Annotated in this window: 57 protein-coding genes (1 of these 57 running past the window's edge); 25 read left to right on the top strand and 32 right to left on the bottom strand. The window is 43.5% G+C overall.

Going from position 1 to position 57,671, the window contains the following annotated elements; genetic code table 11:
* Both L1070_RS07295 and L1070_RS07290 read left to right on the top strand, forming a co-directional pair.
* Positions 1-161, top strand: the 3' end of a protein-coding gene (locus L1070_RS07295; RefSeq protein WP_237125050.1) for an ATP-binding protein. The gene continues 1,252 nt to the left of window position 1, outside the view; the window shows 161 of its 1,413 coding nt (coding positions 1,253-1,413); its start codon lies off the left edge, out of view; its stop codon occupies positions 159-161.
* Positions 158-1,126 carry an alpha/beta fold hydrolase gene (locus L1070_RS07290; RefSeq protein WP_237125049.1) on the top strand — a complete coding sequence of 323 codons (969 nt, stop codon included), beginning with the start codon at positions 158-160 and terminating at the stop codon, positions 1,124-1,126. Before L1070_RS07295 ends, L1070_RS07290 begins: the two co-directional genes overlap by 4 nt.
* Here the strand turns inward: L1070_RS07290 and L1070_RS07285 are convergent.
* Positions 1,078-1,911, bottom strand: a complete 834-nt coding sequence (locus L1070_RS07285; protein WP_237125161.1) for a cation diffusion facilitator family transporter — start codon at positions 1,909-1,911, stop codon at positions 1,078-1,080. The genes L1070_RS07290 and L1070_RS07285 overlap by 49 nt on opposite strands.
* Before the next feature lie 444 nt (positions 1,912-2,355).
* On the opposite strand from L1070_RS07285, the gene trmL reads away from it, so the two are divergent.
* A complete protein-coding gene (gene trmL / locus L1070_RS07280; protein WP_070985794.1) occupies positions 2,356-2,820 on the top strand; it encodes a tRNA (uridine(34)/cytosine(34)/5-carboxymethylaminomethyluridine(34)-2'-O)-methyltransferase TrmL in 465 nt (154 codons plus the stop codon).
* Between the two features lie 12 nt (positions 2,821-2,832).
* Here the strand turns inward: trmL and gpsA are convergent, their stop codons facing one another.
* The 4 genes from gpsA to L1070_RS07260 are packed head-to-tail and all read right to left on the bottom strand — an operon-like array spanning position 2,833 to position 5,066.
* Positions 2,833-3,840: an NAD(P)H-dependent glycerol-3-phosphate dehydrogenase gene (gene gpsA / locus L1070_RS07275; protein ID WP_070985795.1), complete on the bottom strand. Its 1,008-nt coding sequence runs from the start codon at positions 3,838-3,840 to the stop codon at positions 2,833-2,835.
* 3 nt (positions 3,841-3,843) lie between these two features.
* Entirely contained in the window at positions 3,844-4,326 is a 483-nt protein-coding gene (gene secB, locus L1070_RS07270) for a protein-export chaperone SecB (protein ID WP_070985796.1), read from the bottom strand.
* Between the two features lie 38 nt (positions 4,327-4,364).
* Positions 4,365-4,622 (bottom strand): glutaredoxin 3, encoded by a 258-nt coding sequence (gene grxC, locus L1070_RS07265; RefSeq protein ID WP_070985797.1) that lies wholly within the window; start codon positions 4,620-4,622, stop codon positions 4,365-4,367.
* A 12-nt stretch (positions 4,623-4,634) separates the two neighbouring features.
* Positions 4,635-5,066, bottom strand: a complete 432-nt coding sequence (locus L1070_RS07260; protein ID WP_070985798.1) for a rhodanese-like domain-containing protein — start codon at positions 5,064-5,066, stop codon at positions 4,635-4,637.
* A 299-nt stretch (positions 5,067-5,365) separates the two neighbouring features.
* Here L1070_RS07260 and gpmM point away from each other — a divergent pair, with 299 nt between their 5' ends.
* The 5 genes from gpmM to L1070_RS07235 all read left to right on the top strand — a co-directional run bounded on the left by gpmM (position 5,366) and on the right by L1070_RS07235 (position 10,651).
* A complete protein-coding gene (gene gpmM, locus L1070_RS07255; RefSeq protein WP_237125048.1) occupies positions 5,366-6,910 on the top strand; it encodes a 2,3-bisphosphoglycerate-independent phosphoglycerate mutase in 1,545 nt (514 codons plus the stop codon).
* 11 nt (positions 6,911-6,921) lie between these two features.
* Positions 6,922-8,046 (top strand): peptidoglycan DD-metalloendopeptidase family protein, encoded by a 1,125-nt coding sequence (locus L1070_RS07250; protein WP_237125160.1) that lies wholly within the window; start codon positions 6,922-6,924, stop codon positions 8,044-8,046.
* Positions 8,047-8,083: 37 nt separating this feature from the next.
* Positions 8,084-9,310 carry a S41 family peptidase gene (locus L1070_RS07245; protein WP_070985801.1) on the top strand — a complete coding sequence of 409 codons (1,227 nt, stop codon included), beginning with the start codon at positions 8,084-8,086 and terminating at the stop codon, positions 9,308-9,310.
* Positions 9,311-9,390: 80 nt separating this feature from the next.
* Positions 9,391-10,158 (top strand): divergent polysaccharide deacetylase family protein, encoded by a 768-nt coding sequence (locus L1070_RS07240; protein WP_237125158.1) that lies wholly within the window; start codon positions 9,391-9,393, stop codon positions 10,156-10,158.
* A 73-nt stretch (positions 10,159-10,231) separates the two neighbouring features.
* A complete protein-coding gene (locus L1070_RS07235; protein ID WP_070985803.1) occupies positions 10,232-10,651 on the top strand; it encodes a CBS domain-containing protein in 420 nt (139 codons plus the stop codon).
* A 47-nt stretch (positions 10,652-10,698) separates the two neighbouring features.
* Here L1070_RS07235 and pepB read toward each other — a convergent pair whose 3' ends face one another.
* Positions 10,699-11,994: an aminopeptidase PepB gene (gene pepB / locus L1070_RS07230; protein WP_237125046.1), complete on the bottom strand. Its 1,296-nt coding sequence runs from the start codon at positions 11,992-11,994 to the stop codon at positions 10,699-10,701.
* A gap of 81 nt (positions 11,995-12,075) precedes the next feature.
* Between pepB and sfsA the strand changes: the two genes are divergently transcribed.
* From sfsA to L1070_RS07190, 8 genes are all read left to right on the top strand, one after another.
* Positions 12,076-12,783 carry a DNA/RNA nuclease SfsA gene (sfsA, locus tag L1070_RS07225; protein ID WP_237125045.1) on the top strand — a complete coding sequence of 236 codons (708 nt, stop codon included), beginning with the start codon at positions 12,076-12,078 and terminating at the stop codon, positions 12,781-12,783.
* A 175-nt stretch (positions 12,784-12,958) separates the two neighbouring features.
* Positions 12,959-13,402, top strand: a complete 444-nt coding sequence (dksA, locus tag L1070_RS07220) for an RNA polymerase-binding protein DksA (protein WP_070985806.1) — start codon at positions 12,959-12,961, stop codon at positions 13,400-13,402.
* 12 nt (positions 13,403-13,414) lie between these two features.
* Positions 13,415-14,320 carry a tRNA glutamyl-Q(34) synthetase GluQRS gene (gene gluQRS, locus L1070_RS07215; RefSeq protein WP_237125043.1) on the top strand — a complete coding sequence of 302 codons (906 nt, stop codon included), beginning with the start codon at positions 13,415-13,417 and terminating at the stop codon, positions 14,318-14,320.
* Between the two features lie 210 nt (positions 14,321-14,530).
* Positions 14,531-15,829, top strand: coding sequence for a polynucleotide adenylyltransferase PcnB (gene pcnB, locus L1070_RS07210; protein ID WP_070985858.1), 1,299 nt, complete (start codon positions 14,531-14,533; stop codon positions 15,827-15,829).
* Positions 15,829-16,311 carry a 2-amino-4-hydroxy-6-hydroxymethyldihydropteridine diphosphokinase gene (folK, locus tag L1070_RS07205; RefSeq protein ID WP_237125042.1) on the top strand — a complete coding sequence of 161 codons (483 nt, stop codon included), beginning with the start codon at positions 15,829-15,831 and terminating at the stop codon, positions 16,309-16,311. The genes pcnB and folK overlap by 1 nt, the downstream gene beginning before the upstream one ends.
* Before the next feature lie 27 nt (positions 16,312-16,338).
* Positions 16,339-17,133 (top strand): 3-methyl-2-oxobutanoate hydroxymethyltransferase, encoded by a 795-nt coding sequence (gene panB, locus L1070_RS07200; RefSeq protein ID WP_237125041.1) that lies wholly within the window; start codon positions 16,339-16,341, stop codon positions 17,131-17,133.
* Positions 17,133-17,981 carry a pantoate--beta-alanine ligase gene (panC, locus tag L1070_RS07195; protein ID WP_237125040.1) on the top strand — a complete coding sequence of 283 codons (849 nt, stop codon included), beginning with the start codon at positions 17,133-17,135 and terminating at the stop codon, positions 17,979-17,981. The genes panB and panC overlap by 1 nt, the downstream gene beginning before the upstream one ends.
* Positions 17,982-17,994: 13 nt before the next feature.
* Positions 17,995-18,222, top strand: a complete 228-nt coding sequence (locus L1070_RS07190; RefSeq protein WP_070985811.1) for a hypothetical protein — start codon at positions 17,995-17,997, stop codon at positions 18,220-18,222.
* A 151-nt stretch (positions 18,223-18,373) separates the two neighbouring features.
* Here L1070_RS07190 and L1070_RS07185 read toward each other — a convergent pair whose 3' ends face one another.
* The 11 genes from L1070_RS07185 to L1070_RS07135 all read right to left on the bottom strand — a co-directional run bounded on the left by L1070_RS07185 (position 18,374) and on the right by L1070_RS07135 (position 31,242).
* On the bottom strand, positions 18,374-19,342 hold the full coding sequence (locus L1070_RS07185; protein WP_237125039.1) for a phosphate ABC transporter substrate-binding protein PstS family protein: 969 nt from the start codon (positions 19,340-19,342) through the stop codon (positions 18,374-18,376).
* 77 nt (positions 19,343-19,419) lie between these two features.
* Complete coding sequence (gene phoR / locus L1070_RS07180) at positions 19,420-20,751, bottom strand: phosphate regulon sensor histidine kinase PhoR (RefSeq protein ID WP_237125038.1); 1,332 nt, start codon at positions 20,749-20,751, stop codon at positions 19,420-19,422.
* 36 nt (positions 20,752-20,787) lie between these two features.
* Positions 20,788-21,477 (bottom strand): phosphate regulon transcriptional regulator PhoB, encoded by a 690-nt coding sequence (gene phoB / locus L1070_RS07175; protein WP_070985814.1) that lies wholly within the window; start codon positions 21,475-21,477, stop codon positions 20,788-20,790.
* A gap of 178 nt (positions 21,478-21,655) precedes the next feature.
* Positions 21,656-22,606, bottom strand: a complete 951-nt coding sequence (locus L1070_RS07170) for a porin (protein WP_237125036.1) — start codon at positions 22,604-22,606, stop codon at positions 21,656-21,658.
* A 416-nt stretch (positions 22,607-23,022) separates the two neighbouring features.
* Entirely contained in the window at positions 23,023-24,087 is a 1,065-nt protein-coding gene (gene fba, locus L1070_RS07165; protein ID WP_070985816.1) for a class II fructose-bisphosphate aldolase, read from the bottom strand.
* Between the two features lie 143 nt (positions 24,088-24,230).
* Positions 24,231-25,409, bottom strand: a complete 1,179-nt coding sequence (locus L1070_RS07160) for a phosphoglycerate kinase (protein WP_237125034.1) — start codon at positions 25,407-25,409, stop codon at positions 24,231-24,233.
* Positions 25,410-25,449: 40 nt separating this feature from the next.
* Positions 25,450-26,463 carry an erythrose-4-phosphate dehydrogenase gene (gene epd / locus L1070_RS07155; RefSeq protein WP_237125033.1) on the bottom strand — a complete coding sequence of 338 codons (1,014 nt, stop codon included), beginning with the start codon at positions 26,461-26,463 and terminating at the stop codon, positions 25,450-25,452.
* A 204-nt stretch (positions 26,464-26,667) separates the two neighbouring features.
* Positions 26,668-27,297 (bottom strand): 3'-5' exonuclease, encoded by a 630-nt coding sequence (locus L1070_RS07150; RefSeq protein ID WP_237125032.1) that lies wholly within the window; start codon positions 27,295-27,297, stop codon positions 26,668-26,670.
* A complete protein-coding gene (locus L1070_RS07145; protein ID WP_237125031.1) occupies positions 27,297-29,135 on the bottom strand; it encodes a DUF294 nucleotidyltransferase-like domain-containing protein in 1,839 nt (612 codons plus the stop codon). The genes L1070_RS07150 and L1070_RS07145 overlap by 1 nt, the downstream gene beginning before the upstream one ends.
* A gap of 108 nt (positions 29,136-29,243) precedes the next feature.
* Positions 29,244-30,968, bottom strand: a complete 1,725-nt coding sequence (locus L1070_RS07140) for a sodium:solute symporter family protein (RefSeq protein ID WP_237125157.1) — start codon at positions 30,966-30,968, stop codon at positions 29,244-29,246.
* Between the two features lie 10 nt (positions 30,969-30,978).
* Positions 30,979-31,242: a DUF4212 domain-containing protein gene (locus L1070_RS07135; protein ID WP_070985860.1), complete on the bottom strand. Its 264-nt coding sequence runs from the start codon at positions 31,240-31,242 to the stop codon at positions 30,979-30,981.
* 375 nt (positions 31,243-31,617) lie between these two features.
* Between L1070_RS07135 and L1070_RS07130 the strand changes: the two genes are divergently transcribed.
* The 3 genes from L1070_RS07130 to purU all read left to right on the top strand — a co-directional run bounded on the left by L1070_RS07130 (position 31,618) and on the right by purU (position 37,197).
* A complete protein-coding gene (locus tag L1070_RS07130) occupies positions 31,618-35,052 on the top strand; it encodes a PAS-domain containing protein (protein ID WP_237125030.1) in 3,435 nt (1,144 codons plus the stop codon).
* A gap of 188 nt (positions 35,053-35,240) precedes the next feature.
* Positions 35,241-35,549 carry a helix-turn-helix transcriptional regulator gene (locus tag L1070_RS07125; protein WP_237125029.1) on the top strand — a complete coding sequence of 103 codons (309 nt, stop codon included), beginning with the start codon at positions 35,241-35,243 and terminating at the stop codon, positions 35,547-35,549.
* Between the two features lie 817 nt (positions 35,550-36,366).
* Complete coding sequence (gene purU, locus L1070_RS07120; protein WP_237125028.1) at positions 36,367-37,197, top strand: formyltetrahydrofolate deformylase; 831 nt, start codon at positions 36,367-36,369, stop codon at positions 37,195-37,197.
* Between the two features lie 44 nt (positions 37,198-37,241).
* Here purU and L1070_RS07115 read toward each other — a convergent pair whose 3' ends face one another.
* Complete coding sequence (locus tag L1070_RS07115; RefSeq protein ID WP_237125027.1) at positions 37,242-37,895, bottom strand: response regulator transcription factor; 654 nt, start codon at positions 37,893-37,895, stop codon at positions 37,242-37,244.
* Between the two features lie 91 nt (positions 37,896-37,986).
* A complete protein-coding gene (gene acs / locus L1070_RS07110; RefSeq protein WP_237125026.1) occupies positions 37,987-39,924 on the bottom strand; it encodes an acetate--CoA ligase in 1,938 nt (645 codons plus the stop codon).
* 356 nt (positions 39,925-40,280) lie between these two features.
* Here acs and L1070_RS07105 point away from each other — a divergent pair, with 356 nt between their 5' ends.
* Positions 40,281-41,471, top strand: a complete 1,191-nt coding sequence (locus tag L1070_RS07105; RefSeq protein WP_343221742.1) for a DcaP family trimeric outer membrane transporter — start codon at positions 40,281-40,283, stop codon at positions 41,469-41,471.
* Positions 41,472-41,586: 115 nt separating this feature from the next.
* Here the strand turns inward: L1070_RS07105 and recA are convergent, their stop codons facing one another.
* Positions 41,587-42,636 (bottom strand): recombinase RecA, encoded by a 1,050-nt coding sequence (recA, locus tag L1070_RS07100; RefSeq protein ID WP_070985827.1) that lies wholly within the window; start codon positions 42,634-42,636, stop codon positions 41,587-41,589.
* A 65-nt stretch (positions 42,637-42,701) separates the two neighbouring features.
* Entirely contained in the window at positions 42,702-43,193 is a 492-nt protein-coding gene (locus tag L1070_RS07095) for a nicotinamide-nucleotide amidohydrolase family protein (protein WP_237125023.1), read from the bottom strand.
* Positions 43,194-43,215: 22 nt separating this feature from the next.
* Between L1070_RS07095 and mutS the strand changes: the two genes are divergently transcribed.
* Positions 43,216-45,792 (top strand): DNA mismatch repair protein MutS, encoded by a 2,577-nt coding sequence (mutS, locus tag L1070_RS07090; RefSeq protein WP_237125022.1) that lies wholly within the window; start codon positions 43,216-43,218, stop codon positions 45,790-45,792.
* Between the two features lie 68 nt (positions 45,793-45,860).
* On the opposite strand, the gene rpoS is transcribed toward mutS, so the two are convergent.
* The 10 genes from rpoS to L1070_RS07040 form a co-directional block, all read right to left on the bottom strand.
* Complete coding sequence (gene rpoS / locus L1070_RS07085; protein WP_070985830.1) at positions 45,861-46,844, bottom strand: RNA polymerase sigma factor RpoS; 984 nt, start codon at positions 46,842-46,844, stop codon at positions 45,861-45,863.
* A 54-nt stretch (positions 46,845-46,898) separates the two neighbouring features.
* A complete protein-coding gene (locus L1070_RS07080) occupies positions 46,899-47,726 on the bottom strand; it encodes a peptidoglycan DD-metalloendopeptidase family protein (RefSeq protein WP_237125021.1) in 828 nt (275 codons plus the stop codon).
* Positions 47,727-47,799: 73 nt separating this feature from the next.
* A complete protein-coding gene (locus L1070_RS07075; protein ID WP_237125020.1) occupies positions 47,800-48,438 on the bottom strand; it encodes a protein-L-isoaspartate(D-aspartate) O-methyltransferase in 639 nt (212 codons plus the stop codon).
* Positions 48,439-48,440: 2 nt separating this feature from the next.
* Positions 48,441-49,190, bottom strand: coding sequence for a 5'/3'-nucleotidase SurE (surE, locus tag L1070_RS07070; protein ID WP_237125019.1), 750 nt, complete (start codon positions 49,188-49,190; stop codon positions 48,441-48,443).
* Entirely contained in the window at positions 49,174-50,217 is a 1,044-nt protein-coding gene (locus L1070_RS07065; protein ID WP_070985834.1) for a tRNA pseudouridine(13) synthase TruD, read from the bottom strand. Before L1070_RS07065 ends, surE begins: the two co-directional genes overlap by 17 nt.
* Complete coding sequence (gene ispF / locus L1070_RS07060; protein WP_070985835.1) at positions 50,214-50,690, bottom strand: 2-C-methyl-D-erythritol 2,4-cyclodiphosphate synthase; 477 nt, start codon at positions 50,688-50,690, stop codon at positions 50,214-50,216. Before ispF ends, L1070_RS07065 begins: the two co-directional genes overlap by 4 nt.
* Positions 50,683-51,387, bottom strand: coding sequence for a 2-C-methyl-D-erythritol 4-phosphate cytidylyltransferase (ispD, locus tag L1070_RS07055; RefSeq protein ID WP_237125017.1), 705 nt, complete (start codon positions 51,385-51,387; stop codon positions 50,683-50,685). Before ispD ends, ispF begins: the two co-directional genes overlap by 8 nt.
* Positions 51,371-51,664, bottom strand: a complete 294-nt coding sequence (ftsB, locus tag L1070_RS07050; protein WP_070985837.1) for a cell division protein FtsB — start codon at positions 51,662-51,664, stop codon at positions 51,371-51,373. The genes ispD and ftsB overlap by 17 nt, the downstream gene beginning before the upstream one ends.
* A 40-nt stretch (positions 51,665-51,704) precedes the next feature.
* A complete protein-coding gene (locus tag L1070_RS07045) occupies positions 51,705-52,337 on the bottom strand; it encodes a hypothetical protein (protein WP_237125016.1) in 633 nt (210 codons plus the stop codon).
* Positions 52,338-52,385: 48 nt separating this feature from the next.
* A complete protein-coding gene (locus tag L1070_RS07040; protein WP_070985839.1) occupies positions 52,386-52,865 on the bottom strand; it encodes a DUF2947 family protein in 480 nt (159 codons plus the stop codon).
* A gap of 63 nt (positions 52,866-52,928) precedes the next feature.
* On the opposite strand from L1070_RS07040, the gene L1070_RS07035 reads away from it, so the two are divergent.
* The 4 genes from L1070_RS07035 (at position 52,929) to L1070_RS07020 (ending at position 57,207) form a co-directional block, all read left to right on the top strand.
* A complete protein-coding gene (locus tag L1070_RS07035; RefSeq protein WP_237125015.1) occupies positions 52,929-53,156 on the top strand; it encodes a DUF1653 domain-containing protein in 228 nt (75 codons plus the stop codon).
* Between the two features lie 78 nt (positions 53,157-53,234).
* Positions 53,235-54,071, top strand: a complete 837-nt coding sequence (locus L1070_RS07030) for a MoxR family ATPase (protein WP_070985840.1) — start codon at positions 53,235-53,237, stop codon at positions 54,069-54,071.
* 3 nt (positions 54,072-54,074) lie between these two features.
* The gene (locus L1070_RS07025; protein WP_237125014.1) at positions 54,075-55,262 is read left to right on the top strand and encodes a VWA domain-containing protein; all 1,188 of its coding nucleotides are present in this window, start codon (positions 54,075-54,077) and stop codon (positions 55,260-55,262) included.
* Positions 55,263-55,410: 148 nt separating this feature from the next.
* A complete protein-coding gene (locus L1070_RS07020; protein ID WP_237125013.1) occupies positions 55,411-57,207 on the top strand; it encodes a sulfatase-like hydrolase/transferase in 1,797 nt (598 codons plus the stop codon).
* A gap of 56 nt (positions 57,208-57,263) precedes the next feature.
* On the opposite strand, the gene L1070_RS07015 is transcribed toward L1070_RS07020, so the two are convergent.
* A complete protein-coding gene (locus tag L1070_RS07015) occupies positions 57,264-57,422 on the bottom strand; it encodes a hypothetical protein (RefSeq protein ID WP_237125012.1) in 159 nt (52 codons plus the stop codon).
* Positions 57,423-57,671 lie beyond the last annotated feature (249 nt).

Genomic DNA, 57,671 nt, shown 5'->3' with positions numbered 1-57,671 from the left:
AGCCTTTTTATCGCACTAGCCAGTCGCGAAATCGTGATAGCGGTGGAATAGGCTTGGGCCTGGCCATTGCCAAACGTGCTATTTTCGCGCACCATGGTACATTGCAGTTTAACCACAATCAGCCTCATGGCCTCTTAGTGATAATGACACTACCAATATGAATTTTTATAGCTACAGCGCCTCATTGGCACTACATAACGGCGACATAGAAAAGCACTGGCAGCGCTCTCAACAGGGCTATTTTGCAGGTTCCTCTGGACGGCTATTCTATAGCTATCACTTACCTGCAGCAGCCAAATACAGTGTCGTGTTAGTGAGTGGGCGTATTGAGTCTGCGTGGAAATATCAAGAACTTCTGTGGGAGTTGGCACAAAACAACATCGCTGTTTTTACTTATGATCACATTGGTCAAGGGCTATCTGAGCGGCTAACAAGCAACCCCCAGGTTGGTTATGTGCGAAAGTTTTCTGACTATGCTGATGACTTAAATACATTCATCAATAACATCGTGCGACCACAACAAAAAGGCGAACTGTTCATTCTCGCTCATTCAATGGGCGCGGCCATTACATGTGACTATCTCGCCCGCCATGATAATCATATCAGCGGGGCATTCTTATCCGCCCCGATGTTTGATATCCACACTCACAATACGCCGTATAAACTGGCGAAGTGGATTGCTAAAATGGGTTGTTGGCTTGGCTTTAGTAAATATTATGCCATTGGGCAAAGCAACTATCTCAACCTGCCATTTGATGAAAACCAACTTACACACTGTCATACACGCTATCAGCGTTTTCGCACGCTGTATCAAAACGAGGCTGAATTGTGTTTAGGTGGCGTCAGTTTTGGCTGGCTCAACCAAGCTTTTAAGTTCATCAGCTCAATCCCTAAGTTGGAAATTCACTGCCCACTATTTATTGCCAGTGCTGAGCAAGATGATGTCGTTGATAATCATGCCCAGCAGCGATTTGCACAAAACCATCCTACAGCTCAGTTACACTCGTTTGCAGGGGCACGGCATGAACTGCTATGCGAACAAGACACAATCCGTTATGCAGTGATGGAACATTTTTATCAGTTTTGTGATGATCTGGCTTTAACCGCCAAAGACACGGGGTCTTGATGTATCAAAACATCTAATTCACCTTCAAACGCTTGTTGGATCATCTCAACTACCTCATCAGAGACCGCATGGGCGCGCATCAACGGCATATCATCATCAAGCTCTAGATGTAATTGAATAAATTTGACTTTACCACTTTGCCGAGTTCGTAATTCGTGTACTCCATATACATCCTCATGGCTCGACGCAAGCAGCACAATCTCCGCTTTTTCTTCATCTGGAAGCTCCTTGTCCATTAAATGGCCCGCACTTTCTTTTGCAATATCCCAGCAATTGTAAAGTAGGTATCCAGCAACGGCGATGGCAAAAATAGGATCGGCTTTAGACATCCCGTAATTAGAAAGTAAAATAGCCACCAAAACCGCCAAGTTTAATAGCACATCCCCCTTGTAGTGCAATGAATCTGCTTTTACTGCGACAGAATGAGTGCGTTTGACCACTTGGTACTGGACCATCACCACCAGTAAAGTACAAACGATAGCAAACAAGCTTACCCATACGCCCAACAGCGAGTGCTTGAGTACAACAGGGTTGAAAATACGTTCTATGGCGTGAAATGTCAGTAGGATGGCAGAGCCTGCAATAAATGCTGCTTGGCCTAATCCTGCTAGGGCTTCTGCTTTACCGTGACCAAAGCGATGTTCGTCATCGGCTGGGCGAAGCGCATAACTTAATACCAAGAAACTCATCATTGAGGCACTAATATCCAACAAAGAATCCGTAAGAGAGCCCAACATTGACGCGCTTCCTGAAGCCAACCACGCCCAACATTTGGTCGCTATCATTAAACTCACCATCACCATAGTGAATATGCTCGCAAAGCGAACAAGTACATCATAACTTGGTTTCACCGTTTCCCCTGGATTTCTGCTTCATGCAGATTTGTAAAAGTGCCTATCATTTCAATAGTGTACAGTTTAGCTAAATGAAGTGAAATATTGATGACATATAAGCGTAAAACAATACACCATTTCTTACCCACACCCCATCACTTCGCTACAACCTGAACTTGGGATAATGGACATGAGAAAACTAATTAAATCAAAATATTATGAGAAGAAGGCATACAGTACTGTAATTTTTGTGTAGTTCAAGGCGAGTTCGTGTACGTAATAGCGCGCTATTACTAGCGAATTCAACGCAGAAATATGCATAAAGTACTGTGCTGTATCATGTAGCTTATCCCGAGTTCAGGTTATACTAAGCACAGCTAATTTTTCGAGGTTATTATGTTAGATATTGTGCTTTACCAACCTGAGATCCCACCCAATACGGGAAACATTATTCGTTTATGCGCCAATACAGGCTATGCGCTACACCTAATTGAACCTTTGGGATTTGAGTGGGATGACAAACGTGTTAAACGTGCAGGACTGGATTATCATGAGTTTAGCAATGTGCAACGACACGCCTCATTTGAAGATTACCTAAAAGCTTGTAGCCCCAAACGCGTATTTGCGTGTACAACCAAAGGTAAGAAATACCATCACCAACCAGAATACCAACCGGGAGACTGCTTGCTGTTTGGCCCTGAAACAAGGGGCTTGCCGGAAGATATTATTTTTTCATTGCCTGAAGAGCAGCGTCTGCGTATTCCCATGCGTCCAGACAGTCGCAGCATGAATTTATCCAATGCGGTTGCGGTGTTTGTATACGAGTCGTGGCGACAACTCGACTTTGCTAACGCGACATAAAAAAAGCGGAGTTTACTCCGCTTTTTGCTCTCTTCCAAGCAACGCCATGGCTGCTTCTTTAACATCTTTTTGCTGATACAGCACTTGATAGATTTGTTCAGTAATTGGCATTTCAATGCCGCTGCGCTGGGCGAGTAGATATACCTCTTTGGTATTTCGATAACCCTCTACCACCTGACCAATGCTCTGCATAGCTTCATCGACATCAAGACCCTTGCCCAGTGCTAAACCAAAGCGACGGTTACGAGATTGATTGTCTGTACATGTTAGGATTAAATCACCTAAACCCGCCATACCCATAAAGGTTTCAGAGCGTGCACCGAGTGCTTTACCTAAACGACAAAGTTCTGCAAGACCACGCGTGATAAGCGCCGTGCGTGCATTGGCACCAAAACCAAACCCGTCAGACATACCCGCACCAATCGCAATAACATTTTTCACGGCACCACCGAGCTGAATACCAATGAAGTCGTCATTGCTGTAGACCCTAAAAGAACGCCCACAATGTAACAACTTGGCAAGCTCAGAAGCAAAATCGGTGTCGGTGGCTGCTACAGAAATAGCGGTTGGCAAACCCGCAGCCATTTCTTTAGCAAAAGTTGGCCCTGAAAGCACCGCTAAAGGCACTGACTCCCCTAACTGCTGCTGCGCGACTTCTTGTAACAAGCGACCCGTATCTGGTTCCAGCCCTTTGGTTGCCCAAGCTACTCTCGCATTTGGCAATAGATCATCACGAATAAGTGCTAAGGTGTCTGCAAAAGCATGGCTTGGGACCACCAGCAACACAATTTCACTGGACTGTACCGCACGCTGCAAATCACTTTCAAGTTGCAAAGATTCAGGAAATTGACAATCAGGTAAATAACGCTGGTTTCTACGCTCAGCTGCAAGCGTCGCAACGTCGTCTTTGTTTCGTCCCCATAATGTCACTTTATGGCCATTTCGGGCGAAACAAATAGCAAGGGCGGTGCCATAAGACCCCGCCCCTAATACAGTTACAGCTGACTGAACTGAACTCATTGATTAAGCGTCAGCAGTTTGCTCTGCTTGCGCTGCTCTTTGCTGCATATACTGAGCAAATAGCGCATCGAAGTTAACTGGAGCTAGGTTTAACTGTGGGAACGTACCACGGTTTACCAAGCTTGCAACAGCTTCACGCGCATATGGGAAAAGAATATTTGGACAGAATGCACCAAGCATATGCGCCATTTGTACTTCTTCTATATCAGCAATAGAGAAAATACCTGCTTGCTGAATTTCACATAAGAAAGCGGTTTCTTCGCCGATTGTTGTCGTTACAGTTAGCGCAAGTACAACTTCATAGATGTTGTTGTCTAGTTTTTCTGAACGCGTATCCATATCTAGCTTAACTTCTGGTGTCCACTCTTTTTGGAAAATCGCAGGTGAGTTAGGCGTTTCAAAAGAAACATCTTTTGTGTAAATGCGTTGAATGTTGAATTGTGCGCCTTGTTGTTCCGCTGCTGCGTTTTGATTTTGATCTGTCATGAGTGTTCCTAGATTCTTTGATTTTATTAAATGTAATTTTAAATATTAAGCAAGGTGTTAAGTTCACCTTTTGCTTCAATGGCCATCATATCGTCACAGCCGCCAATGTGATTATTATTGATAAAAATCTGCGGCACAGTATAGCTGCCATTTGCTTTTTCTATCATTTGATCACGTAACTCGGGCTGCTTGCCAATATCATATTCGGTGTACGTGACACCTTTAGCATCAAGTAATGCTTTGGCGCGATGGCAATAAGGACAATAGTCTTTTGTATAAATTACAACTTCAGTCATATGTGCTCCTAATTATTTTCCGTTTGTAGTCGGTAAGCCCGCACTTTGCCAAGCCCCCATACCACCATTGAGCACATAGACTTGCTCGTATCCTGCTTTATGCATGGTGTTTGCAATGCCTGAGGCAGTCATTCCCGTTGTACACACAAGTATAATGGGTTTGTTTTTGTGCTTTTCAAGGCCAGCAAAGTCACTTTGTTTCGCTTTTTCTGCACTTAGCTGTACCGCTCCTGCTATTCTACCTGAGTTAAACTCTTTTACAGGGCGAATATCTACAACTTGCGCATCTTCTCTGTTTACCAGCAAAGTCAGTTGTTGAGGGTTAATCTGTCTAATTGCTGAAAACTTACTTTTAAACCAGCTGGCGACAATCATAACCACCAGAGCTAACCAGATAATGCTCAAGATGGCATTATTACCAATAAATTCGATGTATTGTTCCATGCACCTTCCAACTTAACAGTGTTGAATGCTTTGCTTCAATGGGGCTAAGCATCCTTATAATGAATAGCCTCGCAGTATACATTTTGCGATCCTTTCGGTATAGCCCTTTGTGGCGAACAGTTATGGCAATGTATTAAACACTCAACCTTGATAACAGTCACAAAGTTGAGGATAAATCATAGCGACAGGGCTGAATATTTACACAAAACAAGGTATGCTAACAGCGATAATTTTGTCGTGCTTAAGTGTCAATCCATCTCTAAGACACAAATAACGAGATAAGTTCTAAAGGAGCCCAAATGACAGCACAAAAAAAACCACTAGTTCTAATGATTTTAGACGGTTGGGGTTATAGAGAAGAAACCGAAAGCAACGCTATTCTAGCGGCCAATACCCCAGTGCTAGACAATTTATGGCAAACTAAACCTTGTACGCTCATTTCTGGTTCAGGGTTAGACGTAGGACTTCCCGATGGTCAGATGGGTAACTCAGAGGTTGGTCATGTTAACCTTGGCGCAGGCCGAATCGTTTATCAGGACTTTACTCGTATCACCAAAGCTATTGATGATGGTGAATTTGAGCACAACCCAGTGTTGCTAGAGAGCATTGACAAAGCAGTTGCAGCAGGAAAGGCTGTTCATTTAATGGGACTGCTGAGCCCAGGTGGTGTACACAGCCACGAAGATCACATTGTTGCGGGTATTAAACTAGCAGCACAACGCGGTGCCAAGGCTGTCTATTTTCATGCTTTCTTAGATGGCCGAGATACACCTCCGCGCAGCGCCCAAGCATCAATTGAACGAATTGAAGCTGTGTTTGCACAGCTTAACTGTGGTCGCTTAGCATCGATCGTTGGCCGTTATTATGCGATGGACAGAGATAACCGCTGGGAGCGTATCGAATCGGCATATAATTTAATGGTTTGCGCAGAAGGTGAATTCACCTTCACCGATGGCGTTAGCGCACTAAATGCCGCTTATGCACGTAATGAAAACGACGAATTTGTTAAGGCCAGTGTTATCCAACCTAGTGATGCGACACCGGCAACCATCAACGATGGCGATACGCTGATTTTTATGAACTTTAGAGCGGATAGAGCCCGTCAAATGACACGTGCATTTGTAGATGAAGAGTTTACAGGGTTCAACAAAAAGGCAGCCCCTAGCTTAAGCGCTTTTGTAATGATGACAGAATATGCAGCAGATATTAAAGCGCCTGTAGCATTTGCACCAGAGGCACTGAACAATGTACTGGGTGAGTGGCTAGCTAAACATAACAAAACGCAGTTACGTATCTCTGAGACAGAAAAATACGCGCACGTTACTTTCTTCTTTAGTGGTGGTAGAGAAGCCGAGTTTGAAGGTGAACAACGTAAACTCATCCCTTCTCCACAAGTCGCAACATATGAGCTGCAACCAGAAATGAACTCTGAACTACTCACTGACACACTGGTTGAAGCCATCCATAGCGGTGAATTTGATGTGATCATTTGCAACTATCCAAATGGCGACATGGTAGGCCATTCTGGCGTGTTTAGCGCTGCGGTAAAAGCCTGTGAAGCCGTCGATAAATGCATCGGTCGAGTACTCAATGCACTGCAAGAAGTGGGTGGCGAAGCCTTGATCACAGCCGACCACGGAAATGCTGAACAGATGACCAACGCCAAAACGGGTCAGGCACATACAGCTCACACCTCTGAACCTGTACCGTTTATCTATGTAGGCCGAGATGCTCAACCGCACAGTGGTAAAACCCTAAGCGATGTGGCACCAACCATGTTACACCTACTAGGCTTGGAGCAACCAAGCGAAATGACTGGTACCCCAATAATGACCTTGAAATAATCATGCGCATGATGCTCTACAAGTTAATCATGCTGAGTCTTGCATTGGTGGTAACATCTGTTACCGCCAATGAATCAAGAACCAAGCAAGACTTAACAGAAGTACAACAAGAGCTCAAAAAGAGCCAAAAGGATTATCAAAAACAGCGAGATAAGATCGCGTCACTGCGCGCAAAACTCAAATCGCAAGAGTTAGATATTGCCAAAAATGCCAAGGCTTTGTCATTAACCCAACGTGGTATCGCCGAAAATCAGCAACAGCAGTACACTTTGCAAAATGAAGCCAAAGGCTTAGAAAAGAAAAAAGCTCACCTACAAAAGCTACTGGCTGCACAGTTGAAAAGTGCCTACATGACGGGCAACCACGACTACTCTAAAATGCTTTTAAATCAAGAGAAAAGCGCGACTTTAGAGCGAACCATTAGCTACTACGATTACTTTAACAAAGCACGCATAAAGCAACTTGAAGAGCTAAAGCTTGTCGTGGCCGAGCTGGCTAAAAATCAACAACAGTTAGCTAAAAAGCAAGAAGAACTCAACGCATTGCATGAGCAGCAAGAAGCTCGTCAGGCAGCTTTGATTGCCGGCCAAAAAGAACGCCAGTCACATTTGAGTGAACTTAACAACGCCCTTGAGCAAACAGCACAAGCAATCAATTACTTAAAAGAAAACGAACAAACTTTGATAGCGACGCTTGAGCAACTTGCCAAAGTACAAGAGCCTAGCGAAATCGTTCTTGATGGATTAGCAAATAGTAAAGGCCGCTTGCTATGGCCTAGTAAAGGACGACTGAAACACCGCTTCGGACAAAGAAAACATGCAGGTATGAGCTGGAAGGGTGTATTGATCCAAGCAGCTGCTGGCACACCGGTAAACAGTATCAAGCAAGGGCAAGTCGTTTATGCCGACTGGCTCAATGGCTTTGGTTGGGTGATGGTTGTTGACCATGGTGAGGGCTTTATGAGCCTGTACGGCCATACGCAAACCTTGTTAAAAGATGTGGGCGATCTTGTCAATGCAGGTGAAACAATCGCACTGGTCGGGCAAAGCGGCGGGCAATCTCGTTCTGGTCTATACTTTGAAATACGGCATAAGGGAAGCGCTGTCGATCCGGTAAAATGGTGTAAAGCAAGTTAATTGATTAACCCGTGCTGCACCAAAATTGGAGCAGCACATGAACCGACTTTTCAATCTCAAACATATCATAGTGCGCAATCATTTTGCGTGGCTCATTTCCCTTCTTTGGGTTGTTGTAAGCTTGTGCTTTGTAACGCCCAGTACCTTTGCTAAACAGCAGTTTACACGTGAGCAAGTCAGTGAAATTCTGTTTCACGTTCACGCTTATTATGTCGAAGACCTACCACTTAGCCATTTTGACAAAGGCAATTTAGAACAGTTATTCACTCAGCTTGACCCGTATTCAAAGTACCTATCAGAAACTGAACTCGAAGCAATATTTAGTGCCGCTAATGGTCGCTATACAGGCATTGGTATTGAGGTTGAAGAAATTGAGAACCGCATCGTTATCGTTAACACCTTACCAGGCTCTCCCGCCGAACTTGCAGGTATCGAAGGCGGTGACAAACTCGTTGCAATCAATGCCGAAGATGTTACCAATAAAGACATTGCACATGTCTCAAAACTACTTCAAGAGGCTGAATTTGCAACCATTAAAATTACCGTAGAACGCGCAACACATGAACTCACCTTGGCGCTTCGTCGCCAAGAAATTAACTTAGAGAGCGTAACCAGCTTATTGCTCTCTAACGGTAATGGTTACTTATCTCTTAATGGCTTTAACAATAATAGTTTTCATGATGTGGCCAGACACCTTAATAAACTAGCCTCCGAAAATGGCGAACCTTTAGCGGGTTTGATCATTGATTTACGCGATAACCCAGGGGGAACGCTCACCAGTGCTGTAGCGATCTCTGATTTGTTTTTAAATGCAGGGACCATCGTATTCACCAAAGGACGGTTTTTTGATGCCAACCAGCATTTCAAAGCGCAAAAAGGAGACGTGCTAAATGGCGCGCCTGTGGTCGTTATGATAAATGAAAATTCAGCTTCCGCTGCAGAGATACTCGCAGGCGCTTTACAAGACAATCATCGTGCGCTTGTAGTAGGAGCGCCTTCATACGGCAAAGGCTCGGTCCAATCATTGATCCCCATCGGTAATGGCACTACAGCACTTAAGCTGACTACCGCACGTTATTACACGCCTTCAGGGCGCTCTATAGAAGGCATCGGCATTGCGCCTGATATTGAACTGACCAAGCAAATGCTTTCACATTTAAGTAAAAGCGTTATAATGGCTGGTGAACAAACAACCAGAAATAAGCAGTTAGCAAGGCTGGATTCGCATTTGCTAAAGGCAAGACAATTACTTAAAAAACAATAGAGTTTATAAATAGCTACGCTCAATCAAAGCGAAGGTAAATTGAACAATAAAAAATAACAAGAAGCTCGACTGTGCATAAAATTTTTTGGGGAATTTTTGCGCTTTGGTTAATCGCATTTCCAAGCGCTGCAAAACAAATTGCCATCGTTATCGATGATGTTGGCAATCATAAAAGAGACTTACAACTGCTGGAGTTACCCGGCCAGTTGTCGTTCTCTATTTTACCCCATACCCCTTACTCCCAACAATTTGCCTATATGGCCAGTCGAGCCAATAGAGAGCTATTACTGCATATTCCGATGCAATCACTGCAGGAAAAAGCGCTTGGTCCAGGCGCACTAACGCTAGACATGAACAAATGGCAGCTACAAAGTACACTTGGTCATGCCCTTGCCACCCTGCCGCAAGTAAAGGGCGTCAATAATCATATGGGTTCAGCACTCACTCAGTACACCCAACCGATGAAGTGGACCATGGAAGTGTTGAAAAAGCGTGGCTTGTTTTTTCTTGATAGCCGCACAACAGAGCATACACAAGCACAAAACGTCGCCAATTTATATGGTGTGGAAAATATTGGCCGTCATATTTTTCTGGATAATGAGCCAACATTTGAGGCATTGACTCAACAGCTAGAGGCGCTAAAGAGCAAAGCTGACTCAGCAAGATCCGCCATCGCCATTGCACACCCTTACCCGCAAACCATTGCTTTTCTAAAAACGGCGCTTCCAGAACTTACCGCTCAAGGGTATGAGTTAGTACCTATTTCTCAGTTAGTTGAATCAAAATATATTCAACTTGCAGAACGACAGCAGCATCAAACTCAAATTTTGATCCCAACCAGCGATTAGTTTGATCTCGATACATGCACCACAGCAAAATGTGCGTTATAACTTAATCATGTTCGGCTAAAAGGAAAAGATGATGTTACAAACCGTTGCTGATCTCATGACCGCAGATCCCTTTGCTGTAAATAGCAAGTCATCGTTAAAGGATGCGCACGACTTAATGCGCGAGAAAAATATTCGTCATATTCCAGTGATCGATGAACGAGGTATCTTACAAGGTATGCTCACGCAAAAAATTATGATTGCTAAAGTCATGGGGATCATGGCTACATACGGTCCCAATGCATTAGAAAGAAAAGAAAAATACACTGTCATTGAAGATATTATGGCAACCGATTTTGCCAGTATTCAGCCAAACCAAAACCTTGCTGAAGTTGCTGAATTTTTTGTCAGTAATCGCCATGGCTGCATGCCAGTAGTCGATGAGCAAAACAAACTGCTTGGGATTTTAACCTCCTCTGACTTTGTTCGTTTAGCTGCGGCACTACTCTCTTAATGAATAAAGAAATGCAGCTAGCTGTGCGCTGCATTTCTGCTTGTGGGTTAAGCCTTTTCTGCTAGGGTGCGTGCTACTGTACGCATTCCTAGTGTAGTTGCGCCTGCAGCCCATTGGCTACCAGCATTGTTTTGGAATGATGCAGCCAAATCGATATGCACCCAACCTTTACCTTCATTTGGTACAAAGCGAGACAAGAAACCAGCAGCATTTGACGCACCACCAAAGCCACCACCTTTTTGCGCTCGACTATTGGCCGTATCAGCATAAGCCGATGGACAGTTATTCTGGTGCCATTTTTCTAAAGGCAATGGCCAAGCGGCTTCAAATTCTTCACTGGCAAATTGTTGTACATCCGCAACTAGCTCTTTATCTAAACCAAATAGCGCGTTGTATTCTTGCCCGACTGCAACCAAAGCCGCGCCAGTTAAAGTTGCCGCATCAATGATTAGCTCAGCACCTGTTTCGCCCGCAGCCATTAAGCCATCAGCCAGTACCAAACGGCCTTCTGCGTCAGTATTAACGATTTCAACAGTGGTACCATTCTTATAAGTCAAAATGTCGCCTAACTTGTATGCATGGCCCGAAATAAGGTTTTCGGCACAGCATAAAAATAGTTTGATGCGCTTATCAATACCACGCTGAATAGCCAAAGCTAAACCTGCAGTGACGGTGGCAGCGCCACCCATATCGCATTTCATGCCCAGCATGCCTTCACTTGCCTTGATAGAGTAACCACCAGAGTCAAAGGTAATTCCTTTACCGACCAATGCCGCACTGACGGGCGCATTAGCATCGCCAGTTGGGTTGTAATCTAGCTCTAGCAATACCGGTGGACGCTCACTCCCTCGGCCTACTTCATGGATGCCTATCCATTGCTGCTCCAGTAGCGCTTTGCCTTTAATAATCTGGTAGCTCACATGCTCTGGCGCGAGTGACTGAATAAATTCAGCCGCTTTGCCTGCCAAACTTTCTGGATAGATATCCTCAGCAGTGCCGTTTATCATCTGACGCGCCCAAGTGGCCGAACTCTGTAGCGCGGTTAGCTCATTAATATCCGACTGTGCATTTTCAACAAACGTCACACCCGAGAGTTGCTTTGGACTGACAAACCCTTGGTAGAAAGCCCATTGTGATTCTGTACACCACTGCTCGCCTTGCAACTGAACTTGTGTGATCCCTTGTTGCGCCAGGGTTCTTGCTGCCTTTTGAATATTTTTTAGCGTTTCATTTTCATTCAAATGAATAGTGGCGCCCATTTGATCAAAAGACAATGATGCACCAGCTCCCCAATGTGGTGCTGCACTTTGTTCACTCAAACGAACGATAAATTTGTCAGACATAATCCTATATACTCTTGCACTTGTTAGTGCTCTAAAGTGTACACTAGCGAGTAACTAGACCCAACCGAATGCGATCAATTGATGAAATTTATCAGTGAGCTTAACCAGGCAACATTACTCAAACGATATAAGCGATTTCTTGTAGACCTACACTGTAAAGAACTCGGTGAATTCACGGTGCATTGCGCCAATACAGGAAAGATGACAGGGTGTGCTGACCCAAATTTTACTGCCTACTACTCTACAAGTGATAACCAAAAACGTAAGTACCCGCACTCGTTGGAGTTGACCCAGAATCACCAGGGGGAGCTTATCTGTGTCAATACCAATCATGCCAACCAAGTTGCCTATGAAGGCATTGAACAAGGCATTGTACGTGAGCTCACAGGTTACCCACGCATCCAACGAGAGGTAAAATATGGGCAAGAAAACAGCCGTATCGACATTATGCTAGAGTCAGATGATACGTCTCCGTGCTATGTTGAGGTAAAGTCTGTGACGTTGCTTGAAGGGTCGCAAGGGTATTTCCCTGACGCTCAAACGCTACGAGGGCAAAAGCACATACGTGAACTTATCACCATAAAGCAGCAAGGGATACGCGCCGTATTGCTGTTTGTAGTCATGCACGAAGGCATCAATAATGTTGCCCCAGCAGCACACATTGACGCTGAATATGCTAGGCTGCTTAAACAAGCCTGCGACGTGGGTGTGGAAGTTTTAGCATATAAAACAGCTATTTCTGAACATGAAATCTCCTTAAGCCATCAAGTACCGGTTAATATAAGTTGAATTTTTGAAATATGCCCTCATATCGCAGCTCATTAGAATTTCGTCTCTAAGACTGAGATGGCCAAGCGAATGTCATACTTAAAAATGAAAAAATATTTGCTTAGATGGGGAGATTCTGATATTTATAGCCGCCGGCGCTAGCTGGGGTAATGTATTAAGGATTTAGGAGAATGCTATGCCAGACCAAAAGAGACTGGGGTTATTGGCTCAAGCCGGTTTAGAACCTTATCAGGAAAAACCGGGCGAAGAATACATGAATGACGCACAACGTGCGCATTTTAAAGCAATATTAGAAGCATGGCGTAAAGACCTACGTAATGAAGTAGATCGCACAAAAACGCATATGCAAGATGAAGCGGCAAACTTTCCTGATCCTGTTGACCGTGCAGCACAAGAAGAAGAGTTTTCTCTAGAGCTACGTACGCGTGACCGTGAGCGCAAGCTGATCAAGAAAATTGAAAAAACACTGCAACTCATTGAAGACGATGATTTCGGTTACTGCGAATCGTGCGGTATTGAAATTGGCATTCGTCGTTTGGAAGCTCGTCCTACAGCCGATTTATGTGTTGACTGTAAAACACTGGCTGAAATTAAAGAAAAGCAAAACGGCCGAGGCTAACCTCAGCCAGTTATGCTCACCCCAGCATTATCCAATCATGGGAGCTATCGAGGTCGATTTGCTCCCTCGCCTTCTGGCCCCCTTCACTTCGGTTCATTAGTCGCCGCCCTTGGCAGCTTCCTCGCAGCCAAAAGCCAACAAGGTAAATGGCTGGTACGCATTGAAAACATTGACACACCCAGAGTCGTTCCAGGCGCTGACAGTGATATTTTACACACTCTCGAAGCGTATGGCTTACATTGGGATGAAACCGTTGTTTACCAAAGTCAGCGACATGCACTGTATCAAGACGTGCTGAATGCCTTGCAAAACCAAGGGTTGGTTTATGCCTGTCAGTGCACACGCAAAGAGATTAAACAACGAGGCGGCTTTTACGATAACCACTGTCGAGCACTGCATCTCCCTTTTGCTGGTAACGCCCTGCGCCTGAGACAGAACTTTCCCGTTGACACCTTTAAAGATCAAATCCAAGGGCAAGTGCATATTCCAACAAATATTGCGCAGGAAGACTATATTATAAAACGCAGAGATGGCTTGTACGCCTATCAACTTGTGGTGGTGCTTGATGATATCGACCAGCAAATTACACATGTGGTTCGAGGTGCTGATTTACTAGAGCCAACCGCGCGCCAACTGGGTCTATTCGAGCAACTAAAACATCCAGCTCCCCAATACGCACATCTTCCTCTAGTCGTCACAGAACCTGGGTTGAAGCTGTCTAAACAAAACCATGCGCCAGCCATTGACAGGTGCGATCCGATACCTGCCACACTCGCTGCATTGCGTTTTTTAGGACTTTCTCCACCAAAAGACCTAGACTCATTAGCCATTGAAGATATTCTCAAGTGGGCCATCGCTTCATTTTCATTACAAAAGATTTCAAAATTAACAGAAAAACCGCTCAGTGATGCATATTGAAACAACAATATTTAGAGCCGTAACTTAATTTTTTGCTGTCACTGGTATATTATAGCGAGCCTTGTAGGTTCGCCTGCGTTATGAACGATTTTCTGGCATATACACTGTTTTAGGAGACGGGTTATTATTTCTAAGCTATTTAAATTTTGCAGACAATTGGTTGGCCAAAATAATTCTCAGGCACAGCCAATCACCTGCACTGAGCCAAATTTGATCCCGCGCAGTGAGCACAGTATTTCGCGCAAACAATTTAGCCCAAATGCAATCAAAGTACTATATCGCCTCAAAGATGGCGGTTACGATGCCTATTTGGTAGGTGGTTGTATTCGAGATATTTTGTTAGGTATTGAGCCAAAAGATTTTGATGTGGTTACCAACGCCACACCAGAACAAGTTAAAAAGCTGTTTCGTAATTGTCGTTTGATTGGCCGTCGATTCAGGCTGGCACATATTGTGTTTGGCCGCGAAATTATCGAAGTCGCCACAATGCGCGGCCATCATCAGGGTCAAGACAGTAAAAACCCTATCAGCCAATCTAGTGAGCATGGGCAACTACTTAGAGACAATGTCTATGGCACGATTGAAGAGGATGCCGAACGCCGAGATTTCTCTATCAATGCACTTTATTACTCGGTCAAAGATTTTACCATTCATGACTTTGCCAACGGCATTCAAGCTATCAAAGAGCGCAAAATTGAGCTCATTGGTGACCCTGAAACACGCTATCGCGAAGACCCCGTGCGTATGCTTCGCGCCGTACGTTTTGCAACCAAACTAGATATGCATATAGCGCCTGCAACCAAAGCGCCAATCAAGGAGCTCGCTGGACTGCTAAGCAATATTCCTGCTGCAAGGTTGTTCGAAGAAACGCTTAAACTATTTTTAAACGGTAAAGCTGAGCAAAACTTTCATATGCTGCGCGAGTTTGGCCTGTTTAAACAGCTATTTCCAGCGTTAGATGCCATACTTGAGCAAAGTGAAACGGGCTTTGAAGCACGCTTCATTGCACAAATGTTTGCCAACACTGACTTACGTATTAATGCTGATAAAAAAGTCACACCTGCATTTGTATATGCGGCTTTACTTTGGTTCCCATTGTTACAGCGCAGCGAAAAACTGCAAAAGCAAGAACAACTCCCCGTTTTTGATGCTTTCGCTCAAGCCATGAATCAGGTGCTTGGTGAAAATGCCCAGCACATTGCGGTACCAAAACGCTTTACGTTGGGAGCAAGAGATATTTGGCATATTCAGATGCGTCTAGATAAACGCAGTGGGCAGCGCGCCTATCGTTTAAGTCAGCAGCCTCGCTTTAAAGCCGCTTACGACTTTTTACTGCTACGTGTTGAAAGTGGTGAACAAGAGCAACAGGCATTGGCTGATTGGTGGACCAATTATCTACAACAAGATGTTAATGGCCAAAAAGAAATGGTTAGAACATTATCTTCTCAAGAGCCAGGAAAGCCTAGACGTCGCCATCGCAGAAAACCTAAAAAGAAGTCACCTGAATAATGGAAACCGTTTTTATTGGCTTAGGTGCAAACCTTAACGACCCAGTATCACAGCTTAAAAATGCAATCAGTGCGCTTGAGACTTTACCCAACAGCCAGTTAGCATGCTGCTCTCGTTTGTACGGGTCAAAGCCTATGGGCCCACAGGATCAGCCTGATTATATTAATGCCGTGGCTTGTTTGCATACTGAGTTAGCACCTGAAGCCCTGCTCGACGCGCTGCAAAATATCGAGCAAGAACAAGGCCGAGTTCGTAAAAACGAACGCTGGGGTCCACGAACGCTCGACTTAGATATCCTACTCTTTGGTAACGAAGTAATTCAAACTGAACGCTTAACCGTTCCGCATTACGGACTCTGTGACAGAGAGTTTGTGGTTTATCCATTATTGGAAATTGCACCCGAGTTAGTGCTACCTAACGGTATTAAATTGTCAGATATCTGTGCACAATTACCCTTAAACGACTTAACCCCAATAGAATAACAATTACATTCCATCAAGAGGACTGAAATGGCTAAAGTAACCGTATCAACACTGGCAAAAATGAAACGAGAGCACAATAAAATCACGGCACTAACCGCCTATGATGCGAGCTTTGCGAAGTTATTCGATGATAATGGTGTAGATGTTGTGTTAGTTGGTGATTCATTAGGCATGGTACTACAAGGCGCTGATGATACGTTAGCTGTAACCAATGCAGACATTGCATATCATACACGTTGCGTCAGAGCGGGTAGCAAAGAGCTATTTGTGGTTGCCGATATGCCCTTTATGACGTATGCCAATCCGACCCAAGCGTGCGAAAACGCCGCTGAGCTTATGAGAGCTGGTGCCAACATGGTGAAGCTTGAAGGTGGTGAATGGCTACTGGATAGTATTCGTGCATTAACACAGCAAGGGATCCCTGTATGTGGACACCTAGGTCTCACGCCTCAGTCTGTGCATGTTTTTGGTGGATTCAAAATTCAAGGACGAGGGGATGATCAAGCTGAGCGAATGATTGCCGATGCAAAAGCGCTTGAAAACGCGGGAGCACAGCTACTAGTTGTTGAATGTATTCCTGCCAGTCTCGCTAAACGTATCTCACAAGCGCTAACAATTCCGGTCATCGGCATTGGGGCAGGAAAGGATACCGATGGACAAATTCTCGTGATGCATGATTTAGTGGGTATTTCAGCAGGCTACATCCCTAAGTTTTCAAAGAACTTTTTGGCCGAAACAGGCAACATGCCGGATGCGGTTAAAAAATACTGCCAAGACGTAAAATCTGGCGCTTTCCCAACTTCTGAACATGAGTTTAATTAATGCAATCCGTTTCTGAAATTAAATCATTACGCAGTCAAATTAAAGCGTGGCGTCAACAAGGTTTGAGCATCGCATTTGTGCCAACTATGGGAAATTTGCACAATGGGCATTTTTCTTTAGTCGAAAAGGCAAAAACCCTCGCTGACAAAGTCGTGGTGAGCATATTTGTCAATCCGATGCAATTTGGCGCATCAGAAGATTTAGACAGCTATCCAAGAACATTGGATGCAGATAAACAAGGTCTAGCTGAACTTGGCACTGATTTAGTCTTCACACCTAGTGTTGAAGCAATCTATCCAAACGGCTTGGCTGCACAAAGTTATGTAGACGTTCCTGGTGTCTCTATGGGTTATTGTGGTGGCACTCGCCCTGGGCACTTCAAAGGCGTTGCAACGGTTGTCACTAAGTTATTTAATATGGTGCAGCCCGATTTTGCTTGTTTTGGAGAGAAAGACTATCAGCAACTGCAAGTGATCAAAACCATGGTCCGAGATCTGTCTATTCCTATTGAAATAGTTGGTGTGCCAACACAGCGAGAAGTAAGCGGGTTGGCTATGAGTTCTCGTAACGGGTATTTAAGCGCCGACGAAAAAGATACCGCGAAAGTACTTTTTCAAACGCTAAGCGATACAGCAAAAATGCTAGCATCTGGCAACAGAGATTTTGCAGATATCGAACAACAAGCAAAAGCACAATTGCTTAAAAATGGTTTAACGCCCGATTACTTTGCCGTAGCCAATGCCATCACTTTAAAACCTGCTACACTGAAAGATCAACAACTTGTCATATTGGCGGCTGCATTTTTGGGTAAAGTAAGACTCATTGATAACTTACAGGTCAGCCTTTAAAAAAGGAAATGCCATGAAAGTATTCACCACAGTGATAGCGCTGCTATTAATAAGCGGTTGCCAAACAAATACGTCGGCTGAACTCAATGCTTGCGCTCAACAAAACTTTCAATGTGAAGCACAGTGTGAGCGTGTGGCTCCCAAGGATACCTTGTCAGCTCAAGTATGCAGTGGTGAATGCACCGATGAGTTTAACAGTTGCAAGTCACAGGCTGAGCAGTTAACCAAACGGACAAATTAGCATTCCAGAGCGGCCAATGAGCCGCTTTTTCGTCTTTAACGCTAATCCAATCTATTCTAACCGTTAAAAATAAAAAAACGGCCCCTTTATAGGAGCCGTTCTAGCTATATGAGCACATCAGCAGTCCGAAGTCAGACTGCATTAATTCTATTTATAGAAGTCCTAGCTTCTTAAGCTCTGCGTTTGCCATATTTGCAGATAAAGGAACATAACCATCTTTTTCTACAATCTTCTGACCGTCTTTTGACAACACCATTTTTAAGAACTCAGCTTCGATAGGTGCTAATGGCTTATTAGGGTGCTTGTTCACGTATAGATATAAAAAGCGAGAAAGTGGGTACTTACCTTGCGCTACATTTTCTAATGTTGCATCAACAAAGTTTGTGCCTTTTTTCGCCAGCGGTACAGTACGTACACCAGACGTTTTATAACCAATACCTGAGTAACCAATCGCATTCACAGAAGAAGAGATTGACTGTACAACAGATGCCGAGCCTGGCTGCTCATTTACGTTGTTACGGAAGTCACCTTTACAAAGCGCTTTCTTCTTAAAGTAGCCATATGTACCAGATACTGAGTTACGACCATATAACTGAACATCTTTTGCAGCCCAGTCGCCCGTTAGGCCAACATCGCTCCAACGTGTTACTTCTTCTGTTGCACCACACTTGCGCGTTGACGAGAAAATCGCATCAACTTGATCAATACGTAAGCCTTCAATTGGGTTATCTTTGTGTACAAATACCGCTAATGCATCAATTGCTACACGTACTTCTGTTGGCTTGTATCCATAACGTTTTTCAAACGCTTCGATTTCTTTAGACTTCATTTTACGGCTCATTGGGCCGAAGTTTGCGGTTGCTTCCGTTAACGCTGGAGGAGCTGTTGAAGAGCCCGCAGCTTGAATTTGAATATTTACATTTGGGTAGATACGTTTGTACTCTTCCGCCCAAAACGTCATCATGTTAGCAAGCGTATCTGACCCCACAGAAGAGAAGTTACCTGAGATCCCGCTGGTTTTAGTGTACTCTGAAAGGTTTTTATCCAACGCAGAAACTTGTGTTGAAACTAAGGTTGTTACAGCCACACCCATTGCGGCAACTAAGCTTTTAAATTTCATTGGGGTTACTCCAATTGTTCGTCCCAGTTAAATAACGCAGACTATATTGCAGTCATTCGATGACAGAAAAATTACTCTTAAATGACACTTTTGTGACTTTCACTATTTGTCATAAAAGCGAGTTTATTTTTAGGAAAGGCAAATGAAAAACATGACCCTTCACCCACAGTACTTGATATCTCGAGTGTAGAATCATGGCGCGTAAGAACATGCTTGGTTATTGCAAGGCCTAGGCCAGAGCCGCCAGTTTTACGACTGCGCGCCTTGTCCACTCGGTAAAAACGCTCAGTAAGTCGATGAATATGCTCAGGGGCAATACCATCACCATTATCAATGACTGAAAATCTTGGTTTTCCGTCTTTATCATATTGCCAGTTTACCTCTACACACCCGTTTGATTTGGTATAGTGAATGGCATTAAAAACAAGATTCGAAAATGCACTTCGTAACTCATCAGCTGAACCGACAATATCCAGTGATTTATCCACATTGAAGGTGAGTAGATGGTGCTTGTCTTGATTGAGCGACTTTGCTTCTGTTTCAATCAATGCCAGCATGGCTGGCACATCAACAGGTTTGTCTTTTTCCTGCTTACGTGCACTCTCTATGCGCGACAATGACAATAACTGGTTTACTAGCGCGTCCATACGCTTACACTGTTCAATCATAGTAAAGTGCGCTTTATTCCACATACTTGGCGGTGGCAAATTGTCACTATCAAGCATTTCAAGATAACCCGTTACCACTGTCAAAGGTGTTCTTAGCTCATGTGAAACGTTGGCGACAAAGTCTTTGCGCATTTGCTCTAGCTGTTTTAAACGCGTGATATCACGCACAACCATCATCAACTGCTCAGCATAGGGCATAACCCTAAACTCTAAAACTTGCTCACTGACATGTCCAGAATCAAGCTCAAGCGGCTCATCAAACTTTTGGCTTTGCATGTACTTTACAAATTTGGGATCACGGATCAAGTTATCTAAACGTTGCCCATGATCCGTAGGCCACTGTAGACCAAGCACCTTTAGCGCTAACTGGTTGCACCAAACGATACTTAAATCTTGTTGTAGTACAACTACAGCGTCAGGCACCGCTTCCGCGCCCTCACGAAAACGACGAATTAACTCCGCCAACTCGTTGCGCTTTTTTCGGTTTCGGTGTTGTAAGTGGTAGATCCCTTCAAAGATCTGTTCCCAAGCCCCATCCCCTTCTGGTGGGTTAAAACTACGTTGGTTGAGTAACCAATCGCTGAGGCGATAAAGTTGATGATAGTGCCATAATAACAATGAGATGGAGCCGATAAAAAGAAGAACGAACGGTGCTCCAATTAGAATACCAATCAAAGTTAAAGGCAGAAAATACAAAAACAGGCGTTTAAACAACGCCTGTTTATTTATCACTCGGTACATATATGATCGTATCCTAACACTACTAGGCTACCGTATTTATAGCTTGCTAGAAAAACGATAGCCAGCTCCACGTACAGTTTGTACTAGTCTATCGTGGCCAAGTGGCGCAATCGCTTTACGTAAACGACGAATATGTACATCCACTGTTCTGTCTTCAACGTACACGTTAGTTCCCCAAACATGATCTAATAACTGTTCACGACTATAAACGCGTTCAGGGTGTGTCATAAAGAAGTGTAATAAGCGAAACTCTGTTGGTCCCATATCCAGCTCACTGCCAGCAGATGTTACTCTATGTGAAATTGGGTCTAAACGTAAGCCATGAACTTCTATCGCCTCTTCCAATGATGTTGGCGATACACGGCGGATCACAGCTTTGATCCTTGCCATCAGTTCTTTTGGTGAGAAAGGTTTAGTAACATAATCATCAGCACCCACTTCAAGTCCCTTAACTTTATCTTCTTCTTCTCCGCGGGCTGTCAGCATGATAATAGGGATCTGACGTGTATATTCACTCTGCTTGAATTTTTTAGCAATTTGAATACCGCTGCCACCAGGTAGCATCCAGTCGAGTAATACCATATCAGGATAAGGTTCTACCATCGCGGCGATTGCCGAATCATAATCCTCAGCTTCAATTGCTTGAAAACCATTTTGCTCTAAAACAAACACCAGCATTTCTCTGATAGGTGCTTCATCATCAACTACAAGTACTTTACGTGACATCCCAATGTTCTCTTTCATTACCGAAGTTGCTGTCATTATTATGACTTAGTGTGACAGTTTTATGAAACTGTATCTTGGAATTTAAAAAGCATACAAAAAAAATGCGATATTATTTTACCACATGATTTTTTGTATACTATTGATGTTACAGGATTATTTAAAAAATCATAATATTCAGCTAAAAATCGTAACGTAATGTCAATGCCATATGTTCTTGGTCTGGCGTGTTGTCTAGGTTAAATTGTGAGTACCAAAAATACATACGTGCTTGCTTAGACAGGCTTTTTTCTACCCCTACTGATGTTGCGTTCCCTGCATCAGCAAGCTTGCCACTTGCACCATCTGAATCTTGATATTGGGCCAATAGTTTATAGCTATCAATTTTGTATGAGGCACTCACTATATAGCTATCTATTTTTTCGTCACTATCTATTTTTTCACTTTGCTGATACATACCACCCACAGTGGCATTGCCAAGCCTCCCTTGCACGGTTACCCGGTTGATGTCTTGCCCTGCCACTTCGTTATCATGAGCAACACTGATGTAAATCGGCGTATTTTTGAGCTTGCTATCACCATACATACCCGCTATAGATAGGCCCGCTTCACCATTTTGCTTACTGTTGTCCTCGGCAATATAACTAACAACAAACTTCATGTGATTCAACTCAGGGGTAGTATATTGAATGGTGTCACCGAGACGATTTTCTCCAGCAAAAAGTACTTTAATATCAGCTTCAAAGTCATTCATCATATCAATACTACCCTGCGACTTTTTGACCGCAGTATCATCTCGACCAATCAAAACTTGCCCAAAGCTGCCTTTAACACCAACGTACTGAGAACGTGCGGTAATATTTTCTCCGCTTTTACCATCTTTGTCGTTATCAGCAGGATTTACTTCAAATTCGTACTTAAAAAAAGCTTGTAGCCCATCGCTCACCTGTGCTTGGCCTTTTACCCCCAGTCTAGAAGAGTAGCTTTCAATGCTTGTTTCTGAATCGTCTGCAACATCGCTATATTGCAACCCAGCATGAACGCGACCATACACTTTCACTTCTTCAGCACTAACAACGCCGGAAGCAATCAGCAGTAATGGACCTAAAATTGTTAACTTATATGTTTTCATTTTTAGCGCAGCCTTAGTCAATGGTGATAGTTCATATCCCTGAACAAGAACTCATTATCACGAGCGGTAATATAAAAATTAGCTGCTAATTATGGGAGATCAAGAAATATATAAACTTGGGATCAAATTTGTACTAAGCAAGGGGTTTGGGATCAAATTCTTACCAACTTGATCCTACTTGGGATCAATATTTTACTAGCCTAAAACAAAAAATTGCCTTTACAGCCATAGAATTAGCTATTTTTTATGCAAATATCAATACAACAACGATCATATCGCACAGAGCTAGTAAAAACCTGATCTCAAGCACTACCTCTCAATAACATATTGATCTTTAAATATGATCGGATAGTAAAATCGTGATCCAAAAAAAAGCCTCAAATGAGGCTTTTCTTAACTTAGCGCAGACTTAGTTATTATTTGATCTGAGCGTTCAACTCGCCAGATAAATACTTTAAGTGCATATCATCTAAAGAAATAGGTTTGATCTTGCTCGCATTGCCAGCCGTGCCAAACGCTTGATAGCGATCAATACAGATCTCTGTCATCGCTTTTGTCGCTTCAGCTAAGAATTTACGAGGATCGAAGTTAGCAGGATTATGAGCTAGATGACGGCGAATCGCACCCGTTGAAGCTAATCGTAGATCCGTATCAATGTTGACCTTACGTACGCCGTGCTTGATCCCTTCAACGATTTGCTCAACTGGCACACCGTAAGTTTCTGGAATTTCTCCGCCATATTCGTTGATCACAGCCAACCAGTCCTGCGGTACTGAAGACGAACCGTGCATTACTAAGTGTGTATTTGGGATACGCGCATGGATCTCTTTAATCCGGTCGATAGCCAAAATATCTCCCGTTGGTGGACGTGTAAATTTGTATGCACCGTGTGATGTACCACATGCAATTGCAAGCGCATCTACGCCTGTTTTGCTTACAAAATCAGCTGCCTCTTCTGGGTCTGTTAGCAGCTGGTCGTGAGATAACTTACCTACCGCACCAATGCCATCTTCTTCACCTGCTTCACCTGTTTCCAAAGAACCTAACACACCTAGCTCACCTTCAACAGAAACACCACAAGCGTGCGCCATTTCAACTGTACGGCGTGTCACATCAACATTATATTCATAGCTTGAAGGTGTTTTGCCGTCATCTAATAACGAGCCGTCCATCATTACCGATGAGAACCCTAGTTGAATTGAGCGTTGGCAAACGGCAGGAGATGTACCGTGATCCTGATGCATAACGACTGGAATGTGTGGCCACTCTTCAATCGCAGCAAGGATCATGTGGCGTATAAACGGTGCACCAGCATAGGCACGAGCACCCGCAGAACCTTGTACAATCACAGGGCTGTTTGTTTTGTCAGCTGCTTCCATGATCGCACGCATTTGTTCCTGGTTGTTTACGTTAAAAGCTGGAACGCCATAACCATGCTCAGCAGCATGATCTAGAAGTTGACGCATACTGATTAAAGCCATAATGCTTTCTCCAATAGTCGATAGCTTGTCGCTATCTTGTTTGAACGGGATAAATTGTATGTAGCCTAAGCTACGAGTATTTGTTGATATCTAAGTGAGAGTGATATAAACAAATAAGGCCAGCGAACGCTGGCCCATAAAAATTAAACGTTTGCTCTTTTCTCAAGCATAGCTACAGCCGGTAGTTTTTTCCCTTCTAAAAACTCTAAAAAGGCACCACCTCCCGTAGAAATATAAGAAATATCACCTGCCACGCCGTATTTATCAATGGCGGCTAACGTATCACCACCCCCAGCGATGGAAAAGGCACTTGATTTTGCGATAGCATTGGCAATGGCCTCAGTGCCATTTCCAAATTGATCAAACTCAAAAACACCTACAGGTCCATTCCAAACAACTGTTCCTGCTTTTTCGATGATCTTAGCTAACGTGCTTGCAGTCTCAGGACCGATGTCAAAGATCATATCTTCGTCAGTGATTTCATTCACATTCTTTATCGTTGCCACCGCTGATTCTGAAAACTCTGAACCCACCACCACATCCGTTGGTACAGGAATGTCACCGTTATTTTCACGAGCAGCATCAGTTAATTTGTTGGCTTCATCTATTAAATCTTTCTCATATAAAGACTTACCTACAGGGTGTCCGGCAGCAGCGATGAAGGTATTTGCAATACCGCCACCAGCAACAAGCTGATCTACGACCGTTGACAACGAGTCTAGTACCGTTAATTTAGTTGATACTTTAGAGCCACCAACAATCGCCACTAACGGACGCGCTGGATTATCTAACGCTTTACCTAATGCATCTAACTCAGCCGCCAGCAAAGGGCCAGCACAAGCGACAGGGGCAAATAGGCCAACACCATGAGTTGAAGCTTGTGCTCTATGCGCGGTACCAAATGCGTCCATCACATATACATCGCACAATGCCGCAAGTTGTTTAGCCAGCGTTTCGTCGTCTTTCTTTTCACCAACGTTAAAGCGAACATTCTCAAACACCACCACTTCGTTGTCAGCAACCTCTACACCATCAAGGTAGTCAGTTACCAAACGAACGTTTTGTGGCAAAGCATCATTCAAGTAATCCACCACTGGCTGCATAGAATATTGTGCATCATACTCGCCTTCCGTTGGGCGGCCTAAGTGCGACATCACCATCACTTTAGCACCTTTTTCAAGCGCAAGTTTGATGGTAGGCAGTGATGCGCGAATGCGTGCATCAGAGGTCACTTTGCCCTCTTTAACAGGCACGTTCAAATCTTCTCTGATTAATACGCGCTTGCCGCTTAAATCTAAATCAGCCATTTTAATGACAGACATGGACTTCTCCTTCATTACGATACTTCAATATTCAAATAAATTATCTAACAGCCATCATTGCCGCTGCCGTGTCGAGCATTCGATTGGCAAATCCCCACTCGTTATCACACCACACTAATAATTTTACGAGTCTTTTATGACTAACTCGTGTTTGGGTGCCATCAATAATACAAGAGTGAGGGTCATGATTAAAATCCACCGAGACTAATGGTTCTTCGGTATAACTCAAAATGCCTTCTAATCTGCCTGATGCGGCTTTTTGCAAAACCTGATTCACTTTCACCAAATCTACATCGGCATTAAGTGTAACGCTCAAATCCATTGCCGTAACATTGATTGTGGGCACACGCACAGCGATAGCCTCAAAGCGACTATGAAATTTAGGCAGTATACGTTCAATACCTCGTGCCAGCTTTGTATCTACAGGGATAATTGATTGACTGGCTGCGCGGGTACGTCTTAGATCACTATGATAAGCGTCGATCACCTGTTGATCATGCATGGATGCATGAATCGTCGTGATTGCACCCGATTCAATACCAAATGCGTCATCCAGCACCTTTATTACAGGAACAATACAATTCGTCGTACACGAACCATTCGATACAATAGTATGGGAAGCTCGAAGCTCCTCATCATTGATACCATACACTATGGTCGCGTCTACATCCGCATCCGCAGGTTGAGAAAAAAGTACTTTTTTGGCACCAGCATTTAAATGGCGCATAGCATCCGGACGAGAGTGAAACACACCAGTACATTCGAGTACAACGTCAACATCCAATGCCTGCCAAGGCAACAAACTCGGATCGGCCTCATTGAACAATTGAATCCTGTCGCCAGCGACATTTAAGTACGGCGCTTGATGACTGACATCAAACGCAAAACGCCCATGAGAAGTATCATATTTTAATAGGTGGGCAACCGCTTTTGGGTCCGCTAATTCATTGATAGCGACAACCTGAATTTCGTGCTGGCGTCCGGACTCGTACAGCGCGCGTACTATGTTGCGACCGATACGACCAAAACCATTGATTGCCAGTTTGATTGCCATTAGATTGAAAATCCAGCTAAATGCGAATAATTACAGGAGCTTTGCTCCAAAAGATGGCGCTATTGTAATCGACCACGCTGAAATGTGTAAGGGTAATGAGAAACTTTTTTTACATACCGGATCAAAATGCGGGCTGCCTTGCAGCTAATCAATGTACAAGATTCGCGGTATTATGTTTCGGTATTTTCAAGCAAGCGAGGGAGCTCACTGGAGTAACTGTCCTAGTTTAAGGCGTTTACCGACATTAATAGCACTGGCTTGTGCAAGTAACAGCTCTGCGGTTGCCAACGCATCGGTTAGCGCATTATGCGCCCCATATTCTGGTAAATGATAACGGATTCGACATGCCTGCAACGTTAAACTATCTGAGTTCAAAGGTTCAGTGCGAGCGGATAAACGACGCTTCTCAATAGCCATGGTATCCAATACAGCTAAAGGACTTAACGTTAATCCGCGACATTTACTCGCTTGTTTTAAAAAGGCCCAATCTAGCTGCGCATTGTGACACACTAATATTTTTCCTTCTAACACAGCACCTAAGCGGGTTAAAATCTGACTCAGTCGCTCGCCTTGTTCAACCATTTGCTCATCAATGCCATGATATATAGGGCTTTGCGATAGGGCTTGTACTTCTTTATTTATATAATATTCGCTCGAGTCTAAATGTACTTTTCCTCGCTCAATCATCAACCATGCTACTGAGACAATTTCATCGTTTTGCGCATCCAAACCTGTCAGCTCTAGATCCAGGATCACATACTCAAAGGCATTGAATTCACTCTGTCGTAACTTCATCAGACCATAAAACTTGTGCCACCAACGCAGCCCCCACATCACAAGCTTCCTCTGGCAAATTTGAACGCACAGGCTTGTTGCGCTTGCTTTATAAGATAAAATGCTTCTTTAAGCTGATGCCGCTCAAGAGATGTGAGATGCTCAGGGTTGATACAGTTTTCTGGTAATTGCTCATACTCTAGCTGCGTTTTAAGCCTTAATTGGGTAAGGTAGCGCCAGCAATCTTTTAAGTCATAAATATCCTCTTTACTCAACAACGTCGTACTGAGTAACGCGTCCAGTCGTTCAAGGGTATTGGCTTTGTAAACTTGCGCTTTTAAAGCATATAGCCGCACAAGATCATTGATGATCACCACACCACGGCGCTTCAGATCCAAATATTTATGCTGCTGTTTATCTTTTTCTAGCTTGAATTGGTGAAACAACCCTAATGGTACAGAATTGGTCGTAATATCCGTTGCCATAGCCGCAAAAAACAATTCGTTTTTAGCCATTTCACTTAATTGCGTTGTGAATTCATTGTACAAGGCGCTACTGCCGTCAATAAAACGAATATCAAAATATATCTTACAATTGAGCATTGCTTTTGGCGTTGGTTGAGCGACCCAGAGTTTAAAACGCTCTAACCACTGCGCAAGTGAACCTCTGCAATGCTCATTGCTGGCCATAATATTCCCAGGGCATGTACGGATACCACAATGAGCCAGTTGTTCACAAACAAAGCGCCCTAATCCTGAAAAGTAACTTCGTTGCTCATCGTTTACCTCATTGGGTAACAATAAACCGTTGTCCTGATCAGAATGGAGGGTTTGTTCTTCTCTGGCTTGTGACCCAAAACAGATCCAACTAAATGGGCAAGGAGCTTCACCGTGTTCTAGCTGATATAAAGCAATTAATCGTGAGGTCAGCGCATCACTGAGACCACTGAGCAATTTACCAATCAGAGAAATATCTTCGATGTTATTAGCAAAGCGCTTTAACAAGTCGGGGATCTCAGATGCACATAACTTTATTGCTGAAAGGCTTTGTGCCTTGTAAATCTTACCTATCAACTGCACTGGATCGCTTTTTTGCTGGCGTAATAGATCGGTACTGGTCAACATTCCTAACGGTTCATGACGCTCATTGAGTACAGGTAAATGATGAATATTATGCTTGAGCATTAAGTGTAACGCCGAAAACACTCGATTGTGTTCAAATATATATTTGGGTGAATCAGTCATAATACTTGCAATTGACTGCTGAGGAGAGACGCTCGCTGCCAGTACCCGGTTGCGTAAATCTCGATCCGTCACCACACCCAATAGTTTTCGATGTTCACTAATGATAATAGACGAAACGCAATGCTGACTCATCGTTTGAGCCGCTTCATAAATGCTTGCGTGTGGGGCAAGCACAACAGCTCCTTTGGTCATCACTTCGCTTATCTTTTTTTCTGACCAGCTATCGCGACTTTGTTTATAGTGAGAAGAAAGAAGTCTATTTGCATGTGCTTTTACAAAGTGTTGCTCAAAAACCTTATATTCACGGCGTAAAAATTCAAAATGTTCTTCATTGAGTAAGTAAACTAAACCCGCAAGATTCACCTGCAATTGGTTTTTAATCGCTTCACCCGTTAACAGTGATGGATAGCCAAAGTAATCCCCTTGCGCTAAACGCGTCACTACTTCGCCATGCGCGTTAAGTAGGTCATAACTACCTGAGCGAACAAGATACAAATATAAATTGCCACTACGTAACCATTGATACTGGTTCTGCTCTGTCAGGTAAATTACCTCTAGGTGAGTGGCAAAAAAATGGCTGGCTGCTTCTGGTAGCTGACTAAAAGGCATTTGCTTGCTAACAAATCGTTTAACCTCTGCAATTTCAGGCGTCATCCTCGCTCCTAAACTATTCACCAATAACCATCGGATAAACCATTATCCTTAACTAAAAAACCCAGCCCAAATGGGCTGGGTTGTTCCTTCTAATACTAGCAAATTCCTCTAGTGCGCATGAGCTTCACCCGATCCCTTAGGGTTACGAATGCTTTCGACCATCTGCTGCACTTCCTCTGGTGTTTGTGCCGTTAATTTGAGCACTACCGCCGCAACGATAAAGTTCACCATCATGCCCACAATACCTATTCCCTCAGGTGAGATGCCAAACAACCAATGTGCCGGGGTATTAAGTTCTGGGCTGATAAACTTAAAGTAAATGATATATGCTGCCGTAAAGGTTATCCCTGTCACCATTCCTGCAATGGCACCTTCTTTATTCATGCGTTTAGAGAAGATCCCCATTATGATCGCAGGGAAGAAGCTTGCAGCGGCTAAACCAAACGCAAACGCAACAACCGAAGCAACAAACCCTGGTGGATTAATCCCGAAGTAAGCAGAAATTACAATGGCAACCATGGCAGATAAACGCGCCGCTAGCAGTTCCTGTTTATCACTGATATTAGGTTTTAAGGTTCGCTTAAGCAGGTCATGGGAAACGGATGTTGAAATAACCAATAGTAACCCAGCTGTGGTTGACAGTGCCGCTGCAATACCACCTGCCGCGACAAGTGCAATCACCCATGCAGGTAAATCTGCGATTTCTGGGTTTGCCAATACCATGATGTCACGGTCAATTTGCACTTCGTTCGCACTATTAGGGTCGCTAATTTTTCCTGACGAATAGAACATCTTGCCATCATTATTTTTGTCCTCAAACACGATAAGCCCAGTTCTTTCCCAGTTTTTAACCCAAGTTGGTGCTTCGGCGTAAGCTGTGCCGCTACCATCCTTACCATTGATCGTATCAATCATATTAACGCGCGCAAATGACGCCACTGCAGGTGCTGTGGTGTAGACTATGGCGATAAATACCAGTGTCCATGCAGCCGAAATACGTGTGTCTTTTACACGAGGTACAGTAAAGAAGCGCACAATAACATGTGGTAAACCAGCGGTACCCACCATCAATGCTGCAGTGATAGCAAACACATCAATCATGCTTTTTGACCCTTCGGTATATTGTGCAAAACCCAGTTCGGCGCTGAGCCCATCGAGTTTATCCAACACATACGTACCTGAGCCATCAGCAAGCGTTGCGCCAAACCCTGTCTGTGGTAACAAATGCCCCGTCATCATCAACGAGATAAAAATTGCAGGTACAAGATATGCGAACACTAACACACAATATTGTGCAACTTGGGTGTATGTGATCCCCTTCATACCACCAAGTACGGCATAGAAGAAAACAATCACCATACCAATGTATACACCCGTTTCTATGTCTACTTCTAGAAAACGAGAAAATACCACACCAACACCTCGCATTTGCCCTGCTATGTAGGTGAAGCAAATAAAAATAGCACACAAAATAGCTACAACACGCGCAACCTGCGAGTAGTAGCGATCACCGATAAAGTCTGGAACCGTGAATTTGCCGAACTTACGCAGATAAGGCGCTAAACACAGAGCCAGCAATACATAACCGCCCGTCCAGCCCATCAGGTAAACACCGCCATCGTAACCGGCAAATGAAATGATCCCCGCCATGGAAATAAATGAAGCCGCACTCATCCAATCCGCAGCTGTTGCCATACCATTTGCAAATGGCGGCACACCGCCACCGGCAACATAAAAATCTTTCGTTGAGCCTGCACGCGCCCAAATTGCGATACCGATATAGAGCGCAAAGCTCAAACCGACGATTATAAATGTGAGAGTTTGTACATCCATCATTATGCCCCTATTCGTCTACGCCGTATTTTTTATCCAATGCATTCATCTTGAATACGTAGACAAAAATCAAAGCAACAAAGGTATAAATAGCCCCTTGTTGTGAAAACCAAAAACCCAATTTAAATCCGAAAAAACGCACTTCGTTGAGCACATCCACCAGCAAAATGCCAAAACCGAAAGACACTACAAACCAAATTGCCAACAGTTTAAACATTAAGGTGAGATTTTCTGACCAGTATGCTTTTGCTTGTTGTTCATCTTTAAAAGCCATTTTATATCCCCTATCACGCGCCCATGCTTGAGCTGTGTTGGTGTTAATTGTCACCATTTACCTTAGCAACGGCTTGATAAGAATAAATTGAGACCTTAGTCGTAGCAAAAACATTACGTTTACGTTAACTGCACCTTGAGAAAAAATAATTCACAATTAATTCATTAAATAACAATGAGTTATAACTAATTATGGAAAGGTATGTTATCCATCAAGGAAAATATGACGCTTATACGACATTAGTCTAAATCAACTTGAAGAAAACAACTTATATATAAGAAACAAAAGGTTAAAAACATCAATGTAATATGTGATGTACAGACACTGGCTAAATCTGTGGTAAGGTAAAGACACGTTGATTTAACAAGAATAACAATGACAGCTGCACTCATTCTGGTCTCACTGAGTTACATTGGCCTTCTGTTCTGGCTAGCCAACTGGGGAGATAAAACCACACCATTGGCGATGCGGATCACTCACCACCCCTTTGTGTATGCGTTTTCACTGGGCATTTACTGCACGTCTTGGACTTATTATGGCTCAGTCGGCACCGCCGCTGAAAGTAGCTGGCACTACTTACCTATTTTACTTGGGCCAGCCTTGTTATTTTTCTTCGGTCATGGTTTTTTACGTAAACTTATTTTGGTCAGTAAAAAGCAAAACATTACCACTATTGCTGATTTTATTTCCGCGCGCTATGGCAAACGCCAAGCCACAGCCGTCATGGTCACTATGATTGCGCTGCTAGCAACCATTCCCTATATTGCACTGCAACTCAAAGCGCTCAGCAGCAGTTTTTTACTACTTCAACAAGGTTCGCTACTCTCTGGTAATGCACTGGCGCTGACCGGCACGCTCGTTATGGCGTTATTCGCCATCTTTTTTGGTACTCGAAAAGTAGATGTAACTGAGTATCGCTCAGGCTTGATGTTAGCCGTTGCATTCGAATCCATTATTAAGTTCATCGCGCTGGGTGCGGTGGCGATACTTGCCATAATAGCGCTGCTGAAGGTCCAAGATAGTGGTACAATTAACATCAAACATTGGCTCAATTTTGATGCGTTTAGCTTCAACTTTGTGGGTCAAAGTCTGATGGCTGCAGCAGCCATTGTTTGTTTACCTAGACAATTTCATGTCACCGTAGTGGATAACCAAGATAGCCGCCACTTGCGCACCGCTCGCTGGGCATTCCCGCTATATTTATTACTTATCGCCGCAATGATTATTCCGATCGCAACGGCTGCAATACACCCTCAAATTGGTGCTAATATAGCAGCCGACAGCTTTGTATTGGCACTGCCGTTAATGCAAGATCACCCGCTCATTACTACCTTTGTGTTTATTGGCGGTCTATCTGCTGCCACAGCGATGATAGTGGTTGCAACACTTACGCTCAGCACTATGCTCTCTAACGACGTGGTACTGCCTTTACTACTTAAAAGAAAGCTAAAGCGCAGTGCCCTGACCCGCAACTACAAAACCCCCATTTTATTGATCCGCCGCGTTATTATCGCTGCTATTTTGTTGTTGGCGTATTTATACCAGCAATGGTTTGGCCACGGCGAAGCTTTGGCGAACATGGGACTGGTGGCATTCTCTTTGGTTACACAGCTGCTGCCCGCAATTATCGGTGGCTTATATTGGCGAAAAGGTCACGCGTATGGCGTTTATGCAGGCTTATTAGCCGGTTTCATCTGCTGGACGCTATTTTTGATGCTGCCAGTGGTGGGCACAGGCATTGCGCTCGATTATGAACTGCGACAAAGTATCATCACCAAAGGAACGCTCATTGCCTTATCTGCCAACATTTTCTGTTATATCAGCTTTTCACTGGCCGCACATGAACGCTTAATCGATAAAATTCAGGCCGCCGCGTTCGTTTACCCTAAGGAGCAAGCAGGGTTTGCAAAACGCATGGATAAAAATATCAAAGCCAGTGTGTATGACTTTAAGGTGTTACTCCAAACATTTCTCGGCATTCAGCGCTCAGGGCAACTCCTAAGCCAATATGCACAAAGTAATAATATTGATGATAATAATGCTTACCCCGATGCAGATTTTATCGCCTATTGCGAACGAGCTCTGACTGGCGTACTTGGCGCCTCCTCAGCGCAAGCCTTGATCCATACCGTGGCCTCTGGCAAACAAATGGCCTTTGAAGAAGTGGTTAACTTCTTCGACGAAACCACACAAGCCCTACAATTCAACCAAAACCTACTCTACACCTCTTTGGAAAACCTTAGCCATGGTATTTCTGTGGTCGATAAAGAGCTAAATTTGGTTGCTTGGAACAAGCGCTACAGTGAGATGTTTGACTACCCAGATGGCTTTTTAGAAGTGGGTCTGCCCATCGAAAAGGTTATTCGCTTTAACGCGCAAAGGGGGGAATGTGGGCCGGGTGACATAGAGCGGCTCGTTGACAAGCGAGTACAACACCTTCGTAACGGCACACCACATCACTTCATTCGTCATCGCCGCGATGGACAAGTATATGAAATGCGTGGTAATCCACTTCCTGAAGGAGGCTTTGTCACCAGCTTCTCTGATATCACTATGCACATCAACACACAAAACGCGCTTGAAGAAATTAATATGGACTTGGAGAACCGTATTGAAGCGCGCACCCAAGAAATTCGCACCATCAACACAGACTTACAGGCGCAAATCACATCTCGAATAGCAACGGAGCAAGCCCTGATGGCTGCTAAAAAAGAAGCTGAGCGTGCCAATGACAGTAAAACCCGCTTTTTAGCACTAGCCAGTCACGATATCTTACAGCCACTCAATGCTGCCCGTTTATACCTAGCTGCCATTGATGCGCAGCCATTGAGTCAACAGGATAGAGGAAATTTTGACAAGCTCGCGGATAGCCTAGACTCTACGGTTCACCTGATGTCAGCTCTATTAGACATCGCCAAATTAGAACAAGGTGCAATGCAACCCTCGCCGCGACATTTTTGTATTGATGACATTCTCGGCCCTTTAGCCAATGAGTACGCGATTTTATCCAGTGACAAGGGCTTACAACTTAAAATGCGCAGTAATCACGCGATAGTGCACAGCGACATCACCTACCTGCGCCGGGTCGTTCAAAACCTCGTATCAAACGCGGTGAAATATACTGAGTACGGCAAAGTACTGATCGCCTGCCGCAACCGAAAACACAGTTTGAGGCTGGACGTTTGGGACACAGGTCCAGGTATATCACAACACCAACTTAGTAAAATATTTAATGACTTTTACCGAATTCAAAACAACGACAATAAAGGCGTTGGGTTAGGCCTAGGTGTTGTCAAACGGTTATGCGATCTACTCAGTCTTGAATTATCCGTACGCTCTTGGGTTGGCAAGGGCAGCTGTTTTAGCGTCACCATTCCAATAGGCGATGAGCAATTGGTAGAGCAGAAAGCTCAACCTGGCACACAATTGTCAGATATCGATAGAAACTCCCAATTACATGTTATTGCGGTGGATGACGACCCTAAAAATCTGCAGGCTATGGCAAGTTTACTGAATAAATGGCACATAAAGCATAGCCTATTCTCTCACTCATCTGATGCTATCGACTATGCCAAGGCCCACGCAGCCCCAGATATTATTTTAATGGATTATCAACTTGGTGAAGAACAAGATGGCATCACACTAGTAAAAACTTTGCGAGATATTTGGCAACGCCCTGTTCCTGCTATCTTAATCACTGCAGTACGAGATGACACCTTAAAGCGGCACACCAAAGCCGAAGGTATTCACTATTTGAGTAAACCAATAAAACCCGCCAAATTAAAGGCGCTGCTTAATTACAGTATTTAAAACAAAAAGGGCATTTTTAGGTAAGAGTGCCATTCTTACTTCTTTTGTTATGAGCCCCACCCACAGCCCTTATGAATACTTTCATAAAATCATTAATTTCAGCCAGTTAGAAGAAAAACCAGTTGTTACACCAATGTTTCAGTGTTAATTTTGCGTAACTAAAGCTCAGAGGAGGGAGCGCGCCATTAATGAAAAACAATACCCATACGCGGCGGAAAAAAGTAGACGGTTTTAGGGCAGAAGTACAAGCTTCAATTCGGATCCTTAGACATGAAAAAGGCTGGACGCAAGCGCAATTGGCACAGAAACTCAATGTTGATCAAGCCAGTATCAGCAATTATGAGTCAGGAAAAACGGATTTAAGTTACGCTCAACTGTTTGAACTATTCCTTATCTTTGGTAAGGATATCACAGGTACTTACTTTAATTTTTCACAAGCCCAGCATGTCAAACCAGTGGATACAAAAACTCCTAATAACAGGAAGGATGATAAATAATGAATATTTACGCATTAATAGACTATATGCCTATAGCATTTGTAATTTTTGGGCTATGTATGGCGTGGAAGACAGCAAGTGCCAGATGGTTTTTCATATTCTATCTCATAATTGAAATATTAGGATTAGCTATGACAGATATAGTCCTACAGTGGAACACTCACTTCTATATATACTGCGTTTTTATAAGCCTTGTATTTTTGCTTCCCGTTGTATATCGTAAACGTCTTGCTATATGGTTATATAGTAAGACAGGGTATGAATATTTTAATAACGTAATCCAAACGCATCGCTTTGTACCACAAGAAGCCGGAATTATTTGCATTATACTATTGTTATGCTTAGTAAATTTTGCAACTTGGATAGAAGTTTTACTCTATAAATATAGCTTTTTAAGTACTGCACCAATTAAGTTATTTATCAGAGACAATACTGTATTCTTAGGCAAGGTTATGATCAGCGTTACGATGCTAAGCTATGCGTCTAGAGCAAAATTTAGGGAGAAATTTATCCATGATGAAAATTGTTAGCTCAGAGCTACTAAAGCTTATTAAAGGAGGCAATGGTGGCCCTACTGACGGACCAGCGCTTCCTCAACAAGCTAGAACCAAACCACTCGGCGGATAATTGTCTTTTATAAAGCCACAACCGTGGCTTTTAATCTTCCTGTATTTTGTAGCCATATTCATCTGAAACTCCATTTTACCGTTATCCAAAAAAACCTCATTATTTTGCAATTTATAGTTAACTAAACCTGTTTCGATTGCTAGTATGCTAAACCCCCACGCTAAGTGGGGTGAATACAGGAATGAGGAAAATGAACTATATACTTACCACGCAATGTGCGGATGGGGTTGGACTAATAGCCAAAATAACCAACCTTTGTTTTAAGCATAATTTAAATATTACGCGTAATAACGAATTTGTTGACCGCGAGGGTTCGCGCTTTTTTATGCGTACCGAGTTAACCGGTGAGCCTAGCGAGCAGTTCTTATCACAACTAAGAGGACAACTTCCAGAGGGGGCTCAGGTTGCACTTCACCATGGTGAAAAAACCAAAGTGGTATTGCTGGCAACCAAGGAAGCGCACTGTCTTGGTGGCGTACTACTTAAACAATACGAAAACGCCATGAATATTGAAGTACTGGCGGTGATAGCCAACTATCGCGATCTCGAACCATTAGTTAAAGGGTTTGGTATTCCATTTCACTGCGTACCACACACGGGGCTTAGCCGCGTAGAGCATGATGAAAAAATGGCAGAGGTGATAGAACAATATCAGCCGGATATCGTTGGACTTGCTAAATACATGCGTATTCTTAGCCCCGAATTTGTGGCGCGCTTTAGTAATCAAATCATCAATATTCACCATTCATTTTTACCCGCATTCATTGGTGCTAAGCCCTATCATCAAGCATTCGAGCGTGGCGTAAAAATTATTGGTGCCACAGCGCACTTTGTGAATGATGAACTCGATGAAGGACCAATTATTGTTCAAGATGTGACACAGGTGAGCCACGCCAATGATGCCGATACTATGGCAAAAATGGGCCGAGACATTGAGAAAACAGTGTTTTGTAAGGCAATTCAGTTAGCATCTGAACACAAGGTATTTATCAATGGTAATAAAACCGTTGTGTTTAGCTAAGTTATAGCTATCAAAACGATGAAAAAGCGCTGTGGCGCTTTTTTTTATGCTTGTGTATCGATGGGCTCAAGTTGTAGTTTTGAAGCAATCAACACCGCTTGAGTTCGATTGTACACCCCGAGTTTTCTAAAGATTGCCGTAATGTGAGCTTTAACCGTTGCCTCAGAAATATGTAACTCAAAAGCAATTTGTTTGTTCAACAATCCTTCATGTAAATATTGAAGTACCTTAAATTGTTGTGGTGTTAAAGAGGCAACCTGCTGTGCGAGCGCTTTGTCTTCATGTTCAATATTTGCCACTTTGTCTTTGATGTTATCAGGTAACCAGTTGTCACCCGCAAGCACAGTGTCGATTGCCATAGTTATGTCTTGAGGTGATGAAGACTTAGGAATAAATCCCATAGCCCCATATCCCATCACTTTTGAGATAACTGTCAAATCTTCACTGCCAGATACCACCACCACAGGAAGGCTCGGAAAATCCTCCCGAATTCGGATCAAACCATAGAGATCACCACTACCGGGCATATGCAAGTCTAGAAGTAATAAATCTAATTCGTCCTGTTTAGCCAAAGTTGCTAGCGTGGCTTCAAACGTATCGGCTTCAAATACCGAGAGCGTATCGAACTGATTTTGTAATGCGCCTTTCAACGCCGCTCTAAATAACGGATGATCGTCTGCAATTAAAAACTGATTCATATTTGCTCCTAACAATTCGGCTGTCATCGTGACCGATGACAGCCGATATAGTCGTTTAGAATTTAATGAAGTTCAAGCTTTTAACGCTCAATTAACGATTTAAGCGGTTTTCTATCAGTTCATCTACGACACTTGGATCGGCTAACGTCGAAATGTCACCGAGCTGCTGATATTCATTGGCAGCAATCTTGCGCAAAATACGGCGCATGATTTTACCCGAACGCGTTTTTGGTAAATTTGGCGACCACTGGATCATATCTGGTGATGCAATAGGACTAAGCTCCTTTCTTACCCAGTTACGTACATCTTTAGTCAATTCATCCGTTACGACTACCCCTTCGTTAGGAGTAATGTACACATAAATACCCTGACCTTTGATGTCATGTGGGTAACCTACCACAGCCGCTTCTGCTACCGACTCATGTGCAACCAATGCGCTTTCAATTTCAGCGGTGCCCAATCTATGTCCTGACACATTGAGTACATCATCTACGCGGCCTGTGATCCAATAATAACCATCTACATCTCGACGACAACCATCACCTGTGAAGTAAACACCAGCATAAGCCGAGAAGTACGTTTGTTCAAAACGCTCGTGATCACCATACACTGTGCGCGCTTGTGACGGCCAGCTATCTAATATCACCAGATTACCCTCTGCCTCTCCAGACAATTCGTTTCCTTGTGCATCAAACAAGGCTGGAGCTATACCAAAGAAGGGCCTAGTTGCAGAGCCTGGTTTCATATCGGTCGCACCTGGTAATGGTGTGATCATGATGCCACCCGTTTCAGTCTGCCACCATGTGTCTACAATTGGACACTGACTGTTACCAATGTGCTCATGGTACCAAGACCACGCTTCTGGATTAATAGGCTCACCAACCGAACCCAACACTCTTAAACTTGTGCGTTTAGACGAAGCCGTTGCTTCATCTCCTTTTGCCATGAGTGCCCGAATCGCGGTTGGAGCGGTATAAAGAATCGTGACATTATGTTTATCAACCACCTCACCAATACGCCCAGAGTTAGGATATGTTGGAATACCTTCAAAAAGAACTTGTGTACACCCATTCGCAAGCGGTCCATAAGCGATATAACTGTGTCCTGTGATCCAGCCCACATCCGCACTACACCAATACACATCATCTTCTTTTAAATCGAACACATATTCGTGGGTCATCGAAGCATAAACTAGGTATCCCCCCGTCGTATGCACAACCCCTTTTGGTTGACCAGTCGACCCTGACGTATAAAGGATAAATAATGGGTCTTCTGCGTCCACAGGTGTTGGCACACACACAGGCTCAACGTCCGAGGTTAACTCATGCCACCATACGTCATGTGATTGCCATTGCACATCGCCGCCGGTCAATTGGTGTACGATTACATGCTCTATATTTACATCAGGCTGAGAAAGTGCTTCGTCTACATTGGCTTTAAGAGGTACACAATTACCACCACGACGGCCTTCATCAGAGGTGATCACCACTTTTGCGCCAGAGTCCTTAATTCGATCAGCAATGGCTGATGGTGAAAAGCCGCCAAATACCACGGAGTGAATAGCCCCAATACGCGCACATGCTTGCATTGCATACACCGCTTGTGGAGTCATTGGCATATATATAGCGACTCTATCACCCTTGCCAACGCCTAATTTTTTCAAGCCATTTGCTAACTTCGCCACTTCATCGTGTAACTGCTGATAGGTAATATGTTCACTGTGTTCTGGGTTATCTCCCTCCCAGATCAGTGCTACTTTATCTGCTTTATTTTCTAAGTGACGGTCAATACAATTGTAAGACGCATTTAGCTGACCGTCTTCAAACCACTTAATGCTTATATGACCTTTATCGAAAGAAGTGTTCTTCACCTGTGTGTATGGCTTTGACCACGCAAGGCGTTGCCCATGTTCAGCCCAAAATCCTTGCGGATCCTCAATTGACTGCTTGTACAGCGTGTTATATTTATCGTTATCAATGAGTGCATTGTTCTTGAAAGCTTCAGGAACCGGATAAATGCTCTGTGACATAGTCATCTCCATTTTAATTTACTTGCCGCTAGGCTTTGTCCAAGGATCACTCAGCAAAGGCTGTGAAAGTATTAGACCTTAGTTGTAGACATGGATGACTTTAACTTGCTACATGAAATTAACTCAAGCCTTTTGTTTTCATAAGCTAACCCCTGATAGCCCCTAAACAATTACAAAAAGTTAATAATAAGCAAAGAGTTATTAAAAATTTATGCGATTCTACTTATGACTTGTGAGATTGACTAAACAATATTTGTAACACCTTAGTCGTATAGACCAATGGGTAATTGAGTAATTACCACCCATCATCAAAAGTGAATATCGACGTTTTATACCAAGCGATAAAAATCAAACAGATAAGTCGCTTCATAGGAACAACGATTATGACAACATCACATGGCACTAAAAAAACAATGATAGCACTGAGTGTGCTGAGCTTACTCTGTTCGAGCGCAATGGCTGCGTCGATAGACCAAACAGAGCTGAACTACGGTGGTTACATAAAACTGGATGCGATTTGGAGTGACTTTTCTGACGGCTCTTTGAGCAGTGGACACATAGGCCGCGACTTCTATGTGCCTGGCACAACACCTGTTTCCGCTACATCTTCGTCCGATGCGGTATTCGATATGCACGCACGGCAGTCAAGGTTTAACCTAGCAACACGGACCAAATTAGATGATGGCAGTGAAATTAAAACCAAAATCGAGTTGGATTTTATTGCCTCGACAGGCGGGAATGAGCGTGTTACCAACTCCTATTCACCAAGGCTACGACAAGCCTTCGTGACTTATAAAGGTTGGTTGTTTGGACAAGCATGGAGTAACTTCCAAAACGTTTCTGCGTTGCCTGAAACACTCGATTTTGTAGGTCCTGCCGAGGGCACAGTGTTCGTGCGCCAAGCCATGGTGAAATACAGTACGGGTAACTGGTCATTTTCTGCTGAAAACCCCGAAAGTACCGTAACGACTGCGGATAGCGCTCGCGTAGAAACCGATGATGCGAGTATGCCTGACTTTACCGCTCGCTACACCTACAACGCAGACTGGGGTCATTTCGCTGTTGCTGCATTAGCACGACAATTAACCTACAAAGTGGGAGCAGCAGATGAAACTGAAACATCGTTAGGGATCAGCGCTTCAGGGCGAGTGAATTTTGGTAAAAACAACCTCAAGTTCATGATGACACAAGGCCAAGGCTTGGGCCGATATGTGGGTTTAAATGTTGCTAACGGTGCTGTATTTGATGGTAATGACTTACATGCGATTGATTCAACTTCAGGTTTTGTTGGCTATCAACATCATTGGAATGAGCAATTCCGTTCAACATTTTTATACTCATTCTTTTTAGCTGATAACGATGAAAGCTTATTAAGCATCACTGGCAATCCAACCAAATCCAGCCACAGTTATAGTGCCAACTTGCTATATTCACCAGCTAAACAACTCACTTTTGGCATTGAATATAAAGTCGCCACTCGAGACACAGAAGCGAATATAGACGGTGACCTAAATCGTTTACAGCTTTCAGCGAAGTATGTGTTTTAGTACATAGACCTTACAGAGTTATACTCCCTGTTGAATTGGCTTAGAGTCACAGTACTTAGCCTCAACAATAAAAAAGCCCAGCAATGCTGGGCTTCTTACGCTTAATTGTTGTTGCTTATAGCTCAGCATCCGTTGCAGCTAATGCCGGCTCTTCACCTTCTTCAGGCTTGATGGTCGCTTGCAGTAAAAGCATCTCTCTTAATTTGCCCTCGATCTCGTTAGAAATCTCTGGGTTATCTTTTAAGAATTTAATCGAGTTTGATTTACCCTGACCCACTTTACTGCCATTGTAGCTATACCAAGCACCTGACTTTTCAACCAGCTTATGCTTCACACCTAAGTCAATTAACTCACCATGTTTTGAAATCCCTTCACCATACATGATAATAAACTCAGCTTGCTTAAATGGTGGTGCCACTTTGTTTTTAACTATCTTAACGCGGGTTTCATTACCTACGACCTCATCGCCTTCTTTAACAGAACCAATACGACGAATATCAATACGAACAGACGCATAAAACTTAAGTGCGTTACCACCCGTTGTAGTTTCTGGATTACCAAACATCACACCAATCTTCATACGAATCTGGTTAATGAAAATACACAATGTATTTGAGCGTTTAATATTTGCCGTTAATTTACGTAACGCCTGTGACATCAAACGGGCTTGCAAGCCAACGTGCGCATCCCCCATATCACCTTCAATTTCAGCTTTTGGCGTTAATGCTGCTACCGAGTCAACGATAACCACATCGACAGCACCTGAACGTACTAACATATCGCAAATTTCAAGCGCCTGCTCACCAGTATCTGGCTGTGAAACTAAAAGTTCATCAACGTTTACGCCTAGTTTCTCTGCATAGACTGGATCCAAAGCATGTTCAGCATCAACGAAGGCACAGGTTTTACCTTGTTTTTGTGCTTCTGCGATAACTTGCAACGTTAATGTGGTTTTACCTGATGATTCTGGACCATAGATCTCAACGATACGACCTGTTGGTAGACCACCTATACCCAACGCAATATCAATCCCCAATGAACCGGTAGAGATAGATTCAATGTCTAATGCTTGGCTGTCGCCTAGCTTCATGATTGAACCTTTACCAAACTGACGTTCAATTTGTGATAAAGCGGCGTCGAGCGCTTTTTGTTTGTTATCGTTCATTTGCTTCTCCAATCTAGCGTAATGGGCTCAGTATACTGTATAGAATCACAGTATCAAGTACATTTTTAGGGTTGAATCAATGAAACAGTATTTTTTAGAGCAAAAGCAATAGCTTGCAATCTAATATAACTACGATCACCAGAAAAAACCTGTTCATAGGTGCTCACCTGCCCGCGTATATTGATAGCAAACCACACCAGTCCAACAGGCTTATCATCCGACCCACCACTAGGCCCAGCGATGCCGGAAACAGCTATCGCAATATCCGCATTAGCTTGCTTTGCTGCGCCTGTGGCCATTTCCCGTACCGTCTGTTCGCTCACAGCACCAACACTGTTTAAGGTTTGCTCATTGACACCCAACAACACGTGCTTGGCGCCATTACTATAGGTGACAAAACATCTGTCTACGTATGCTGAGCTGCCCGGAGTATCCGTCAACGCATAGCTTATTCCACCGCCCGTACATGACTCGGCAGTAGTGATTGTCAGACATTTATCCGTTAAAATAGCGCCCAACTGTGCAGCCAGAGTCTTAATCTCTTGGTTTAGCTCCATATTCAACCTCTTAGGTAGATGCATGTCGATAGATTTATATTCAGAACATACTATAAAACAACAAACCCCCATGATGCAGCAATATCTTAGGATTAAGGCTGAGCACCAAGATATTTTATTGTTCTATCGTATGGGCGACTTCTATGAACTGTTCTTCGATGATGCTATTCGTGCCGCACAATTATTAGATATCTCCCAGACTCATCGTGGCAAAGCATCTGGTGCCCCCATTCCTATGGCTGGCGTGCCCTATCATGCTGTTGAAAACTATTTGGCACGTTTGGTACAAATGGGCGAGTCAGTTGCTATTTGCGAGCAAGTAGGCGATCCCGCCACCAGCAAAGGACCTGTAGAGCGTAAAGTAGTACGCATAGTGACACCAGGCACCGTAACTGATGAAGCACTATTGCAAGAACGCCAAGACAACCTACTCGCTGCAATATGGCAGGATAAACACCATCATTATGGTGTGGCTTACCTAGATATTAATTCTGGTCAGTTTTGCATTGTCGAATTAAAGACAGACGAAGCGCTGAGTTCTACTTTACAGCGATTACAACCTGCTGAGTTGCTTTATCCTGAGTCTTTTAAAAACTTACATCTTATAGAACAGTTCAAAGGGGCTCGCCGCCGTCCCGATTGGGAGTTTGACCTAGATACGGCTAAACACCTGTTATGTCAGCAGTTTGAAACCAAAGATTTAATTGGCTTTGGTGTCGAGCAAGCTCATACGGCTTTGATTGCCGCAGGTTGTGTGATGCAATATGTAAAAGATACACAACGTACTGCTTTGCCACACATTCGCGCGATCACCCTAGAAAAAAATGAGCATGCTGTTATTTTAGATGCCGCAACGCGTAAAAACTTAGAGCTGACGCTTAATTTATCAGGCAGCATAGACAACACCTTAGCGCAAATACTGGATAAAACGGCCACCCCCATGGGGTCACGTTTGTTGAAACGTCGTATTCATACACCCATACGTAACCGCCAAGAACTCAACGCTAGACTCAATGCAATTTCAAGCCTAATAGAAACGCAATTATGTTTAGATACCTACGAGGCGCTCAAACAAATTGGTGATATTGAACGAGTTGTGGCGCGTTTGGCCCTATGCAATGCAAGACCCCGTGACCTAACAAGACTAAGAAGCGCCCTACAAGCACTTGAGCCATTGCATCAATTGCTACAAGAAAGCGATGATGAGCGGATCGCACAAATCTGTGCCCAATCCCCCACGCTGCCTAAGCTCCAAGACTTGCTGGAACGTGCTATTATCGACAACCCTCCAATTCTGATTCGCGATGGCGGTGTGATAGCCACAGGCTACAATGCTGAACTCGATGAATGGCGTTCGTTAAGCCAAGGTGCTACCGACATTTTAGAAAAGCTTGAAGAACGAGAGCGACAGCGCACCGGGATCAGCACACTGAAAATAGGCTACAACAAAGTACATGGATTCTATATCGAGATCAGCCGTGCAAATTCTCATTTGGTGCCAGCAGATTATATTAGACGCCAAACTTTGAAAAACAATGAACGCTATATCATTCCTGAGCTTAAAGAGCATGAAGATAAGGTGCTAGGTAGCCAAAGCAAGGCATTAGCACTTGAAAAGCAATTATATGAACAGCTGTTCGAGTTTATCGCGCCTTACCTAGAACAATTACAACTCATGGCAGCCGCTTTGGCTGACTTGGACGTATTAAATACGCTTGCCGAGAGAGCGCAAACATTAGACTACTGTAAACCAACACTCACAGAAGATAACCAATTACACATCGAAGAGGGTCGCCACCCTGTTGTCGAACAAGTCAGTAAAGAGCCGTTTATTGCCAACCCTGTTCACCTTAATACACAGCGCAAGATGCTTATTATTACTGGACCAAACATGGGTGGTAAATCAACCTATATGCGTCAAACTGCATTGATTGTTCTTATGGCACACATCGGCAGTTATGTGCCAGCCAGCTCGGCTAACATAGGGCAAGTGGATAGGATCTTTACACGTATTGGTGCCAGCGATGATTTAGCTTCAGGCCGTTCAACATTCATGGTAGAGATGACCGAAACTGCAACGATTCTCAACAATGCCACAGAACAATCCTTGGTGTTAATGGATGAAATTGGTCGCGGCACCAGTACCTACGATGGTCTTTCTCTAGCCTACGCAACAGCCGACTACCTAGCTCGTCAACTAGGGGCTAAAACCTTATTTGCCACACACTATTTTGAACTGACAGAATTGGCTCAACAACAGCCTGGACTGGTAAATGTGCATTTGGATGCGGTTGAACATAACGACACCATTGCTTTTAAACATACTGTTATGGAAGGTGCTGCGAGTAAGAGCTTTGGTCTACAAGTTGCTGGCTTAGCCGGCGTGCCAAAACCTGTACTGCAACTTGCAAAACAAAAGCTCACTCAGTTGGAGAATCATCAAAGTGTGGTTGAGCCTATGCCTACTCAGCAGTCACTCCCATTGTCCGAACCTACACCTTCTAAAGTTGAACAGGCACTGCATGACATTGATCCAGATGAATTAAGTCCAAGAGAAGCACATGCGCTGCTCTACCAGCTAAAACAAACATTGGGCTAACACCATTAAGAAAACAAAAAACCACCTGAAAAGGTGGTTTTTTTTGCAACATCTATTTAGCTAGAAGTTTATAACTGTTCGAACAAACTATCTGTACTTAGCCCCTCATGTTGCAAAATATCTTTTAAGCGTCTTAATGCTTCAACCTGTATCTGACGCACGCGTTCACGAGTTAGGCCAATCTCTCTACCAACATCTTCCAAAGTAGAAGGTTCATAGCCCAACAGACCAAATCGTCTAGCAAGCACTTCTCGTTGTTTGGGGTTCAATTCTCCTAACCAGTCAACGATATGGCTATTGATGTCATTGCTCTGTACCTCACTTTCAGGGCCATGACCTTTTTCATCAGCGATTATATCTAACAGCGCCTTGTCATTGTCACCACCAATCGGTGTATCTACAGAAGTGATTTTTTCGTTTAAGCGCAGCATCTTAGTAACATCTTCTACTGGGCGATCTAAACATTCTGCGATCTCCTCAGCAGTTGGCTCATGATCAAGCTTCTGCGTTAACTCCCTTGCTGTACGTAAGTACACATTCAACTCCTTCACCACATGAATAGGTAAACGAATTGTGCGTGTTTGGTTCATTATAGCGCGTTCTATGGTTTGTCTAATCCACCAAGTTGCATATGTCGAAAAACGGAAACCTCGCTCTGGATCAAATTTTTCGACAGCTCTGATTAAACCAAGATTGCCTTCTTCAATCAGATCAAGCAATGCTAGACCTCGATTGTTATAGCGGCGTGATATTTTTACAACTAAGCGCAAGTTACTCTCTATCATGCGCTTACGCGATGCTTCGCAGCCTTTCAACGCTTTTCGCGCGTAATAAACCTCTTCTTCCGCACTTAACAACGGTGAAAATCCAATCTCTCCGAGATAAAGCTGAGTTGCATCTAAGTTTTTGACATTTTCATCTTTGGCGAAGATATCGTCATCGTCATCAATGTCTTCCAACAATTCGGCTTTTGAGCTATCTACTTCGAGCTCGTCGAGCTTATCATCAAAATCGTCCGTTTTTTTGGTTTTAACATTTGCAGTTTGAGCCATACGCATCCTCCCAAGTGATTGAATAGTGGCGCTTTTGGCTATGCAGCGACGCCACTACTTACTTGGCAAATATTTAACCGGATTAACAGCTTGGCCTCTAAAACGAATTTCAAAACGTAACGCTGTTTTAGTGGCATCTGTACTACCCATTTCGGCAATTTTTTGCCCAACTTTAACTTTTTGCTGCTCAGTAACCTCTAACTTCGAGTTATGTGCATAAGCACTGAGGTAATCGTCATTGTGTTTCAAAATGATCAAATTACCGTATCCTCTCAAGGCACTGCCAGCATATACCACAATTCCATCAGCAGCCGCCTTTACTGGTGCCCCTTCAACATTGGTGATTTGAAGTCCTTTATAACCATTTTCCTTACTAGAAAAATGTTTTGTCACCTTACCAACGGCAGGCCAACGCCAACGTACCTTATTGGAAAATATAACTTTAGATTCGTTGTCATTTTTACTGCTATGTTTTTGAACATACTCTCGTTGTTTTGGCTGATCAAGCTCTTTTTTCGTAATTTTGTTATTTTTTTGTTTCTTTTTACTAGACTTATCGGCTTTAATTGTGTACTTTTTGCGCTTTTTATTTTTATTTTGTGGATTCTCTACATAAATTGTTTGCCCAGGGTAAATCACGTAAGGCGGCTTAATTCCATTTATTTGCGCGATTGTCCTAACATCTTTATTTGCGCTAAAAGCAATGGCAAAAAGCGTGTCACCTTTTTGAACTTGATATCGATTATTTTTTATATGAATTTTTTGTGTCTCACTGGACTTACCAGATGATAAGCTAGTGACCGGTGCGGGAGTGTGGCGACTTGAACATCCAGCTAATAACATACAAACAGTTGTCAGTATCAACAGGTATGTTTTAAGCATTCGTCACCTTTTATGTTTATTGTTATTTTGCGGTAGTGTAAAACTGAACAGCGCACAGTTGTAGCCATTTAAATTAAATAATGTCTCCAGCAACCAAAGGCACAAACCTCACAGGTGCTAAACGATGCTCAACCAATTGCTTCCCCTTTCGTACAAACAAAGTCAGTTGTTGCTCTTGTTCTCCTAGTGGAACAATCAAAGCCCCCTGGTCTTCAAGTTGAGCCAACAATTGCTTAGGCACCTCTTTTGCTGCTGCCGTCACTATGATCCCAGAAAAAGGTGCCTTTGACTGCCAGCCTTGCCATCCATCACCATGTTTCATAGCAACATTATACAAATCAAGCATGTGCAAACGACGTTTTGCTTGCCATTGCAATGCTTTAATACGCTCGACACTACACACTTCATCAAATAACTGCGCAAGAATTGCTGTTTGATAACCTGAGCCAGTGCCAATTTCTAGCACCTTGCCAGCTACACCCACTTGCCTTAAAACTTCCGTCATCTTTGCAACAATGTAAGGCTGTGAAATTGTTTGCCCCTGCCCAATGGGCAACGCGGTGTTTTCATATGATTTATGTTTCAACACATCGTCGACAAACAGATGGCGAGGTGTACTTTCCATTACCTTAAGCACTTGCTCATCTTGGACGCCCTGAGTTTTTAGCTGTTGAACTAGCACATGAGCACTTCGTTTATAGCTACTGAGCACGGCTATTTCACCTCTTTCAACCAATTTTCCATTGCGTCTAAACTGTCATGAGCCGTCATATCAACTTTTAATGGTGTGATAGCAGCATAGCCATTGTTCACAGCATGAAAATCTGTTCCTTCGCCAGCATCACTTTCTGAGCCCAAACTACCATACCAAAACACATCTCGTCCCCAAGGGTCCTGCTGCTTCGTCATAGTTTCAGCTTTATGGCGTGCGCCAAGACGGCAAACTTTGGCACCTTTGAGTTCCGTTAGTGGAATGTCAGGAACATTGATATTAATAATCTGATCCCTAGGCAGTGGATGATTCTGTAACTGTTTAATAATATCTAACGTCATTTGCGCCGCAGTTTCATAGTGCGTTTCTTCTTTGGAGCACAAAGAAACTGCAATCGCGGGGAGACCTAAATGTCGCCCTTCTGTGGCCGCTGCTACAGTACCAGAATAAAGGGTATCGTCCCCCAGATTAGCGCCATTGTTGATCCCTGCAACAACCAAGTCGGGGAGTTCATCCATCAATTGACTGACTCCCAAATGGACGCAATCAGTCGGAGTACCGTTAACCGAAATAAAACCATTTTCCAAAACTGTGGCACGCAGCGGGTTAAGTAACGTTAAAGAGTTACTTGCTCCACTGCAATTACGGTCCGGTGCGACCACCGTTACCTGTGCGATTTGTTTTAATGCCTGATATAAAACCGCAATACCTTTGGCATGCACACCGTCATCATTACTAAGCAGAATTCGCATCAACGACCTCTTGGTTAAAGTTATCTTTGCTTGCATCACGGTGTTGTACTAACTCTCTCAATACAGCCGTTGCAAACGTCCCTTTTGGTAAACTAAACGACAATTGAATGGTATTGCTATCGATAGTCTCGACCTGTAACTGATTTGGTATCAAACGCAACGCCCGTCGCTCTGTTTTTAAGCCTAACTGGCCCAGACTCTGTTGCCAAGCACTATATGATTCTAACCATTGTCTTTCTTGCGCTACCAAGCCCTTTTCACCTTTACCAACCAGAGGCGCTGATAGCATGATATCGCCGCTGCTCAAACGGGCTATCGTTTCATCACTGATATCATCTTCAAAGAATGCATTACTGCCACTGAGTAGGAAAACTTCTCTGTGCCATGTTTTTGCTAAACCGTGTTCCGCAACACGTAAACTCACTAACTGATTAAAAATATGCGAGCGTGCTGCTGAGATAACAATGCCTCGTAGCTTCTTATCGCGGATCTGCTCTCCCGCAAACAGACGCTCCGCCATTTCAAGATTATATCCATCATGGCCAAAACGCTGCTCACCAAAGTAATTAGGCACCCCTTGACGTACCGCATTGATTCTCGACAGTATATCCAGCGGCATATCTACATTACGCAGCACGATTTTAAAATGATTGCCGCTATGACAACCGGTGCGAAGCTTACGGTTATGCCTGACTTGTTTCACAACGAATATGCTGTCACTGTTGAGCGCACTAAAATCAATGTGCTTTTTTATCGCTACTGGTACACTAAACCACTGACTACACACACCGTGACGGTCTTTTAATCCCGCATAACTTACCTCTCGAGGTACCACACCTGCGAGCTTGGCAATTTGTTTTGCAACAAACTGTGTGTTTTCGCCTTTTTTAATCACCTGCAGACAAACATGCTCCCCTTCTCCAGTAAGTGGAACATCTAAAATCTCATCGACCATAAAATCTTCTGCCGAAGTTTTAAAGTCCCCTCGTGACAAAGGTTGGCCGTATAAATAATTTAATTGCTTCATGATTTCATCAACACCACTACAGCATGGGCAGATATACCTTCCTTACGCCCCTCAAAACCAAGCTTTTCTGTAGTAGTCGCTTTGACATTCACTTGACTGATATCCGCCGCACAATCCTGCGCTAGATTCCCACGCATCGCATCGATATGAGGCCTCATTTTTGGAGCCTGAGCAACAATCGTAATATCACAGTTTCCGAGCTGGTACCCCATTTCTTGCATCTGTGCCACAACACGGCGCAACAAAATACGGCTATCAATACCCGCAAATTCCTCTGAAGTATCTGGAAAATGCTTACCAATGTCACCTAGTGCTAATGCACCTAGCAGAGCATCACACAAAGCATGAATAGCTACATCACCATCAGAGTGTGCAATAAAGCCTTGCTCGTAAGAGATCTTTTCGCCACAAATGGTTAACGGGCCATCTCCACCAAATTTGTGTACGTCAAAGCCGTGGCCAATTCTAATCATTGCTTTTACTCTCCTGCTGTTTTGCTAATAAAAAACAAGCTAAGTCATAATCTTCAGGGGTGGTTATTTTTATATTGTCGCTGCGACCGGATACAAGTTTAACAGGCTGGCGTGCCCATTCCATTGCAGACGCTTCATCGGTTATGAGCACTCCTTTGCTAAGCGCTTGCTCTAGGGCCTCTTTGAGATTTTTATAAGGAAATAATTGCGGGGTTAATGCTTGCCATAACTGCTCTCTTGGAACCGTTTCAAGGCTGTGAGTATTTCCGCGTTTTATGGTATCTTTTACTTTCGCAGCAAGAATACCACCTTCGTCATTGCGCACACATTCGTTAATCAATGTACGAATATCATCTGCCAACACCAACGGACGAGCAGCGTCATGCACTAATACCCAGTCAGGCTGCACCTCAGATAGGGCGTGTAACCCATTCAGTACCGAGTCGGCTCTTTCTTTTCCACCACTAACGCGCATAATTCGTTGTTCAGAAAGCGCTAATTCACAGAAGTATTCATCATTGTCGCTGACGACAACGGCAATTTTACACAGTTCACTAAGCTCACCTAGTTTAGCTAAGGTGTGCTCAAGGATTGTTTTGCCTGCAACTTTTAGATACTGCTTTGGATAGCCAACTTGCATTCTGCTCCCCACGCCTGCAGCAGGTACAATGGCAGCAATTTTAATGGTTTGATTCATTGTGTTTTCTTGGTAAAACCCGAATAAATGTTTCGTTCTCTTTGATCATACCCAACTCATGACGTGCTCGCTCTTCAACCCCTTCTAGGCCCAGCTTGAGATCTTCAATATCCGCTTTGAGTAATTTGTTGCGCTTGGATAACTTGGCATTAAGGGCTTGATGTGAATTAACTGCACTTTTAATTTGTGTGTAATCTTGAATACCGTTATTGCCAAACCATAAGCGGTACTGCAAGAACAGCGCTAGAGTCAGTAAAATCAATTGAAATAAACGCACTCGTTAGCCTCCCAAACTCAAGGCTATTGCATAATTTGCGTTAATGGTGTCGTTGTTTAGTCGCTTTAACATTGGTCCAATTTATCATACTGGCAAGCAGCATTTCTCTTAAGCTTAGCAAGCGAGGCGCAACGACTTTTTCGTATTGCCAACGGTGACCACAGCAAGCCGCTGTCATTAACGGCTTTGTTGGTGTGTACAACTTAAAGGTGTGTTGATGACTAACACCTGAACTGTCAAACCAACCATACTGGTTACAATGCACCGCATTGTCCCTTACTTGATCTAAGCTGTCCATGACTACCTGCATATATCCCGAGTCACAGATCAGCACAGGAACCACCAGACCGACTTTTGCCTTTTGCGCAAAAAAACTTTGATTTTTCTGCTGTTCAAATTGTGGCAGTGTCTTTTTTTGTGGTGCCAACCAACATCCATTTTGGCTATCTAATTGTAAAGGGACTTCTCCTTGGGTAATGTGTCGAGCAGCCCTTTCAACATAATAAGGCAAGCTCAACAGCTTACGCTGTAACTGCTCACCACTAAATTGCTTTGCTAGTAGTGGTATTTCCCGTGCATAAAACACGTTAACCAGCTCTGCAAATTGCAATCGCTCGTGTTCATTGTGCCATAGGTTGCTTTGCTGGCTATCTGCTATATTTTGCTTTACCACACACCCTCCATCAACTGAGAAAGTTATAGCATGGTAAGCACGTGCAGGCTAGCCTTTCGCTCGCAGTCCAAGCTTGGCGTTACCGTTTTCTAAAAACTGTACCACCGAGTCGCGCTTTTTACCTAGTAACAAGCTACCATCCGCAAGGAACATGAAGTTTTGCCAGTAGCGCTTAAATATCTCAAACTGAGTTTCAATTACCAGCTCTCGCGACAGACAGAAATAAACCGTCGTGTTATCTTCCCAGTGCAGAAAGTCACATATCTCTTGAGGCAGTATTTGCTCGCCATCTTCCCATGGCTTCTCCCAGTTAACTTGCTCACTCCAGGTCTCATCATTGCCAGGCCACTCTGATTTTGTGAAAAAATCAGGATGATCCTTTTCTCTAGAGACCATAGTGCTCCACAGCACTGCTGCACGCTCACGGGTCATTGGTTTTATTGCGTTTAGATCAGCCTCATCTATGGGTAAATCCTGATGTTTGAAAACCCAAGCTTTTTTAAACTCATCTATAGAAATATAATTCATTACTCAGCCATGTTGGCACCGTCAATAACAGGCGAGTATACCGCACAGCAACAGGAGCAAACAATGCAACAATCATTAAAACCGGGCATTTATCAACATTACAAAGGTGCGAAGTATCAAGTACACCATATCGCAACACATAGTGAAACTGGTGAGCTTATGGTGGTATACCAAACTTTATATGGTAATTTTGACTTTTGGGTACGTCCATTAAGCATGTTTTGTGAACATGTCACTGTAGATGGCGTAGCTACACCTCGCTTTAAATACATATGTGAACCTGACGCGTGAAATAATGCACACGCCTAGAGTTATACGGTGGTTTTATGGCACTATAGTCTCATCAGACCAGATCGTTAGGAATATATTGTGAGCTTCGAAGGTACTAATAACTACATTGCCAGTAATGCACTTAAGCAAGCCGTAAACGCAGCCGTTGTGCTCGAAAAGCCCTTATTGATTAAAGGCGAACCCGGTACGGGCAAGACCATGCTCGCACAAGAGCTTGCCAACAGTCTAAACACTGAGCTTATTCAGTGGCATATCAAATCAACCACCAAAGCTCAGCAAGGCCTATATGAATATGACGCCGTATCTCGCTTACGTGACAGTCAATTAGGTGATGAGAAAGTTCATGACATTAGCAACTACATTGTCAAAGGTAAGCTATGGCAAGCGTTCGAGGGCATCAAGCGTCCTGTATTGTTAATCGATGAAATTGATAAGGCAGATATTGAGTTCCCTAATGACTTACTACTTGAACTCGACAAAATGGAGTTTCATGTTTACGAAACGGGCGAGAGAGTCAGCGCTAAAGTACGCCCAATTGTAATCATTACGTCGAATAATGAAAAAGAGCTACCGGATGCCTTTCTTCGCCGCTGCTTTTTTCACTATATTGATTTCCCATCGCCTGAACAGATGAAACAAATCATTGATGTGCATTACCCAAATATCAAACAAGATTTAGTCCAACAAGCGCTAGAATCATTTTTCAAACTACGCGATGTACCGGGGCTAAAGAAAAAACCTAGTACCAGTGAGCTATTAGACTGGCTCAAGCTACTAATGGCAGAAGATATTGATATGAGTACTTTACGAGACCAAAGCAATACTGGTGGCCTGATGCCACTATTTGGTGCGCTGTTAAAAAACGAACAAGATGTGAGCCTTATCGAAAAGTTGGCTTTTTTGAGTAAGCGTTAGATTATGCTAATCGATTTCTTTTTTACTCTCAGAAGATATGGGCTGAAGGTGTCACCGCGGGAGCTGCTTGATTGCCTCAACGCCCTTAATCATGGCTTAGCGTTTTCAAACCTAGATGCTTTTTATGAGTTAAGTAAAACGATTTTCGTAAAGGATGAAACCCAATACGACAAGTTTGACCGCGCCTTTGCTGATTACTTTCGTGGTATTGAAGACATCGATTTCTTGAGCCAGCTAAAGAAAAACACGGAGCTGCCAAAGGACTGGCTAAGAAAAGAGTTTGAGAAACACTTAAACGAAGAACAAAAAGCTCAGATTGAAGCCATGGGTGGCTTAGACAAGCTCATGGAAACACTAAAACAACGGCTGGCCGAGCAACAAAAGCGCCATGCAGGTGGCAATAAATGGGTCGGTACTGGTGGCACATCGCCCTTTGGTGCGTATGGCTATAACCCAGAGGGAGTCAGAATTGGTCAAGATGGTAACCGCCAGCGCAGAGCAGTTAAAGTGTGGGACAAAAGGCAATATCGTAACCTTGATGGCGATAGTGAAATAACGAGCCGCACGCTGCAACTGGCACTTAAAAAGCTGCGTAAATTCGCACGAAGTGGAGCCAGTGATCAGCTCGATTTAAACGAAACAATTTCAGCAACCGCCAAACAAGGGGGCATGCTAGACGTGAAAATGGCACCTGAACGGCATAACGCTGTCAATGTGATTATGTTGTTCGATATCGGTGGCTCTATGGATGATTATATACACCTGTGTGAACAGCTCTTTAGTGCAGCTCAGAGCGAGTTCAAACACCTTGAATTCTTCTACTTTCATAACTGTGTGTATGAGCATGTTTGGCAAGACAATGCTCGGCGTCAAGCAAGCCAGATTGATACCTTTCAACTGATCAATCGCTTTGGTAAAGACTACCGCCTAATTTTTGTAGGGGATGCCACGATGGGGCCTTACGAAATTGCATACCCAGGCGGAAGTGTAGAACATTGGAACAATGAACCCGGTTCTTTGTGGTTACAACGACTGACGAACCATTTTGACAAGGTCGCTTGGCTTAACCCTCAACCTAAAGAGCATTGGCCATACTATCACTCAATTGAAATCATCAAAGATGCTATGGCTGATCGTATGTACCCATTAACGCTTGACGGTTTAAGTAACGCAATCAAGAACCTCAGCTAACATACTGCTGACCATTAGTGCTACTCTGATGGTCAACTCCTACCCGCTTTACTCGTCATGAGATATTCACTTAACGACCAACTTCTCATATCGAATATTCAACTACACTGATTGTGAAGCAAACGCTCTCTCAGAGAAGGATATTCAAATGAACATTGACGGCAAACAACCAAACTTTTTGATCATCACAACCGATGAGGAAAGGTTTCCCCCCACGTATGAAAACCCAGAAGCAAAAGAGTACCGATTAAAAAATAGTGAAAGCTTGATGCAAATGCGCGAGCATGGAATCGAATTTGTAAACCATAATGCAGCGTCAACAGCCTGCGCGCCAAGCCGAACATCAATCTACACTGGCCAATACCCATCTTTACACGGTGTAAGTCAAACCCCAGGGATAGGAAAATCCTCGTTTGATCAGAATATGTTTTGGTTAGAGCCAAATACTGTACCAACCATGGGCTCTTGGTTTCGTGAAGCAGGCTATCAAACTTACTATAGAGGAAAGTGGCACTTATCAGACGAAGATATTCTTGTTTCTGGAACACAGCAGGCTTTAGTAAGTAATTCCATTTCAGGCGCCCCCTATCCCCAGCGTATAAGCCTCTACAAACAAGCTAATCGACTTGATAAATTTGGCTTTAATCAATGGATAGGACCAGAACCGCATGGTGCAGCAGAAAATAACTGCGGTACTGTGCGAGATCCTGGCTTTGCTAAGCAAGTATGTGAAACTTTACTGATGCTAGATAAACAGGCGCAACAAGGAGATAACCAGCCTTTTCTGCTTGTTTCCTCATTTGTAAATCCTCACGACATCGTTCTACCGCGCCAACCAGAATGGTTTGAAGAGTTTTATCAACAAAGGGAAGCCGGCTTACTCCCAACCGTTGATCCAGCCCCTAGTCAATCCGAGAGTCTACAAAGTAAGCCTCGCTGTCAAAAAGACTACTTATACACTTATCCTCATATGTATTTGCCACAGCCAACGACAGAGGGCTATCGGCAGTTTTATTACTACCTGATGGCCGAAGTCAATAAACATATTACAAGCGTGTACGAAACGCTTAAACAAACCTCATTGTTCGACAATACTATTGTGGTTTTTACATCAGATCATGGAGAACTACTAGGGGCACATGGAGGTTTACACCAGAAATGGTATAGCGCTTATCAAGAGGTACTAAACGTTCCATTTATCGTCTCTAACCCGAATCTGTTTAAACAGTCGGGTCAACTCGATGTCACTACATCTCATGTTGATTTACTGCCAACACTGCTAGGCTTAGCTAATGTTGATACTGAATCAATTCGTCAAAAACTCAGTGAGAGCCACAGCGAAGCTAGACCTTTAGTTGGAAGGGACCTGTCAAAGATTCTTTTAGGTGAGCAATCCCCCAATGATGAACCAATTTACTTTATGACCGATGATAACGTAGAAGTTGGTAGTGATATGACCAACCCAGCGACTGGTGTTCCATACAACAGTATTATCCAGCCTAACCATATTGAGGCGATTGTTACAAAGTTGCCTGAGTTAACAGGTGACACACGCTGGAAATATGTTCGCTACTTTGATAATGCAAGATTCTACTCAGACACAGGGTTTTTAGATGGCTTAGAAGATGATAGCCAAAATATAGGACGGCAAGACTCTCGCTATGACCTAAGTCATCTAGTCGCTTCTGGTAACCCTGATGATGTAACAACCACAAGGTTTATTCCTAGCGAGTTTGAATGCTACAACTTAAGCGATGATCCCACTGAAGAGCACAACCTCTTGAGCCCACTTTGCCCGACACCTGTGGATGAGAGCGTGCTCACAGCATTAAAAATGGTGATGAAAGAACAGCGCTTGAAAAAGCGTTTATTACCACATAACACCAACAAAGAAGTAGAAGGCAAACCCTCTGAAGGTACTCCTATTATTCCACTGAGACGCTAATTGCCAAAAAGGAGCCACTACTGATAGTGGTGGCCCCAACTTACACTATCCGTTTACTAGCTTCCTGGCGGCTCCATACCGTCAGAATTGCCTCCACCTAAAGATCCACCATCTGCACTTTGGCCATCGTCAGAAGAGACACCAAAATCATAGCCCCCTCCACTATAATTGCCGCCCACTATTAACTTAAGAAGACTTATAGGGATAACTTTCATATACATATTCCTCATAATAAATGGCTTACATTGAATAATGATATTCAACCTCACCTTTGTGTACATTATTACAATAGTGATAATTTGCAACCCCGTTTAAGGAACTTAAGCAGAAAAGTTTAAAGGGCTAAAGTGCAAAGGGTTAACGATAACGAACGCAGTGAGGGCGTTTCCTTTGCGCAAGGTGAAGTGAGCCATTTTATAGAATGCTGAGGGTTATAGAATGCCGAGGGACTATTTAAGAATGCC

This window comes from Pseudoalteromonas sp. MMG022 (genome assembly GCF_021654245.1).
GTDB lineage: Bacteria > Pseudomonadota > Gammaproteobacteria > Enterobacterales > Alteromonadaceae > Pseudoalteromonas > Pseudoalteromonas amylolytica.
This window is presented reverse-complemented; position numbering and strand designations above follow the sequence as displayed.

Excerpts from the sequence above, each read along its gene's own strand:
- L1070_RS07290 (WP_237125049.1), top strand. The coding sequence starts at position 158 with ATGAATTTTTATAGCTACAGCGCCTCATTGGCACTACATAACGGCGAC.
- L1070_RS07285 (WP_237125161.1), bottom strand. The coding sequence starts at position 1,911 with ATGATAGCGACCAAATGTTGGGCGTGGTTGGCTTCAGGAAGCGCGTCA.
- trmL (WP_070985794.1), top strand. The coding sequence starts at position 2,356 with ATGTTAGATATTGTGCTTTACCAACCTGAGATCCCACCCAATACGGGA.
- gpsA (WP_070985795.1), bottom strand. The coding sequence starts at position 3,840 with ATGAGTTCAGTTCAGTCAGCTGTAACTGTATTAGGGGCGGGGTCTTAT.
- secB (WP_070985796.1), bottom strand. The coding sequence starts at position 4,326 with ATGACAGATCAAAATCAAAACGCAGCAGCGGAACAACAAGGCGCACAA.
- grxC (WP_070985797.1), bottom strand. The coding sequence starts at position 4,622 with ATGACTGAAGTTGTAATTTATACAAAAGACTATTGTCCTTATTGCCAT.
- L1070_RS07260 (WP_070985798.1), bottom strand. The coding sequence starts at position 5,066 with ATGGAACAATACATCGAATTTATTGGTAATAATGCCATCTTGAGCATT.
- gpmM (WP_237125048.1), top strand. The coding sequence starts at position 5,366 with ATGACAGCACAAAAAAAACCACTAGTTCTAATGATTTTAGACGGTTGG.
- L1070_RS07250 (WP_237125160.1), top strand. The coding sequence starts at position 6,922 with ATGCTCTACAAGTTAATCATGCTGAGTCTTGCATTGGTGGTAACATCT.
- L1070_RS07245 (WP_070985801.1), top strand. The coding sequence starts at position 8,084 with ATGAACCGACTTTTCAATCTCAAACATATCATAGTGCGCAATCATTTT.
- L1070_RS07235 (WP_070985803.1), top strand. The coding sequence starts at position 10,232 with ATGTTACAAACCGTTGCTGATCTCATGACCGCAGATCCCTTTGCTGTA.
- pepB (WP_237125046.1), bottom strand. The coding sequence starts at position 11,994 with ATGTCTGACAAATTTATCGTTCGTTTGAGTGAACAAAGTGCAGCACCA.
- sfsA (WP_237125045.1), top strand. The coding sequence starts at position 12,076 with ATGAAATTTATCAGTGAGCTTAACCAGGCAACATTACTCAAACGATAT.
- dksA (WP_070985806.1), top strand. The coding sequence starts at position 12,959 with ATGCCAGACCAAAAGAGACTGGGGTTATTGGCTCAAGCCGGTTTAGAA.
- gluQRS (WP_237125043.1), top strand. The coding sequence starts at position 13,415 with ATGCTCACCCCAGCATTATCCAATCATGGGAGCTATCGAGGTCGATTT.
- folK (WP_237125042.1), top strand. The coding sequence starts at position 15,829 with ATGGAAACCGTTTTTATTGGCTTAGGTGCAAACCTTAACGACCCAGTA.
- panB (WP_237125041.1), top strand. The coding sequence starts at position 16,339 with ATGGCTAAAGTAACCGTATCAACACTGGCAAAAATGAAACGAGAGCAC.
- panC (WP_237125040.1), top strand. The coding sequence starts at position 17,133 with ATGCAATCCGTTTCTGAAATTAAATCATTACGCAGTCAAATTAAAGCG.
- L1070_RS07190 (WP_070985811.1), top strand. The coding sequence starts at position 17,995 with ATGAAAGTATTCACCACAGTGATAGCGCTGCTATTAATAAGCGGTTGC.
- L1070_RS07185 (WP_237125039.1), bottom strand. The coding sequence starts at position 19,342 with ATGAAATTTAAAAGCTTAGTTGCCGCAATGGGTGTGGCTGTAACAACC.
- phoR (WP_237125038.1), bottom strand. The coding sequence starts at position 20,751 with ATGTACCGAGTGATAAATAAACAGGCGTTGTTTAAACGCCTGTTTTTG.
- phoB (WP_070985814.1), bottom strand. The coding sequence starts at position 21,477 with ATGTCACGTAAAGTACTTGTAGTTGATGATGAAGCACCTATCAGAGAA.
- L1070_RS07170 (WP_237125036.1), bottom strand. The coding sequence starts at position 22,606 with ATGAAAACATATAAGTTAACAATTTTAGGTCCATTACTGCTGATTGCT.
- fba (WP_070985816.1), bottom strand. The coding sequence starts at position 24,087 with ATGGCTTTAATCAGTATGCGTCAACTTCTAGATCATGCTGCTGAGCAT.
- L1070_RS07160 (WP_237125034.1), bottom strand. The coding sequence starts at position 25,409 with ATGTCTGTCATTAAAATGGCTGATTTAGATTTAAGCGGCAAGCGCGTA.
- epd (WP_237125033.1), bottom strand. The coding sequence starts at position 26,463 with ATGGCAATCAAACTGGCAATCAATGGTTTTGGTCGTATCGGTCGCAAC.
- L1070_RS07150 (WP_237125032.1), bottom strand. The coding sequence starts at position 27,297 with ATGTGGGGGCTGCGTTGGTGGCACAAGTTTTATGGTCTGATGAAGTTA.
- L1070_RS07145 (WP_237125031.1), bottom strand. The coding sequence starts at position 29,135 with ATGACGCCTGAAATTGCAGAGGTTAAACGATTTGTTAGCAAGCAAATG.
- L1070_RS07140 (WP_237125157.1), bottom strand. The coding sequence starts at position 30,968 with ATGGATGTACAAACTCTCACATTTATAATCGTCGGTTTGAGCTTTGCG.
- L1070_RS07135 (WP_070985860.1), bottom strand. The coding sequence starts at position 31,242 with ATGGCTTTTAAAGATGAACAACAAGCAAAAGCATACTGGTCAGAAAAT.
- L1070_RS07130 (WP_237125030.1), top strand. The coding sequence starts at position 31,618 with ATGACAGCTGCACTCATTCTGGTCTCACTGAGTTACATTGGCCTTCTG.
- L1070_RS07125 (WP_237125029.1), top strand. The coding sequence starts at position 35,241 with ATGAAAAACAATACCCATACGCGGCGGAAAAAAGTAGACGGTTTTAGG.
- purU (WP_237125028.1), top strand. The coding sequence starts at position 36,367 with ATGAACTATATACTTACCACGCAATGTGCGGATGGGGTTGGACTAATA.
- L1070_RS07115 (WP_237125027.1), bottom strand. The coding sequence starts at position 37,895 with ATGAATCAGTTTTTAATTGCAGACGATCATCCGTTATTTAGAGCGGCG.
- acs (WP_237125026.1), bottom strand. The coding sequence starts at position 39,924 with ATGTCACAGAGCATTTATCCGGTTCCTGAAGCTTTCAAGAACAATGCA.
- recA (WP_070985827.1), bottom strand. The coding sequence starts at position 42,636 with ATGAACGATAACAAACAAAAAGCGCTCGACGCCGCTTTATCACAAATT.
- L1070_RS07095 (WP_237125023.1), bottom strand. The coding sequence starts at position 43,193 with ATGGAGCTAAACCAAGAGATTAAGACTCTGGCTGCACAGTTGGGCGCT.
- mutS (WP_237125022.1), top strand. The coding sequence starts at position 43,216 with ATGTCGATAGATTTATATTCAGAACATACTATAAAACAACAAACCCCC.
- rpoS (WP_070985830.1), bottom strand. The coding sequence starts at position 46,844 with ATGGCTCAAACTGCAAATGTTAAAACCAAAAAAACGGACGATTTTGAT.
- L1070_RS07080 (WP_237125021.1), bottom strand. The coding sequence starts at position 47,726 with ATGCTTAAAACATACCTGTTGATACTGACAACTGTTTGTATGTTATTA.
- surE (WP_237125019.1), bottom strand. The coding sequence starts at position 49,190 with ATGCGAATTCTGCTTAGTAATGATGACGGTGTGCATGCCAAAGGTATT.
- L1070_RS07065 (WP_070985834.1), bottom strand. The coding sequence starts at position 50,217 with ATGAAGCAATTAAATTATTTATACGGCCAACCTTTGTCACGAGGGGAC.
- ispF (WP_070985835.1), bottom strand. The coding sequence starts at position 50,690 with ATGATTAGAATTGGCCACGGCTTTGACGTACACAAATTTGGTGGAGAT.
- ispD (WP_237125017.1), bottom strand. The coding sequence starts at position 51,387 with ATGAATCAAACCATTAAAATTGCTGCCATTGTACCTGCTGCAGGCGTG.
- L1070_RS07040 (WP_070985839.1), bottom strand. The coding sequence starts at position 52,865 with ATGAATTATATTTCTATAGATGAGTTTAAAAAAGCTTGGGTTTTCAAA.
- L1070_RS07035 (WP_237125015.1), top strand. The coding sequence starts at position 52,929 with ATGCAACAATCATTAAAACCGGGCATTTATCAACATTACAAAGGTGCG.
- L1070_RS07025 (WP_237125014.1), top strand. The coding sequence starts at position 54,075 with ATGCTAATCGATTTCTTTTTTACTCTCAGAAGATATGGGCTGAAGGTG.
- L1070_RS07020 (WP_237125013.1), top strand. The coding sequence starts at position 55,411 with ATGAACATTGACGGCAAACAACCAAACTTTTTGATCATCACAACCGAT.
- L1070_RS07015 (WP_237125012.1), bottom strand. The coding sequence starts at position 57,422 with ATGAAAGTTATCCCTATAAGTCTTCTTAAGTTAATAGTGGGCGGCAAT.